Annotated in this window: 57 protein-coding genes and 1 pseudogene; 30 read left to right on the top strand and 28 right to left on the bottom strand. The window is 73.4% G+C overall.

The genetic code is table 11. The features are described 5' to 3' along the window. The 4 genes from PV342_RS30770 to PV342_RS30755 form a co-directional block, all read right to left on the bottom strand. Positions 1-556: Ada metal-binding domain-containing protein (locus tag PV342_RS30770; RefSeq protein ID WP_500319527.1), on the bottom strand; the 556-nt coding region annotated here is incomplete at its 3' end. After that, positions 553-1305, bottom strand: coding sequence for a 2OG-Fe(II) oxygenase (locus PV342_RS30765; RefSeq protein ID WP_400803619.1), 753 nt, complete (start codon positions 1303-1305; stop codon positions 553-555). The genes PV342_RS30765 and PV342_RS30770, both read right to left, overlap by 4 nt. Beyond that, positions 1302-1817 (bottom strand): methylated-DNA--[protein]-cysteine S-methyltransferase, encoded by a 516-nt coding sequence (locus tag PV342_RS30760; protein WP_400803621.1) that lies wholly within the window; start codon positions 1815-1817, stop codon positions 1302-1304. The genes PV342_RS30765 and PV342_RS30760 overlap by 4 nt, the downstream gene beginning before the upstream one ends. Positions 1818-1921: 104 nt before the next feature. Next, positions 1922-3403: an AlkA N-terminal domain-containing protein gene (locus PV342_RS30755; protein WP_400803623.1), complete on the bottom strand. Its 1482-nt coding sequence runs from the start codon at positions 3401-3403 to the stop codon at positions 1922-1924. A gap of 237 nt (positions 3404-3640) precedes the next feature. Between PV342_RS30755 and PV342_RS30750 the strand changes: the two genes are divergently transcribed. Both PV342_RS30750 and PV342_RS30745 read left to right on the top strand, forming a co-directional pair. Next, positions 3641-4165: a hypothetical protein gene (locus PV342_RS30750; RefSeq protein ID WP_361005447.1), complete on the top strand. Its 525-nt coding sequence runs from the start codon at positions 3641-3643 to the stop codon at positions 4163-4165. A gap of 94 nt (positions 4166-4259) precedes the next feature. Then, positions 4260-5225 carry a YihY/virulence factor BrkB family protein gene (locus tag PV342_RS30745; protein ID WP_400803626.1) on the top strand — a complete coding sequence of 322 codons (966 nt, stop codon included), beginning with the start codon at positions 4260-4262 and terminating at the stop codon, positions 5223-5225. 56 nt (positions 5226-5281) lie between these two features. On the opposite strand, the gene PV342_RS30740 is transcribed toward PV342_RS30745, so the two are convergent. Then, positions 5282-6376: an SDR family oxidoreductase gene (locus tag PV342_RS30740; RefSeq protein ID WP_400803809.1), complete on the bottom strand. Its 1095-nt coding sequence runs from the start codon at positions 6374-6376 to the stop codon at positions 5282-5284. Between the two features lie 159 nt (positions 6377-6535). Beyond that, complete coding sequence (locus tag PV342_RS30735; RefSeq protein ID WP_400803629.1) at positions 6536-7702, bottom strand: MalY/PatB family protein; 1167 nt, start codon at positions 7700-7702, stop codon at positions 6536-6538. Between the two features lie 150 nt (positions 7703-7852). Here PV342_RS30735 and PV342_RS30730 point away from each other — a divergent pair, with 150 nt between their 5' ends. Beyond that, positions 7853-8509: a class I SAM-dependent methyltransferase gene (locus PV342_RS30730; protein ID WP_400803632.1), complete on the top strand. Its 657-nt coding sequence runs from the start codon at positions 7853-7855 to the stop codon at positions 8507-8509. A gap of 484 nt (positions 8510-8993) precedes the next feature. Here PV342_RS30730 and PV342_RS30725 read toward each other — a convergent pair whose 3' ends face one another. Beyond that, positions 8994-9734 carry a histone protein gene (locus tag PV342_RS30725; RefSeq protein ID WP_400803634.1) on the bottom strand — a complete coding sequence of 247 codons (741 nt, stop codon included), beginning with the start codon at positions 9732-9734 and terminating at the stop codon, positions 8994-8996. Between the two features lie 126 nt (positions 9735-9860). Here PV342_RS30725 and PV342_RS30720 point away from each other — a divergent pair, with 126 nt between their 5' ends. The 8 genes from PV342_RS30720 to PV342_RS30685 are packed head-to-tail and all read left to right on the top strand — an operon-like array spanning position 9861 to position 13599. Continuing rightward, on the top strand, positions 9861-10223 hold the full coding sequence (locus tag PV342_RS30720; RefSeq protein ID WP_386995844.1) for a gas vesicle protein GvpO: 363 nt from the start codon (positions 9861-9863) through the stop codon (positions 10221-10223). 29 nt (positions 10224-10252) lie between these two features. Then, on the top strand, positions 10253-10732 hold the full coding sequence (locus PV342_RS30715; RefSeq protein ID WP_386995845.1) for a gas vesicle structural protein GvpA: 480 nt from the start codon (positions 10253-10255) through the stop codon (positions 10730-10732). A 2-nt stretch (positions 10733-10734) separates the two neighbouring features. Further along, positions 10735-11448, top strand: a complete 714-nt coding sequence (locus PV342_RS30710) for a GvpL/GvpF family gas vesicle protein (protein WP_386995969.1) — start codon at positions 10735-10737, stop codon at positions 11446-11448. Between the two features lie 14 nt (positions 11449-11462). Beyond that, positions 11463-11717: a gas vesicle protein GvpG gene (locus tag PV342_RS30705; RefSeq protein WP_018559348.1), complete on the top strand. Its 255-nt coding sequence runs from the start codon at positions 11463-11465 to the stop codon at positions 11715-11717. Positions 11718-11731: 14 nt separating this feature from the next. Beyond that, positions 11732-12187: a gas vesicle protein gene (locus PV342_RS30700; RefSeq protein ID WP_400803639.1), complete on the top strand. Its 456-nt coding sequence runs from the start codon at positions 11732-11734 to the stop codon at positions 12185-12187. Beyond that, the gene (locus PV342_RS30695) at positions 12180-12989 is read left to right on the top strand and encodes a GvpL/GvpF family gas vesicle protein (protein WP_500319521.1); all 810 of its coding nucleotides are present in this window, start codon (positions 12180-12182) and stop codon (positions 12987-12989) included. The genes PV342_RS30700 and PV342_RS30695 overlap by 8 nt, the downstream gene beginning before the upstream one ends. Beyond that, on the top strand, positions 12986-13201 hold the full coding sequence (locus tag PV342_RS30690; protein ID WP_018559351.1) for a gas vesicle protein: 216 nt from the start codon (positions 12986-12988) through the stop codon (positions 13199-13201). The genes PV342_RS30695 and PV342_RS30690 overlap by 4 nt, the downstream gene beginning before the upstream one ends. After that, positions 13198-13599, top strand: a complete 402-nt coding sequence (locus PV342_RS30685) for a gas vesicle protein K (protein ID WP_329189912.1) — start codon at positions 13198-13200, stop codon at positions 13597-13599. Before PV342_RS30690 ends, PV342_RS30685 begins: the two co-directional genes overlap by 4 nt. Before the next feature lie 16 nt (positions 13600-13615). On the opposite strand, the gene PV342_RS30680 is transcribed toward PV342_RS30685, so the two are convergent. Continuing rightward, positions 13616-14380: a YqjF family protein gene (locus PV342_RS30680; RefSeq protein WP_400803647.1), complete on the bottom strand. Its 765-nt coding sequence runs from the start codon at positions 14378-14380 to the stop codon at positions 13616-13618. 345 nt (positions 14381-14725) lie between these two features. On the opposite strand from PV342_RS30680, the gene PV342_RS30675 reads away from it, so the two are divergent. Together PV342_RS30675 and PV342_RS30670 are read left to right on the top strand one after the other, a co-directional pair. Further along, on the top strand, positions 14726-15163 hold the full coding sequence (locus PV342_RS30675) for an ATP-binding protein (protein WP_037731693.1): 438 nt from the start codon (positions 14726-14728) through the stop codon (positions 15161-15163). 280 nt (positions 15164-15443) lie between these two features. Further along, a complete protein-coding gene (locus PV342_RS30670) occupies positions 15444-16583 on the top strand; it encodes a PP2C family protein-serine/threonine phosphatase (protein ID WP_400803651.1) in 1140 nt (379 codons plus the stop codon). A gap of 171 nt (positions 16584-16754) precedes the next feature. On the opposite strand, the gene PV342_RS30665 is transcribed toward PV342_RS30670, so the two are convergent. From PV342_RS30665 to PV342_RS30650, 4 genes are all read right to left on the bottom strand, one after another. After that, on the bottom strand, positions 16755-16922 hold the full coding sequence (locus PV342_RS30665) for a hydrophobic protein (RefSeq protein ID WP_361005477.1): 168 nt from the start codon (positions 16920-16922) through the stop codon (positions 16755-16757). 194 nt (positions 16923-17116) lie between these two features. Further along, positions 17117-17563 (bottom strand): winged helix-turn-helix transcriptional regulator, encoded by a 447-nt coding sequence (locus PV342_RS30660; RefSeq protein WP_354796343.1) that lies wholly within the window; start codon positions 17561-17563, stop codon positions 17117-17119. 68 nt (positions 17564-17631) lie between these two features. Next, positions 17632-18270 (bottom strand): SRPBCC family protein, encoded by a 639-nt coding sequence (locus tag PV342_RS30655; RefSeq protein ID WP_396346802.1) that lies wholly within the window; start codon positions 18268-18270, stop codon positions 17632-17634. After that, a complete protein-coding gene (locus tag PV342_RS30650; protein ID WP_400803654.1) occupies positions 18267-18674 on the bottom strand; it encodes an ArsR/SmtB family transcription factor in 408 nt (135 codons plus the stop codon). The genes PV342_RS30655 and PV342_RS30650 overlap by 4 nt, the downstream gene beginning before the upstream one ends. A gap of 399 nt (positions 18675-19073) precedes the next feature. On the opposite strand from PV342_RS30650, the gene PV342_RS30645 reads away from it, so the two are divergent. Continuing rightward, the gene (locus PV342_RS30645; protein ID WP_018559360.1) at positions 19074-19196 is read left to right on the top strand and encodes a hypothetical protein; all 123 of its coding nucleotides are present in this window, start codon (positions 19074-19076) and stop codon (positions 19194-19196) included. Between the two features lie 200 nt (positions 19197-19396). Continuing rightward, positions 19397-19612, top strand: coding sequence for a hypothetical protein (locus PV342_RS30640; RefSeq protein ID WP_158689733.1), 216 nt, complete (start codon positions 19397-19399; stop codon positions 19610-19612). A 5-nt stretch (positions 19613-19617) separates the two neighbouring features. On the opposite strand, the gene PV342_RS30635 is transcribed toward PV342_RS30640, so the two are convergent. From PV342_RS30635 to PV342_RS30600, 8 genes are all read right to left on the bottom strand, one after another. Then, positions 19618-20025: an Rv1733c family protein gene (locus PV342_RS30635; protein WP_500319531.1), complete on the bottom strand. Its 408-nt coding sequence runs from the start codon at positions 20023-20025 to the stop codon at positions 19618-19620. 246 nt (positions 20026-20271) lie between these two features. After that, positions 20272-21156 (bottom strand): DMT family transporter, encoded by an 885-nt coding sequence (locus tag PV342_RS30630; RefSeq protein WP_500319515.1) that lies wholly within the window; start codon positions 21154-21156, stop codon positions 20272-20274. A gap of 138 nt (positions 21157-21294) precedes the next feature. Beyond that, positions 21295-22890: an alpha/beta hydrolase gene (locus PV342_RS30625; protein WP_500319513.1), complete on the bottom strand. Its 1596-nt coding sequence runs from the start codon at positions 22888-22890 to the stop codon at positions 21295-21297. A 204-nt stretch (positions 22891-23094) separates the two neighbouring features. After that, on the bottom strand, positions 23095-24012 hold the full coding sequence (locus PV342_RS30620; protein WP_500319511.1) for a hypothetical protein: 918 nt from the start codon (positions 24010-24012) through the stop codon (positions 23095-23097). Between the two features lie 412 nt (positions 24013-24424). Next, positions 24425-25369 carry an endonuclease/exonuclease/phosphatase family protein gene (locus PV342_RS30615; RefSeq protein WP_400803667.1) on the bottom strand — a complete coding sequence of 315 codons (945 nt, stop codon included), beginning with the start codon at positions 25367-25369 and terminating at the stop codon, positions 24425-24427. A 125-nt stretch (positions 25370-25494) separates the two neighbouring features. Then, positions 25495-26007 (bottom strand): molybdenum cofactor biosysynthesis protein, encoded by a 513-nt coding sequence (locus PV342_RS30610; RefSeq protein WP_500319509.1) that lies wholly within the window; start codon positions 26005-26007, stop codon positions 25495-25497. A gap of 47 nt (positions 26008-26054) precedes the next feature. Continuing rightward, complete coding sequence (locus PV342_RS30605) at positions 26055-26864, bottom strand: DUF427 domain-containing protein (protein ID WP_500319508.1); 810 nt, start codon at positions 26862-26864, stop codon at positions 26055-26057. A 99-nt stretch (positions 26865-26963) separates the two neighbouring features. Then, positions 26964-27935, bottom strand: coding sequence for a LysR family transcriptional regulator (locus PV342_RS30600; RefSeq protein ID WP_500319507.1), 972 nt, complete (start codon positions 27933-27935; stop codon positions 26964-26966). Between the two features lie 30 nt (positions 27936-27965). Between PV342_RS30600 and PV342_RS30595 the strand changes: the two genes are divergently transcribed. Beyond that, the gene (locus tag PV342_RS30595) at positions 27966-28871 is read left to right on the top strand and encodes a serine hydrolase (protein WP_500319506.1); all 906 of its coding nucleotides are present in this window, start codon (positions 27966-27968) and stop codon (positions 28869-28871) included. Positions 28872-28954: 83 nt separating this feature from the next. Continuing rightward, positions 28955-29956 carry an MBL fold metallo-hydrolase gene (locus PV342_RS30590; protein WP_500319505.1) on the top strand — a complete coding sequence of 334 codons (1002 nt, stop codon included), beginning with the start codon at positions 28955-28957 and terminating at the stop codon, positions 29954-29956. Positions 29957-29974: 18 nt separating this feature from the next. Here the strand turns inward: PV342_RS30590 and PV342_RS30585 are convergent, their stop codons facing one another. Continuing rightward, entirely contained in the window at positions 29975-30484 is a 510-nt protein-coding gene (locus PV342_RS30585) for a DinB family protein (RefSeq protein WP_018559372.1), read from the bottom strand. Between the two features lie 156 nt (positions 30485-30640). Here PV342_RS30585 and PV342_RS30580 point away from each other — a divergent pair, with 156 nt between their 5' ends. Next, positions 30641-31243 carry a TetR/AcrR family transcriptional regulator gene (locus tag PV342_RS30580; RefSeq protein ID WP_361014156.1) on the top strand — a complete coding sequence of 201 codons (603 nt, stop codon included), beginning with the start codon at positions 30641-30643 and terminating at the stop codon, positions 31241-31243. Between the two features lie 200 nt (positions 31244-31443). Here PV342_RS30580 and PV342_RS30575 read toward each other — a convergent pair. The 3 genes and pseudogenes from PV342_RS30575 to PV342_RS30565 form a co-directional block, all read right to left on the bottom strand. Next, positions 31444-32301, bottom strand: a pseudogene (locus tag PV342_RS30575) (TIGR03620 family F420-dependent LLM class oxidoreductase). Positions 32302-32440: 139 nt separating this feature from the next. Then, positions 32441-33190, bottom strand: coding sequence for an SDR family NAD(P)-dependent oxidoreductase (locus PV342_RS30570; RefSeq protein ID WP_386995871.1), 750 nt, complete (start codon positions 33188-33190; stop codon positions 32441-32443). 359 nt (positions 33191-33549) lie between these two features. After that, positions 33550-34302 carry an SDR family NAD(P)-dependent oxidoreductase gene (locus PV342_RS30565; RefSeq protein ID WP_500319502.1) on the bottom strand — a complete coding sequence of 251 codons (753 nt, stop codon included), beginning with the start codon at positions 34300-34302 and terminating at the stop codon, positions 33550-33552. Between the two features lie 362 nt (positions 34303-34664). Between PV342_RS30565 and PV342_RS30560 the strand changes: the two genes are divergently transcribed. The 11 genes from PV342_RS30560 (at position 34665) to PV342_RS30510 (ending at position 49772) form a co-directional block, all read left to right on the top strand. Continuing rightward, positions 34665-37562 (top strand): M4 family metallopeptidase, encoded by a 2898-nt coding sequence (locus tag PV342_RS30560; protein WP_400803694.1) that lies wholly within the window; start codon positions 34665-34667, stop codon positions 37560-37562. Between the two features lie 128 nt (positions 37563-37690). Continuing rightward, a complete protein-coding gene (locus PV342_RS30555; protein WP_406261217.1) occupies positions 37691-38710 on the top strand; it encodes a helix-turn-helix transcriptional regulator in 1020 nt (339 codons plus the stop codon). 143 nt (positions 38711-38853) lie between these two features. Further along, the gene (locus tag PV342_RS30550) at positions 38854-40359 is read left to right on the top strand and encodes an aldehyde dehydrogenase family protein (RefSeq protein ID WP_500319499.1); all 1506 of its coding nucleotides are present in this window, start codon (positions 38854-38856) and stop codon (positions 40357-40359) included. 326 nt (positions 40360-40685) lie between these two features. Continuing rightward, positions 40686-40811 carry a hypothetical protein gene (locus PV342_RS30545; RefSeq protein ID WP_267881087.1) on the top strand — a complete coding sequence of 42 codons (126 nt, stop codon included), beginning with the start codon at positions 40686-40688 and terminating at the stop codon, positions 40809-40811. Then, a complete protein-coding gene (kdpF, locus tag PV342_RS30540) occupies positions 40808-40897 on the top strand; it encodes a K(+)-transporting ATPase subunit F (protein WP_018559386.1) in 90 nt (29 codons plus the stop codon). Before PV342_RS30545 ends, kdpF begins: the two co-directional genes overlap by 4 nt. Beyond that, positions 40897-42561 (top strand): potassium-transporting ATPase subunit KdpA, encoded by a 1665-nt coding sequence (gene kdpA, locus PV342_RS30535; protein WP_386995884.1) that lies wholly within the window; start codon positions 40897-40899, stop codon positions 42559-42561. The genes kdpF and kdpA overlap by 1 nt, the downstream gene beginning before the upstream one ends. After that, positions 42561-44678: a potassium-transporting ATPase subunit KdpB gene (gene kdpB / locus PV342_RS30530; protein ID WP_386995886.1), complete on the top strand. Its 2118-nt coding sequence runs from the start codon at positions 42561-42563 to the stop codon at positions 44676-44678. The genes kdpA and kdpB overlap by 1 nt, the downstream gene beginning before the upstream one ends. 19 nt (positions 44679-44697) lie before the next feature. Then, the gene (gene kdpC, locus PV342_RS30525) at positions 44698-45321 is read left to right on the top strand and encodes a potassium-transporting ATPase subunit KdpC (protein WP_386995888.1); all 624 of its coding nucleotides are present in this window, start codon (positions 44698-44700) and stop codon (positions 45319-45321) included. Positions 45322-45378: 57 nt separating this feature from the next. Next, a complete protein-coding gene (locus tag PV342_RS30520; protein ID WP_500319496.1) occupies positions 45379-47943 on the top strand; it encodes a sensor histidine kinase in 2565 nt (854 codons plus the stop codon). Further along, on the top strand, positions 47940-48623 hold the full coding sequence (locus tag PV342_RS30515; RefSeq protein WP_400803708.1) for a response regulator: 684 nt from the start codon (positions 47940-47942) through the stop codon (positions 48621-48623). The genes PV342_RS30520 and PV342_RS30515 overlap by 4 nt, the downstream gene beginning before the upstream one ends. Before the next feature lie 276 nt (positions 48624-48899). Beyond that, complete coding sequence (locus tag PV342_RS30510; RefSeq protein WP_400803711.1) at positions 48900-49772, top strand: hypothetical protein; 873 nt, start codon at positions 48900-48902, stop codon at positions 49770-49772. A gap of 42 nt (positions 49773-49814) precedes the next feature. Here the strand turns inward: PV342_RS30510 and PV342_RS30505 are convergent, their stop codons facing one another. The 4 genes from PV342_RS30505 to PV342_RS30490 all read right to left on the bottom strand — a co-directional run bounded on the left by PV342_RS30505 (position 49815) and on the right by PV342_RS30490 (position 52789). Further along, entirely contained in the window at positions 49815-50828 is a 1014-nt protein-coding gene (locus PV342_RS30505) for a cation diffusion facilitator family transporter (protein WP_400803713.1), read from the bottom strand. Positions 50829-51045: 217 nt separating this feature from the next. Then, on the bottom strand, positions 51046-51684 hold the full coding sequence (locus tag PV342_RS30500) for a DUF305 domain-containing protein (protein ID WP_386995898.1): 639 nt from the start codon (positions 51682-51684) through the stop codon (positions 51046-51048). Further along, complete coding sequence (locus tag PV342_RS30495; RefSeq protein WP_400803717.1) at positions 51681-52331, bottom strand: thioredoxin-like domain-containing protein; 651 nt, start codon at positions 52329-52331, stop codon at positions 51681-51683. The genes PV342_RS30500 and PV342_RS30495 overlap by 4 nt, the downstream gene beginning before the upstream one ends. A 104-nt stretch (positions 52332-52435) precedes the next feature. After that, complete coding sequence (locus tag PV342_RS30490) at positions 52436-52789, bottom strand: hypothetical protein (RefSeq protein ID WP_400803720.1); 354 nt, start codon at positions 52787-52789, stop codon at positions 52436-52438. Between the two features lie 151 nt (positions 52790-52940). On the opposite strand from PV342_RS30490, the gene PV342_RS30485 reads away from it, so the two are divergent. Beyond that, positions 52941-53474, top strand: coding sequence for a GNAT family N-acetyltransferase (locus PV342_RS30485; protein ID WP_400803722.1), 534 nt, complete (start codon positions 52941-52943; stop codon positions 53472-53474). The last annotated feature ends 174 nt before the right edge of the window (positions 53475-53648 follow it).

Below are 53648 nucleotides of genomic sequence, written 5' to 3'. Positions count from 1 at the left end.
GCCACGACGCGGCCCGCTCGGGCCAGTCCACGAGGGCCGCGACGGTGCCGCCCGACGCGCGCCACGCCTCGGCGAAGTCCTCGGCGGCGGCCCGGGAGGCGGCGTCCCGGCTGTGGCCCAGGGCGACGGCGCGCACGCGGGGGCGGGCGTCGCCCAGCAGGCCCAGCAGCGCGGCGAGTTCGGCCCCGGTGTGCGGCGCCGGTCCCGGTAGGCCGTCGAGCACGGCCAGGCCCTCGGGCGGGACCAGCGGCGAGGCCGGTGCCGCCGCGGGTGCGTGGAGGTGGGTCATGGCGTTCCGCTCCGTCGGTGTCGCCTTCCATTGTCGGTACCGCTGGGGCAGGCAGCGGGCGCAGGGCCGGTAGCCCGCGGCGACGGCCGTCGCCTCGTCCGCGAAGAACACCCGCTCCCGCACGTACCCGCCGCGCGCTATGGCCCGCAGAGCGGCCGGGCAGTCGAGGCGGCCGTACAGCCGGCCGCGCCGGTGCCCGCCCAGCGTCCCAGGGGCCGCGCTGCGGTAGGACAGCCCGTCCGGGCCGGTCAGCACGTACGTCGTCACGAGGCGTCGTGGAAGACCAGGCCGAGGGTGTGGCGCCGGCCGGCGCGCACGGTGCTCACCCCGTGCCGCATCGGGCCGGCCGACCAGCCGCGGGCGGAGCGCACCGGCCGGTCGCGGGTGGTGAAGACCAGCGCGTGGCCCTGGGGCAGGGTGGCGGACGAGCCCCGGGTCTGCGCCCTCGGCCGCTGCTCCGTCATCAGGAACTCGCCGCCGGTGTAGTCCTCGCCGGGGACGTCGAGCCCGATGACCACCTGGAGCGGGAAGACGAGGTCCCCGTACAGGTCGCGGTGGAGCGCGTTCCAGTCGCCCGCGCCGTAGCGCAGCAGGATCGGCGTCGGGCGGGTCTGGCCGGCGGCGTGGCACGTCGCCAGCCACTCGTCGAGGCTGTCGGGCCAGGGCGCGGGCTGCCGCAGGCGGGCGGCCCAGTCGCGGGCGACCGGCAGCAGCCGCGGGTAGAACGCCGCCCGCAGGGCCCGCACGGGCTCGGGGACGGGGTACGCGAAGTAGCGGTACTGCCCCGAGCCGAAGCGGTGCCGTGCCATGTCGACGGTCGAGCGGAACCGCCCGGGCTCGTCGTAGAGCGCGGCGACCGCGCGGCACTCGGCGGGGGAGAGGACCGGACGGGCGGTCAGGGCGCTCCCGTGGGCGTCGAGTCCGGCGGCCAGCGCCGGCCAGTCCTCGGTGTCGACCCGCTCGCTCAGGGGCGTCGTGGTCGGTGCGGCGGTGGTGGTCACGGCCGTCGTCCTCATGCCGCCCCGCTCCCGGCCTCGAGGTCCAGCAGCAGGCGCTTGCGCTCCACGCCGCCCGCGTAGCCGGTGATCGCGCCCTTGGCGCCGACCACGCGGTGGCAGGGACGGACGACCAGCAGCGGGTTGCGGCCGATCGCGGTGCCGACCGCGCGCGACGAGGTCCGCGGAATGCCCATCGCCTCGGCGACGTCCGCGTAGGTGAGCGTCGTGCCGTAGCCGATGCTCTCCAGCGTCTTCCACACCTGCTGCTGAAAGGCGGTTCCCGCGCTGGTGAACTCGATGTCGAAGTGCGTCAGTTCGCCGGCGAAGTACGCCCGGAGCTGGCGGGTGATCTCGGTGAACGCGGCGTGGTCGGCACGCGCGCCGTCCGCCAGGTCCGCCGTGACGACGCCGCCCTTCTGGTCCGGCACCGACAGCGAGGTGAGCGCGGTGCCGCCCTTCGCGGTCGGTGACTCCTCGCCGACCAGCAGCAGTTCGCCCAGCGGGCAGTCGAACGTCGTGTAGACCGTCATCGGTCCTTCCCTTTCCTCACGCTTTCAGTGACATCTGTGATTCTGCGGCGGTTCCTCACCGATGTCCGGCGGGATTCGGACGTCGCGTTCCCGCGGTCTTCGGGTCAACCGGCGCTCCACAGCAGGTGCATCGCGTAGGTGCGCCAAGGCCGCCAGCTCTCGGCGTCCTCCAGCGGGACACCGGCACGCGCGGCGCCCGCGCGCACCGCGACATCGCCCTCCAGCAGCACATCGGGATCTCCCAGGGCGCGCATCCGGATGTAGCCGGCCGTCCACGGCCCGATGCCGCGCAGCGCGAGCAGGTCCTTCTCCGCGCCGTCCCGGTCCGCGCCCGGATCGAGGGCGACCTCGCCGACGGCGAGGGCGCGGGCCAGGCCGCGCAGCGTCTCCCGCCGGGCCTGCGGCATGCCGACGGCTTCCAGCGACGCCCCGGCGAGCGTGTCCGCGTCGGGGAACAGATGCGTCAGACCGTCGCTCGGCGCCGACAGCGGCTCGCCGTGGGCGGCGACCAGCGCCGCGCCGAGCCGGCGCCCGGCCGCCACGGACACCTGCTGGCCCAGCACCGCCCGCACGGCGAGCTCGTGCGGGTCCGCCGCCCCGGGCGCCCGCAGTCCGGGGATCGCGCGGGCCAACGCCCCCATCGCCGGGTCCGCGGACAGCCGTTCGGCGACCGCGTACGGATCGGCGTCCAGGTCGAACAGGCGCCGCACGCGCTGTGTCCCGGTGGTCAGGTCGCGCAGCGCGGTCAGGTGCAGCCGGCACTCGAGCCAGTCGCCGCCTCTGCCGGGCGCGGCCTCCTCGACCTCGGCGACCGCGGGCCCGTGCGGCAGCCGCAGCGTCCGCCGGTAGACCCGCCGGCCTCGGGTCCCCGTCACCTCCTCGGCACCGGGGATCGCGCGGGCCGCCAGGTAGTCGAAGACCCGCCCGGTGTCGTACGGCCCCCGGTACGACAGCCGCAGCGGCACGCCGGCGGCGGTACCGGCGGCCGTGTGCCGGGCGGGGCGTGCCTGCCGCAGCCCGGTCGGCGTGAGCGCGTACACCTCGCGGACCGTGTCGTTGAACTGCCGTACGCTCGCGAAACCGGCGGCGAAGGCGATCTCCGCGGCCTGCATGTCCGTGGTCTGCAGCAGGATCCGGGCGGTGTGGGCCCGCTGCGCGCGGGCGAGGGCGATGGGGCCCGCCCCCACTTCCGCGTTGAGCTGCCGCTGCACCTGCCGCGCGCTGTACCCGAGCCGTCCGGCCAGCCCCGCGACGCCCTCCCGGTCCACTACTCCGTCGGCGATCAGCCGCATCGCGCGGCCCACCACGTCCGCCCGCGCGTTCCACGCCGCCGAGCCCGGCACCGCGTCCGGGCGGCATCTGCGGCAGGCGCGGAAACCCGATCCCTGGGCGGCCGCCGCCGTGCGGAAGAACCGGACGTTGCGCCGTTTGGGCGTGACCGCCGGGCAACTGGGGCGGCAGTAGATTCCCGTCGTCGCCACCGCGAAGAAGAACTCGCCGTCGAAGCGGGCGTCGCGGCTGCACACCGCCTCGTACCTGCTGTCCTCGTCGGTCGTGTCGCTCGTCACCCCTCCACTGTGCGGCATCGCGGGGGCGGGTCGCTGGCGGGATTCGGACGTCGCGTTCCCGGGGCGGGCCGGCTCGCCGCCCGAGCCGTCGTGGCCTGGACCTGGAGGGGACGCCCGGCCCGGACGACGAGACCGTCCGGGCCGGGCGGAGCCGCCGGTCGCGGTCGCCGTGAGCGGCGCGTGCCGGTGGCCCGCCGGTCGCGGCGGCTGCCGTGCGACCGTGCGGGGCCGGGCTCCCTCGGTGATCCTGGGGAGGTGACAGCCGCCGGCTCCTCCCCGCGAGACCTCACCGGCCGGGAGGCCCCCGGCACGGGCCGCGCCAATTACACCGGCGCCGTCTACGGATCGCTGCTCGCCGCCTCGGTGGTGGCCGGTGCCGGTTCGGCGGGCCCGTACCCGCGCCTGGAACTGGTGCTGCTGCTGATCTGCACCGGCCTGGTGTTCTGGGCCGCCCACGTCTACGCGGGCTTCGTCGGCGACCGCCTGCGCGCCCAGGAGGTCACGTGGCGCGAGATCCGCCAGGTGTGCGTTCGGGAGTGGCCGATCGTTCAGGCCGCGCTGTTGCCGGCGGCATCGGTCGCGGTGAGTCCGCTGCTGGGGCTCGGGCCGGAGGGCGCGGCATGGCTGGCGGTCTCCATCGCCGTCGCCCAGCAGGTCGGGTGGGCCAGTGCCGCCGTCATCCGGGTGGGCGCGTCCCGGTGGGCGGTGGTGTCGGTGGGGATCGTGAACATGGCGCTGGGTCTGGTCATCGTGGCGGCGAAGGTCGCGCTCCAGCACTGAGCGGTGACACTCCGGGTGCCTGTCCCCGGCCGCTTATGTAGCGTTTTGTCACTGTTTCCTGTGGGGTCGGTGTGCCCCGAGGCGGTGAACGCGCATGACTCGCCACCAGCAGACCGGCGCCCGCAAGCCCACCGAGCTCCCCCAGGATTCCTGGCGGGTGGTGCTCCGGCGCACGGTGAAGGAGTTCTGGGCGGACCACCTGACCGACTGGGCCGCGGCGCTGACCTACTACGCCGTGCTGTCGGTCTTCCCCGCCCTCCTCGTCATGGTGTCCGTCGTCGGCCTGCTGGATGGCCCCAGCGTCAAACCCCTGATCGTGAACGCGGGCGAACTCGCGCCCGGACCGGTCCGCGACATGCTGACCGGCGTTCTCGGGCAGCTGCAGCACGGCGTCGGCCGAGGGGGTCTCGCCCTCGCGATCGGCATCGTGGTGGCCGTGTGGTCGTCCTCCGGCTACGTGGCGACTTTCATGCGGGCCGCCAACGCCCTCTACGACATCGACGAGGGCCGGCCCTTCTGGAAGACCCTGGCCGGCAGGTTCGTCATCCCCGTGGTGCTGCTGGCGGTCACGGCGCTCATCGCGATCGGCGTGGTCTTCACCGGTGCCCTCGCTCGCAGGGCGGGCCAGGTGCTGGGGGTCGGCGACGGCGCGCTCGGTGTGTGGGGCATCGTCAAATGGCCCGTGATGCTGGCGCTGTTCGGCTTCGTCCTCGCGCTGCTGTACTGGGCGGCGCCCAACGTCCGGCACGGCGGCTTCCGCTGGGTGAGCCCGGGCAGCGCCCTGGCCGTGGTCATCTGGGCCGCAGCCTCCGCGGTGTTCAGCCTCTACGTCTCCAACTTCGCCAACTACAACAGGCTCTACGGCAGTCTGGCGGCGATCATCGTCTTCCTCGTCTGGCTGTGGATCTCGAACATCGCCGTCCTCCTCGGCCTGGAGTTCAACGCCGAACTCGAACGGGCCCGGGCACGGCCGGACGGCGGCCCCGACGACGGCCCGGACGACAGGGTGCCCAAGGCCGAACTCCAGGACACCGAGCGCCTCAGCGCCGACGACGGGTGACGTCGGGACGGCGTCGCGTCCTCGCGCCGTCAGGCCGCTGCGCACGCGCCGCGCGCTCATGGCCGGGAGCCGACTCCGGTCGCCACCTCGTGGAGCCGGCTGCCGGCCCCGCCCGGCGCCAAAGGCGCGGTCGAGGTGTCGCCCGCGCCCTCGCGCAGACCCTCGAGGAACTCCTCGATCGCCCGGGTGGCGGTGTGGTGGGGCTCCCAGCCCAGTTCGCGGCGGGCCCGCGAGGTGTCCATCAGCGGCAGCCTGACCACGGCGTCGAACAGGCCGGGCGACGACGGCACCAGGTGCAGCCGCCACGCCCCGGCCAGCGCCGCCCGCACCGCGCTCCGCGGCATACGGACGACCTGCGCCCCGAGCAGCGCGGCGAGTTCCTCCGCGTCCAGCGGCGGATCGGCCGCCAGGTTGAAGGCGCCGTGCACCGGACGGTGCAGGGCCAGCCGGTAGGCCTCGGCCGCGTCGTCGGAGTGGAGCGCCTGGAAGCGCAGCCCGCGCATGTCCGGGACGACCGGCACCAGCCGGGGGCGTACGAGCCGGTTCGGCAGGAACGGCCCCGCGAACAAGCGGCGCTGCTGGGCGGCGGACTCCCGTTTGAAGACGAACCCCGGCCGCATGCGCACCACGCGGATCTGCGGGTGATCCCGCTCGAAGGTGTCGAGGCAGCGCTCGACGTACGCCTTCTCCCGGCAGTAGGCGGCTCCCGGCCAGCCGTGCGTGGGCCACGACTCGTCGACCGGGTACCGCTTGGGGCCGGGGGAGTACGCCGCCACCGACGAGGCGTGGATCAGGGCCGGAACGCCGGCCGCGGCGGCCGCCTCGAAGACGCGGATGCCGCCCAGGACGTTGGTGCGCCACGTGATCGAAGGGTCGTGGGTGGGCTGCAGCAGCCAGGCCAGATGCACGACGGCGTGCGCGCCGCGCAGGTGCTCCACCAGGCGCGTGCGGTCGTCGCCGATGTCGGCGTGCACCCATGTGGTGCGGGCGGGGCGCCAGTCCTGGGGGATCCTGCGGGCGATGCCGACGATTTCGGCCACCGCCGGGTCGTCGATGAGGGCCCGCACCAGGCTCGTCCCGACGTTTCCGGTCGCCCCTATGACGACGACGCGCAGGCCGCCGCCACCGGGCGCGAAGTCGTTCGTCACGATCCTCGCCTCCCTCGGCCACCGGGAGCGCCCGGGCACCGCCTGTGCCGGGCGGGTCGCCCGGCGCCCCGGCGGCCTCGTCCGATGTCTGTCCCGGTCTCCGGGGCGGCTACCCGGCGAGGGACGTTTCAGACCTCGGCCGCGGGGTGTCGGCCGACCGCCTCAGCCGACGGCCTTCGCCATCCGGCGCACCGCCTCCGTGAGCACCTCGGGCGTCGTCGCGAGGTTCAGCCGTGCGTGGCCGTCGCCGCCCGTGCCGAAGTCGGATCCCGTGCTGAGGGCGACTCTCCCGCGGGCGAGGAAGGCGGCGGCCGGGTCGTCGCCGAGGCCCAGCTTCCGGCAGTCCAGCCAGGCCAGGTAGGTGCCCGGGGCCGGCTGGTAGGCGATCGCAGGCAGCTGCTCGGCCAGCAGCGCGGCGAGCAGCCGGCGGTTCTCGGCGAGGTCGTCCAGCACGGCGTCCAGCCACCGTCCGCCCTCGCGCAGCGCCGCCGTGTGCGCGATGACGCCCAGATGGCTCGGTCCGTGGCCGACCTCCTCCGGCATACGCGCCAGGTCGCCCGCCGCGGCGGGCCCGGCCAGGGCGAGCGCCGCCTTCAGCCCGGCCAGGTTCCACGCCTTCGACGCGGACATCAGCGACAGGCCGCTCTCGCCTCCGGGCACGCTCAGATACGGCACGAACGCCGCCTCGGCGGTCACCAGCGGCGCGTGGATCTCGTCCACCACGACCCGCACCCCGAACGTTTCGGCCAGCGCCGCCACCGCGGACAGCTCCTCGGCGGTGTGCACCGTGCCGGTCGGGTTGTGCGGGCTGCACAGCAGGTAGGCGGCCCGGCCGCCGCCGGCCGTGGACCGGGCGAAGGCCTCCTCCAGCACCGCGAGGTCCAGCCGCAGGCCGGGGCCGAGCCGGGCCTCCACCACCCGGCGGTCCATATGCGTCACGAACTGGTAGAACGGCGGGTACACAGGGCAGTTGACGATCACCGGATCGCCGGGACCCGTGACCAGCCGCAGCATCTCGACGACGCCCAGCATCACGTCGGGGACGATCGAGGCGCGCTCCACGGCCACGCCGTCCCAGCCCCACCGCTCGCGGGCGAAGTCTGCCAGCGCCTCCGCGTACGCGGTGCCCGCCGGGTAGCCCGTGTCGCCGACCGCGATCGCCTCCGTGAGCGCGCGGGCCACGGGCGCGGCCAGCGGCACGTCCATCTCCGCCACCCACAGCGGCAGCACGTCCTCCGGATGGGTGCGCCACTTCATGCTCGTCCGACGCCGCAGCTGGTCGAGCGTGAGGTGCCGCAGCGGGTGGTCCTCGTTCGACGCTATGTCCATGACATCAACATAAGCGCGGACCTGCCGCCGGGGCAGGGGGGCGGCAGGGGGGCACGTGTTGCCGATCCGGCAAGAAGGCTTGCCCGGGGGATGCGCGGCACCGCATCGTCGGGGCAGGCCCGTACCCACGGCACAAAGGAGACGACATCCATGACCGACGGCACCCCCAGCGCCACCGGCGCCGAGCCCGCGGCGGAGTTCTGGGACGCCCGGTACGCCGGGAGCGACCGCGTCTGGAGCGGCAACCCCAACAACGTCCTGGTCCGCGAGGTCGAGGGCCTGAAGCCCGGCACGGCCCTCGACCTGGGCTGCGGTGAGGGCGCCGACGCGGTCTGGCTGGCCCGGCAGGGATGGCGGGTGACCGCTGTCGACATCTCCCGCGTCGCCCTGGAGCGGGCGGCCGGCCACGCGAAGGCGGAGGGCATCGCCGAGGGCCTCATCGACTGGCAGCGCCACGACCTGGGTGTGACGTTCCCCGAGGGCACCTACGACCTCGTCTCCGCGCAGTTCCTGCACTCGCCGAACGACATGCCCCGCGAGCGCATCCTGCGCGCCGCCGCGGCGGCCGTGGCGCCCGGCGGCATGCTGCTCGTCGTCGGGCACGCAGGGTTCCCGGCCTGGGAGACCGATCCGCACCCGGAGGTGCACTTCCCGACGCCGCAAGAGGTGCTCGAGAGCCTCGGGCTCCCGGAGGGGGAATGGGAGGTGGTGCTGACCGACGAGCACGAGCGCATCCAGAACGATCCCGACGGGCGGCCCACGACCCGCGTGGACAACACCCTGGAGATCCGCCGCCTGCCGCGGTGACACGACGTGCGGCGGGCCGTGGCGGCCACGGCCCGCCGGCGCGCGCGGGCGGGGGGTGATGGGGCGTCATCGACGTGCGCCCGCGCACCAAGATGCGGCCGGGCCTTCCCGAACAGGCATGGCACTGCCGCGCGTGGTGCGCTTTGCGGCGTCGTCGGAGTGCCTGATGAGAGGGGGAAGCCGAGGGCCTGGACCTCGACGATGTTGGCCACCTTCCGCGTACCGGAGTTGCCGCCCCTGTCATTGCCACCGAAGAGTGTTCTTCCCTGTCCAGTACGGTGCCGCCGCCGAACGCCCGGACAGATGCCGACGTTGTCCCACGTTCATCAACTGGTGGGTCGGCCCGGGGACTCCGGCGCCGCTCTACCGGCCAGGGTCTCCGCTTGGGCACCGACGGGGCCGGCGAGCCCGTACCGCACCTCGTAACGCATCTGATCCAGGCCCGAAGCCTGTCTCCACTGTCCCCAGCCGTCCTGGCGTGGAACTACCTTCGCCGTGAGGGGGCCTTCTTGGCTGTCGACCTCTTCGCTGCTGTCGTCTTCGCGGCGGACTTCCGTGCAGGTACCGTCCTCTTCGCCGCCCCCTTCCCGGCCGGTGCCGCGCTCTTCGTGGCGGCGGCCTTCTTCGCCGGCTGCGCCTTCTTGGCGGGGGTCCTCTTGGCGGCCGCCTTCTTGGCCGCGGTCGTGCGCGCCGGTGGCGTGGGAGCCCGCCGCTTGGCCTGGCGACGGCGCCGAGGGGCCTGCTCTTCTTCCTCTTCCTCCTCCGGCTCTTCTTCCTCTTCGCCCTCGGGTTCTTCTTCCTCTTCCTCTTCGCCCTCGGGTTCTTCTTCCTCTTCCTCAGGCTCCTCCTCGTCCTCCGGCGCGTACTGCTCTTCCGCCTCGTCCGGTTCCTCGTCCTCGCGCTTCTCCTTCTTGCCGCCGATGCGGGCCGTACGGTCGTGCAAGGTCCCTGCGAGATCAGTGAGCTTCCGGTCCGCGGCAGCGGCGACCGCCTTTCGGCCGGCGTCCATCAGCTCTCCCTGCACCTGCTCCTTGAGCTGGGCGACCTGAGGCAGGTCCTTGAGCTTGCGAATACCCTCGGTCACCAGCTGTTGCGGATCGAGTCCGGAGCGGCGACCGGCGAGGTAGGTAGCCATTCCGAAGGCGAGCCGCCCCTTCTTGGTACGGCCGAGGACGTAGCCGCCCGCCACCGCGGCGGCCAGAGCGAGCTTGGTCGAGTCCTTCATCACTTGTTCCCTTCGGGAGTTGGGCCCCGCGGGAGGCGCCCCGTCGCCGCGCACCTTGTGAGGTGTATATGCTGAAATAGTACGTTTCTCTGTGGGGGTGGCGCCGCGCCAGAGCCGGAGAAGTGGATGGCCCCAAGCGACAAGAGCGACCCCCGAAGGGCCCGGCGCTCCACCAGGAGCGAAGGCGCAGCACGGCGTGAGAGCGCCGAGCGGCCTCGGCGGCCCCGCAAACGTTCGGCGGCCTGGGCCATGCGATCCGCTTCCGAGCAACTCTCCGAACTCCTCGGTCGCAGGCCGGAATCCGTATCCGCGGTGAAACCGACCGAGGGCGGCTGGGAGGCGGACGTCGAGGTGCTGGAACTGGAGCGCGTGCCCCAGACGACCAGTGTGATGGCCACCTACCACGTGACGTTGGACGAGGAAGGAGACCTCGTGGCGTACGAGCGGACCCGCCGCTACACGCGGGGCCAGATCGACCGACGCTCCTGATCCGACGCAAGGCGCTGAAGGGAGGCCCCATGACCGTGGTGCCGCAGAGCGGGAGTGGTATGTCGAGGGGCGGTGGGGGCAGCCTCTACGACGTCCTGGAACTGATCCTGGACCGGGGGCTCGTCATCGACGTCTTCGTCCGCGTGTCGCTGGTGGGCATCGAGATCCTCAAGATCGATGCCCGCATCGTGGTGGCGAGCGTCGACACGTACCTCCGTTTCGCCGAAGCCTGCAACCGGCTTGACCTGGAGTCCGGGCGCAAGCAGCCGACCCAGCTCACCGATCTCGTGGGTGAGATCACCGAGGGCGGGGCCAAGGGCAAGTCGAAGGGCGCCCTGTCGGGCGCCGTCGAGGCCGTCACCGACACCCTGAAGGGCGGGAGCGACGAGGACGAGGAAGAGGACGAGTACGAGGAGGAGCCGGAAGAGGAAGAAGCGGAGTACGAGGAGGAGCCCCGGCAACCGCGGCGCAGGAGCACCGGGCGGGCTTCCCGGCGGGAGAGTGAATGAGCATGGCCGTCTACGTCTACTCCATCACCGCGAAGGACCACCCGTTGCGCCTGGACGGCCTCACGGCCGTGGGTGGATCGGGCCAGGAGTTGCGCACGGTGACGAGCGCCGAACTCTCCGCGGTCGTGAGCGAGGCTCCCGGGGATCTGCGTCCCCGGCGCAGGGACGTACTCGCCCATCAGGAGGTGCAGGAACGGCTGATGGCCGACGGCGCCGTGCTGCCGCTGCGCTTCGGCTTCACGGCACCCGACGATGAGGCCGTGAAGGCCGTGCTGGAGGACCGGGCGGCGGAGTACCGGGAGCAGTTGAAGAACCTGCAGGGCTGCGCCGAGTACCACCTGAAGGTCGCGTGGGACGAGGACTCCCTGCTGCGCCGGATCCTGGAGGAGAACGACGAAATACGCGGGCTGAACGAGGAGATACGCGGCGGAGCCGCCTCCCCCGACATGCCGCTGATGCTGGGCGAGTTGATCGCCAACGAGGTGCAGACGCGCCAGCAGGCACTCGGGGCGGGCATCGTCGAGGCGCTGCGACCCTTCGCCCGGGACGACGTGGCCACCGCGTCGGCCGGACAGGACTTCCTGAGCGTCTCCTTCCTGGTGGACGACAGCAAGGAGGAGATGTTCCTGGCCACCCAGCTGAGCCTTGCCAACCAGGTGGGCGAGGAGTGCGACTTCCGGCTGCTCGGACCGCTGCCCCCGTACAGCTTCGTGTGAGAGGGAGTGACCCCATGGGGCTGTTCACCCAGATCGTCACCCTCCCCCTGGCACCGGTGCGCGGGGTGGGCTGGGTCGTAGAACGCGTGCTGGAGGCCGCCGAGCAGGAGTACTACGACCCCGAGCCCGTCGAGCGCGAACTCGCCGCCCTGGAGAAGGAACTCCTCGCCGGACGGATCGACGAGGAGACCTTCGAGGCCCGCGAGGAGGAACTGCTCGACCGCCTCGACGAGATCGCGGCGTTCCGGCGCGGCGAGCCCGCGCCCTGAGACGAGGTGACGCTGTGACGGATTCCCCGGCCGGCCGGCTCGGTTCGTACCCCACGAGGGCCGCTCCCCAGCAGTCCCCCTACGGGCAGGGTTCGTCGGCCAATCTGGCGGACATCCTGGAGCGCGTCCTGGACAAGGGCATCGTCATCGCGGGCGACATCCAGATCAACCTGCTCGACATCGAACTGCTCACCATCAAGCTGCGGCTCCTGGTGGCCTCCGTCGACAAGGCCAAGGAGATGGGCATCGACTGGTGGGAGCACGACCCCTCCCTGTCCTCGCGCGCCCACGGGGAGAGTTCGCTCGCGGAGGAGAACCGGCGGCTGCGCGAGGAGATCGAGGCGCTGAAGGAGAGGCGGGAGCTGACGGACACGCCACGCGGCAGCGTGGCCTCCCGCCACCGCACCCGGTCCTCCTCGGCGACGCCCCGCCGCCGCGGCGGCGGAACCGGGACGGGCGACGATGGATGACCGGGTCAGCTACGCGTACGCCGTACTGCGCGGCGACGGCGTGCCGGACGGCGCCCTGGAGGCGCTGACGGGCGTCGCCCGGGCCCCCGTACGGCTCGTGACGTCCGGTCCGCTGGCCGCCGCCGTCAGCCCGGTGCCCGCCGCGGACTTCGACGAGGACGCCCTCCGCCGGCACCTGGAGGACCTGGACTGGCTGGAGGCCGTCGCGCGCGCCCACCACACCGTCATCGAGGCGCTTTCGGCGCACACCACCGTGCTGCCGCTGCGGCTGGCCACGGTCTATCTGGACGACGAACGCGTGCGCCAGGTGCTGCGGGAGGACGACGCGGCGTTCACGGAGGTCCTGGAGCGGCTCGCCGGGCACCTCGAATGGGGCGTCAAGATCTATGTGGACGCCCCGGCGACGGCCGCCGAACCCACCGGCGCCGCCGAGGGCCTCAGCCCCGGCCGGGCCTACCTGCGTGCCCGCAGTGCCCAGCGGCACACCCGCGACCAGGCCTACCGCGCGGCGGAGGAGGCCGCCGCACGCGTCGAGGCGATCGGCCGCGAACTGGCCGCCGCCCACGCCCGGCACCGCGCACAGCAGGGCCGACTCGCCGACGGCACGGGGGAGAACGTCCTCAACGACGCCTTCCTCGTCGCGCACGGACAGGCCGAGGCGTTCCGCAGCCGCGCCCAGGCCGCCGGCGAGGGACTGCCCGGGGTGCGCGTCGACGTCACCGGCCCGTGGGCCCCGTACTCCTTCGCCGCACTCCCCGGCCGCGCCCGGTCCGAGGAGGACCCGGCGGACGCGGCGCCATGACCGCGGCCGACCGGGCCCCCGAACCCCTGGCCGAACGTCAGGTGGCCCTCGTCGACCTGCTCGACCGCCTCCTCAGCGGCGGAGTCGTCCTCACCGGCGACGTGGTGCTCTCCATCGCCGACATCGACCTCGTCCGGATCTCCTTGCGCGCGCTGATCGTCTCCGTCAGCGAGAGCAATCCCGCGCCCTGGGGCCCGGGGCCGGGCCCATGACGCCCCCGGCCTCCTCCCCGGGCGGCGACCACCCCCCGGACCGCCTCGGCGAGGTCGCCGACGCCGCCGCCCGCGCCTTCCGGCTTCTTCCCGCCGTCCCCCGCGACACCGCGTCCCCCCGCCCCGCGCGCCGGATCAGCACCGACCCCGACACGGTCGAACGCGATCTGATGAGGCTCGTCCTGACCCTCGTCGAACTCCTCCGCCAGCTCATGGAGCGGCAGGCCCTCCACCGTGTCGACGCGGGCGACCTCACCGAAGAGGAGGAGGAACGCCTCGGCGCCACCCTGATGATCCTCCACGACCGCATGGCGGGACTGTGCGCCGAGCACGGCCTGTCCATGTCCGACCTGAACCTCGACCTCGGCCCCCTGGGCACGCTGCTCCCGCCCGAGTGACCGCGCGGGGAAGGCCTCAGGGCGTGGGGATGCCGCCCGGGCGCGAGGGACGGCCGAAGCGGACCGGGACGCCGGGGGAGTACAGGACGCTGACCGGCGGGCCCACGGGGGCGGGGAGGCCGGCGGCCGTGATCAGGTTCTCGTCGCAGTCGAGGAGCTCGGCGCGGTGAAGGGGCCAGCGGGGGTGCGAGTTCGGAAGGTAGACCTGCCGCTCGAAGAACGTGTTGTGCAGGCCCCAGCGCGCGGTGAGGAAGTGGTCGAGCTCGCTGGGTTCCGCGACGGGTTCGCCCACGCGCACCGCTATCCGGGAGTGCGCCCCGCGGGGGCCCGGCCATCTGCGGGTGCTGGTGTACGTGAGCGTGTCGCCGTGGTGGCGGATCGCCATCCGCGACCACAGGTACGGCAGACGGAACGCGGCGCGCGCCACCGCCACGGGTATCAGCCGGGACGCGTCGAGCGAGCGGAAGACGACCCCGCGCCGCCCGTGGGCGTCCACGGAGTACAGCCGGACGTTCGTCTCGGGGAAGGTGCCCAGGTAGGGAACGCCGGGGAGACGGAACCAGCCCACGCGGTGCATGCGGAAGGCGACGAGGCCGACGTAGGTGACGCCGTCGAGGGTGTCGGGGACGGTACCGGCCGGCAGGTGCGGAGCGATGTCGGCGGGGTCGGCCGCCCAGTGGAGGAACGCCAGGTCGAGCCACGACTGGGTGAGCAGCGGGACGGCGGCGACGTCGGGCGGCTCCGCGGTGATCGGTTGCGGTGGGGTCTGCGGGGGCGGCACCCGACCAGGATCGCAGACGGGCGAGGGGCACCGGAGCAGGGTCGCGCCGGGTGGCGCGCGGGACGCGGAACCCCACGCTGCGGGAGCGGGTTCACCCGACGTCGTGCCGTACGCGACGCCGCGCGGGGTCGTCGCGCGGGTGCGTTCCGGGGTGCCCCCGAGGGTGCGTCGAGCGGCGCCTCGGGCCGCCGGACGACTCCTGTGACACGTGGGGTTCAGGAGGTCACAGCGGGGTACACCATGGGGGCGGGTGCCGGGGCCCCGCATCCGTTGGGGACGGACAGGGGGCCCTTCCCCCTACCGGTGACGCTGCGGAGCAGCCCTTCGGCGTGGGGAGTGATGGAGATGACGCACTGGTTCGCCACCTCGTCACCTGCCGTCCGTACCGACGTGTACGTGTGCGAGCTGGAGCACCGCGCCGTCGCCGTCGCCGTCGCGCGACGCACCGCGCGCACGGTGCTGACCGGCTGGTCGGTGCCGGAGGAGGCCGTCCACGACGCCGTCCTGGTCGTGTCGGAACTGGTAACCAACGCCGTGGAGCACGCGCTGCCGCCGGTCGCCCTGCGCCTGCGTCTGCGGCGCGGAGAGGTGGACGGCGCGGCGATCATCCGCGTCGAGGTCACGGACGGCGGGCCCGCGCCGCGGCACGGCGCCTGGGCCGCCAGCTGCGGACCGGGCGAGCACGGCCGAGGCGCCGCCATCGTCGACGGCCTCGGCGTCGGTTCCGGCATCGGCGCCCGCAGCCGCGGCGGCGCCCGCTGGGCTGAGCTGCTGACCGCCTGACCCGGGGCCCGACCGGCCACCCGACAGCGCGCCCGCCCTGGGCAGAGACCCGCGTCGGCCTGCCGCCCGCGCCCCAGGGGTCCCGGCGGGCTGATGTGCTTACGCGAATTTTGTCCGGAAGAAAACGAAATACCCTTGTGTTGAGATCGCCCAGAGGGAGGGCTGTCGTGGTCGCACCCGGCCCGGGTGCGGGAAGGGAGGCAACCGCATGGAGTTCGGGTCCCGTCTCTCGGCGATGCAGGATCCCGTCAGATCGGGGTGCAGGGTCTTTCTCGCCGCGATGATCGCGATCATCGCGGCCGTGCCGATCGCCGACCACTTCCTGCCGAAGGACATCCACCTCGCCCACGTGCTCGTCATCCCCGTCGCGCTCGCGTCCGCCTTCGTCGGAGCCGTGCGCGGCGCCCTGACGGGACTCGCGGCCGTACTCGCGCTCGTCGCGGCCGGCGCCGAACGGCACACCCTGTCCTCGGAGAACGTCCTCGTCCAACTCGGCTCTCTGGTGCTACTCTCCGTCCTGCTCGTCCTCATCAGCGCCCTGCGCGAGCGCCGCAGACACGAACTCCAGGAGTTGCGCGAGGTGTCGCGGGCGACCCAGGGCGTGCTGCTGCGACCGCTGCCCACGCACGCCGGGCCGGTGACCATCGCCACGGCCTACCGAAGCGCCGGAGACGGCGACCGCATCGGCGGCGACCTGTACGCCGTCGCGCGCACCGACCGGGCCACCCGCCTGCTCATCGGCGACGTACGCGGCAAGGGCCTCGGTTCCATCGGCGACACCGGGACCGTCCTCGGCGCGTTCCGTGCCGCCGCGCACCGGCAGGCCCCGCTCGCGGAGCTGATGGAGTCGCTGGAGGCGGGCGTCCGCTGGGAACTCTCCGAGTCAGGGGACGGAACGGGCGAGTCCGACACCGGGGAGCGCTTCGTCACCGCGGCCGTCGTCGAGATCCCCGACGACGAGCCGTACGTCCGCGTGGTCAGCTGCGGGCACCTGCCGCCGATCCTCCTCCACGACGGCACCGTCACCACCCTCGACGTACCCGAACCGGCGCCCCCGCTGGGGCTCGGGGGTCTGACCGGCAGCAGCTACGCCCCCACCGCCTTCCCCTTCGCCCCCGGCGACCGGCTGCTGCTCTACACCGACGGCGTGACCGAGGCCCGGAACGACGCCGGGGAGTTCTACCCGCTCATGAGCCGGGTCGCGGAATGGGCCGACCGGCGCCCCGACCAGCTCGTGCGCAAGATGACCGACGACCTGCTCGCCCACGTGGCCGCCCCGCTGCAGGACGACATGGCCGTGGTCGCGATCATGCGCGACGCCCTGGGGGGACCGCCAGCGCAGGCACGGGCCCACGCCGGAGCCGACACGGCCGCGGAGGCCGACGGGCCGGGCGTCCGGCCTGCCGGCCGCGGGCTGTGACGCCGACCGCCGCGACGCCGTCGCCCCGGACCTGACGCTGTGCGGACGGTGGGAACGCCGCGGTACCCGCCCCATCCGCCGGTCTCCACGCCCCCATGCCGAAGGGGTGGGGTCCGCCACCGCCGCACGCGGTCGCGGACCCCACCCCTGGCACTGCGTCGGAGCGTCAGGTCACCAGCGGTACCAGCGGCGGCGTCCGCCGCCCTCGGCGGCCCGGAAAACGAAGCCGAGCAGCCACACCACCAGGACGATCAGCGCGATCCACCACAGGGCCTTGAGGGCGAAGCCCGCCCCGAAGAGGATCAGGGCCAGCAGCAGGACGACCAGCAAAGGAACCATGTCTTCAACCTCCTGACCCCGCGTGTGCCCCGGGTCTGCGGCACCATGCACCACCATTTCCATGGCTCCGGCCGCCTGATCCCGTCGACCGGTCGTGCCCGGTGCGCAGGAATGAACGGCGCCGTCGCGGACAGACGTGCGGTGCGGGCGCCGGACCGCGTTTCCCCCGTCGCGGTCCGGCACCCCGCCGGTCATCAGGGCGCCGGGGCGCGCACCTCCACGTCGTCGGGCCCGAGCGGCCGGCCGTCGGCGTCGCGCATCTCCAGCGGCGCCACCGGGCGGCCGCTCGCCCGGTCCACGGCGGTGGTGCGCCGCTCCCCGGGCTCGAAGAGGTTGTCCTCGCCCCACTGGCGCAGGGCGAGCAGCACCAGCCGCAGCCCCTTTCCCTCCTCGGTGAGTTCGTACTCCCGGTACGGACTCCCGTCCGAGGCGGGCACCGTGCGCAGCACCCCGTGCTCCACCAGCTTGCCGAGACGGCTGCTCAGGATGTTCTTGGCGCAGCCCAGGCCGCGGTGGAAGTCGTTGAACCTGCGCACCCCGTTGAGCGCGTCCCTGACGATCAGCAGCGACCACCAGTCGCCGACGACGCCCAGGGTCCGTGCGACCGGGCACGGTCCGTCACTGAAGTCCTTCTTCTGCATCTCCCTCTCCCGGTTTCGACATTAAACCGAGAGGGCGGGCCGGGCAAACACCGGTGCCGGGTACGGGCCTACTCGGGCCGGGCGGGGACGTAGAAGCCGGTCGTGGCGTCGACCGCGGCGGCCACGGTGTCCTCGGGGGCGCCCGAGGCGGCGTACGCGGTGCCCCAGGCCCCGCTGCTGCGGGTCATGAAGTCGCGGGCCTCGTCGGAGTACTGCCACTTCTCGGCCATCTCCGGTCCGCTGGGCTCGCCGGCGAGGTACAGGCCGAGGCCCAGCAGCCCCAGGTCCCAGCCGACGCCGACCGCGCCGGGTCCGAACCGGTCCCACATGCCGGGCGGCACGACGGCGACGTGCTCCAGTTCCAGGACCGTGCGCTCCGCGTCCCGCGCGGCCAGCCGCACCTCCACCTCGCTGAACCCGGGGGCCTCGCCCATGACCCAGCTGACCCGGAGCAGCTTCGGGGGCTCGCAGCGCAGGACCTCCCCGCCGGCGTTGCCCTGCAGCTGGTAGCGGCCGCCGAGCCTCAGCTCGCCGGTGACCGGCATGAACCAGCGACCGATCCGCTCCGCGGTGGTGCAGGCGTCCCACACGTCCTCGACGGGGGCGTCGTACGTGCGGCGCAGCAGCACCGTGCGCGCCTCCTCGCCGGAGACGTCCCGGCTGCCGGTCGCGCGGTGGATGGCGTTGATCTCGTCCACGATGTTCATGCGGTGTCTTCCCGTTCCCTTCCGTTGTTCCCGGCCTGTTCCGTCCCCGGTCGCCGCTCTTCCTGTGCGAGACGCCGTTCGCGGCGCCCCCGGGCGAGTTCGGTGCCGAGCGCGTCCAGCCGCTGCTCCCAGAAGCCGCGGAAGCGCTCGAGCCACGCGTCGACCTCGCGCAGCGGCACGGCCCGCACGGCGTAGAGCCTGCGGGTGCCCTCCGCCCGCACCACGGCGAACCCGTTCTCCCGCAGGACCCTCAGATGCTGGGACACGGCGGGCTGCGAGATGCCGAACTCCTCCCTGATGACCTCGGTGATCGCGCCGGACGGCTGTTCCCCGGAGGCGAGGAGCTCCAGAATCCGGCGTCGCACCGGATCCCCGAGTACGTCGAATGCGTGCACGTCGGTCACTATGACAGTAGCCCCTTATATAAGCAAGGAGTTAGGTAACCTCGGGGCTGCGCTGCTTCGGGGCGGAGGTGTCCGCTTCTCGGCGGTCTCCTGAGCGGCGACGACGCGCCCCGGCGCGCGTCTCACCCCAAGGGCGGAGGGACGAACCGGGCATAGGGGTGGCTTCAGGGATGTTCTCTGACGCGGGCCTCCGAGTCCACGGCGTAGGACTGGGAGGGTCCGCCCTGTACGGGCCGCGTTTCCGAAGGAGTGATGACCATGCGCCGCATCCGCGTCCAGCGACCGAAGAAGCCGGCGCCGTCGCGCCCTCCGATCGACCTGCGGACACCGTCCGGAAAGCCCCTCCCGTACTGACGCCGTCCCGACGCACACCGTGCACGTCCAGAAGGGTCGCCCGAGATGAGCGACACGTCCTGCCGACCGGGCGGTACCGTCCCGGCCTTCCGCCCCGTCTTCGCCTACGTGGTGAGGCGGCTGCGCTACCTCGCCGAGGGCTTCCGCCGCGCCGCCCCGGCCGGGTGACGGCACCGGTGGGGCCCGTAAGGCCGCCGGGCGGCCAAGGCACCGTCCGTCCCGGCCCGGCTCGCCGGCCCCGCGCACCCGGGGGCCGTGACGGGTCGCGGCCGGGTCCCCCGGACGGCCCACGCGGAGCGCTGTTGCGCGCCGGCGCCGGCCGGGCGACCCTTGACGTGATTCGGGTGCACCGGAACGCGAGGTGGGCCATGGTCGAGCCAGCAGTGACGATCCGGCAGGACGGCGAGGGCTACGTGGTCACGTGCCCGGGGACCGACGCGGTCGGTCGCGGGCCCACGGAGACGCAGGCGTGGACCGACTTCTGGGCCGCCCTGCATGCCGACTGGAAACCCCCGGATGAGCTCAGGGCGGGCCCCGGCGAGGACCACGCGCGAGGGCTACGGGTCCTGCGGCTCTTCCTCTGACCCGGTCAGGGCGCCCGGCCGGACCACACTGGTTCGACGCGTTCCCACTCCCGCTCCCACGACCGCAGCCGCCCGCGCAGCGCGGGGGCGGCCACCGCACGGTGCACGCCCCAGGCCAGCGCGGACCAGAGCAGGAAGGACGTGACACCCAGTACCAGCGCGGCCCCCCGGGCACCGGCCGTACTGCGGGGCTCCGGCGCCGGTACGCCCCGGTCGTCCACCCAGATCCGTATCCGGTCGCCCGCCTCGACGGGCCGCCCCACCGGGACCCGCCCGGTGTGCCGGCGGCCGCGCGGGTACTCCCAGTCGGCACTCGCCGGCGGTGGCGAACGCATGCCGTGCTCATGGAAGACCGGTCCCGAAGCGGCCAGGGCGGTGCCCGCCACGAGGTGCCGGTGGCCCCGTTCGGCCAGCGCCTGGCGCGCTCCGCCCGGTGCACGGCGAACCCCACGTACGACGAGACGACCACGGCCAGCCCATCAGCACGGAGGCCGCCAGCCGCGGCAGGGTGTGGGCGCACGGACGGCACCGGGCCGACAGCACGGCAGGACAGGTACAGAGCAACATGGGACCCCCTCGGACGAGGCGCGCGGCCCGGCCTCGACCGGACTGCCGACATGCTGCACCCACGGGGCGTCCGGGCGCCGGGAATTCGCCTGCTAGTCGGCGACCGCGGGCGACGCCGGCCGCGGGCCGGGGACCCGGTGGGTACGGCCCGCCGAGGGCGTCGGCCGGGACAGCACGACCACGCCCCGGCCGGCCGCCAGCGCCCCCGCCAGCGCCACCGCGAGGCCCACCGAGCCGCCCCGGAAGCCCTCACCGAGCAGCAGCACGCCCACGCACCCCGCCACCAGGGGGTTGGCCAGCGTGACGGCCGCCAGCGCGACGCCCAGCCCACCGCGGTACGCCTCCTGCGACCACACCATCCCCGCGATCGCCAGGACGCCGGTGCAGCCCGCCGCCACCAGGAGCATCGGGTCGGCGACGGCCGCCCCCAGCCCCTGCGCGGCCAGGTGCACCGCGAGGCCCTGGGTCAGGCACGAGGCGATCCCGAACGCCGCGCCCGCCGCCGTCGCGAAGCGCAGCGCGCGCAGCACGGACAGGTCGGTCCCCCGCGGCAGCCGGGTCAGCGCCAGTGCCGCAGCCGCCGTGATCGCCGCCAGCAGGACCAACTCGGCACCGCTCAGCGCCCGTTCCATGCCGGGCGACGCGGTGGACAGCAGGAGCGTCACCAGCCCCAGTACGGTCAGACCCGCCCCGCGCCACTCCCTGGCTCGTACCCGGCGCCGGCCGAGGGCCGCGTGCAGCGGCAGCGCCAGTACGAGGGTCAGCGCGCCCAGCGCCTGGACCACGGTCAGCGACCCGTACCGCAGCGCGACCGCGTGCAGTCCGGCCCCGGCCGCCTGGAGGACCAGAGCCAGCGTCCACAGCCCGCCCGTCGGCTTCCGCCCGGAGGCGGCCGTTCGTTCCTGCGCGACGGCCGCCGTCGCGTAGCAGACCGCCGACAGCAGGGCCGCCGCCAGGGACGGCACGCCGCCGTTCATGCGAACGCCGTCCGAACGGGCATGGGGCTCCTCCTGGGGTGCGGGGACGGTGGCGAGTGCGCCCCCAGCACATCGTGCGCGCCGCCCCCGGGGCATCAGGGTCCACCCCGAGCCACCCCCCAACCCTTGTCGGGGACGTCAGGTGCAGACCGTGCCGGCGGGCGGCGACTGGCCGCGGACCAGATAGCCGTCGACGACCTCGTCCACGCAGCCGACCGACCTGAGGTACGCGGTGTGGCCGTCGCCGTCGTAGGTGAGCAGCCGGCCCGAGGAGAGCAGGCGCGCAAGGGCCCGGGCCTCGGTGTAGGGGGTCGCCGGGTCCCGGGTGGTGCCGACGACCAGGATCGGCGGCGCACCGGGCGCGGTGATGGGACCGGCCGGCTGGTCCGCGGGGACCGGCCAGTGGGCGCAGGTCGACAACTGGTCCGCGAAGTAGCGGCCGAAGCGGGGGGAGGCCCTCAGGAACTCGGGGAGCGCGGCTCGTGCCTGCGCGGGGGTGGCGCGTGCTCCCAGACTGCCGCTGAGACAGGTGATCGCGACATACGCGTCACTGCTGAAACCGGAGTCCTCGAAGGCCCCGCCGAGTTCCTGCACGGTGGTGGTGTCACCGGTGCGCACCTCGCGGAGCGCGGCGCGCAGCTTCTCCCACGCGGGCTCCAGGAGAGCGGTCGTGACGGCGCTGATGAGGCTGTCGCCGTCGACGACCACGTCCTTGCCCTGCCGCAACGGGGCGCGGTCGAGGGCGCCGACCAGCGCGTCCAGCGCGGCGCCGGCCTCTGCGGCGGAGTGGCCCACGGGGCACGCCGGGCGGACGGCGCAGTCGGCCGCGAAGGAGTCCCAGGCGATCTGGTAGCCGCGGGCCTGGCCCAGCAGGCTGTGGACGCCGTCGAGGGTGGGGTCGACGGCTCCGTCGAGCAGCATGCGGCCGACGCGGGACGGGAAGAGGCCGGCGTAACTCGCCCCGAGGTAGGAGCCGTAGGAGAAGCCGAGGTAGTGCAAGCGCTCGTCGCCGAGGAGGGTGCGGACCAGTTCCAGGTCCCGGGCCGAGTCGAGCGTGCCGACGTGGCGGAGCAGGCGCCCCGCGCCGCGCTCGCACGCGGCGGCGGTCTCACGGGCCGCCTCGTCGGCGGCCGCGAAGTCCGGCCCGCCCTCGTCCGGCCCGCCCTCGTCCGGCCCGTCCGAGCCGGGGCGCCCCCCCACCGTCGCTGGGGTGCCCGCCGTGTCGTCGCCGCAGTTCACGGGGGTGCTGGAACCGACCCCGCGCGGGTCCACGGCGACCAGGTCGTAGGAGGCCCGCACGGTTTGGGAGAAGGCCCCGGCGTACGACCACAGCGAGGTGATCGCCGGTTCGCCGGGGCCTCCGGGGTTGAAGAGCAGTGAGCCGATGTGCCGGGCGCCGGCGCCGGTGGCCTTCCTGCGGGTCGCCGCCAGGCGGATGTCGCCCGCCTCCGGACGGGCGTAGTCCAGCGGGGCCCGCAGGGTGGTGCACTGGAACCTGGGCTGCTCCGCGCAGGGCGTCCACCGGAGCTTCTGCCGGTAGTGGTCGGTCGGCCCGGGGGGAACGGCCGTGGTGCCCGGGGGCCCCGCGGGGCCGTGGCCCACGCGCTGCCCCGGAGGTCCCGCCGCGCAGCCGGTCAGCAGGAGCACGCAGGTCCAGAGCGCGGCGAGCACCGCGTGGTGGAGCCCGCGCCGGGGTCCGCGGGATATGTGGCCGGTGGTCCGGGCTTCCTTCATCGCCACGTCTCTCCTTCACCTTCCGGTGCGCGATCAGTGCACCACGCAGCGTGTCCAGCGGAGGTGTTCGCCTAGGCCGGCGGAGTGAACCGGCGCGGGCGCGCCGGGCCACGACGCAGGTGCGGCCGGCCGGCGGCGGACGGCACTGCGCCCCGGACCCGTGTACGGGTCCGGGGCGCAGTACGTGAGGGGGAACGCGGGCCGTCAGGCCTCGCCGCCCTGGGTGCGACGCCGGCGCAGGAGGAACACCCCGCCCGCCGCCGCGGCGGCCAGGAGGGAGGCGCCGGTGAGGCTCTCGGCGGTGTTCATGCCGGTCGAGCCGCCGAAGCCGGTGTCGGGCGCGCCGCCGCCGTTGTTGTCGTTGTCGTTGTCGTTGTCGTTGTCGTAGCCACGGTCGTTGTCGCGGTCCCGGTCGTAGCCGTGGTGGCGCTTCTTGTAGCACTTGCGGTCGTTGTCGCGGCCGCCGTAACCGCCGCGGTCACCGTAGCCGCCCCGGTCGCCGTAACCGCCGCGGCCGTTGTCGTCGTCCCCGCGGTCGTCACCGCGGCCGCCGTGGCCGCCCCGGCCGTGGCCGCCCCACGAGCACTTGTCGCGGCCGTGGCCGCCGCGGCCGTAGTTGCCGTAGTCGTCCTCGTAGTCGTCCCCGTACTCGTCGTCGCCGTTGTCGTTGTTGTGGTTGTGGTTGTGGTTGTTGTTGTTCGTGTTGGTGTTCGTGTTCGTGTTCGTGTTGGTCCCGCCGTCACGGTCACCGCTCGTGCTGGTCGTGCCGGGAACGGTGAGGGTGCCGACGCTGCCCTGGTCGGCCTTCGGGCCGATCATGCAGCTGACGGTGATGGTGTAGGTGTTGGCCGGCGCGTCGTCCGGGATCGTGAAGGTGCCGGTCAGCGGACCGCCCGGGGTCGTCGCGTTCAGGGCCAGCGCGTTGCGCAGCAGGCCGGAGGGGAAGGCGTTGGCGTTCACCATCGCGCCGGGCGCCTGGCAAACCTCCGAGCTCGCGGTGACGGTGACGGACCGTCCGTTCTGGGCGACGTTGACATCCACCACGGCGAAGGCCTGCGAGTTCGGAAGGACGACCGCCGCGGCCGTCATCGTCGCCATCGCCAGGATACGAGCACCACGCATGGAGCTGAACCTCCTTGTGGACGGGGCAGGCGGGATGTGGCCCCCGGCACGACTGCCAACGCGTCCTCGAGACCTATATGGCGATCATCCGCAGTCGCTCCGCACCCCGAGACCGGCGGAGGTGTACGGCCGAATGGGGTGGGGCCGTGGCGCTGCGTGGAGCGTTTCCGCAGGTGAGAGGTGGCGTGACGGCCCGGATAAGAAAAATGTGAAGAGATGTCCAACCGGGTGACGGAGCCTCAGTTAATCTTGCGTCAGCAAGCGGCGGAGGCTCGGCCCTCCCGGCGCCGGAATGGCTGACGAATCGTCAGCGCGCTTCGCCGTGCCCGCACATGGGTCCAGGGTCGCATCGGCTGCCGCTGTGCTGATCCGTCAGAAACCGGGCAGGGCCGTGGGATTCACCCGCCCGGGCTCAGAACCGGATGCGTGCGGCGACGGGCAGATGGTCGCTCCCGGTGGCGGGCAGGGTCCGTACGTCCGAGACCGTCGCGGAACGCGCCAGGACCTGATCGATCCGGGCCAGCGGAAAGCGCTCCGGCCAGCTGAACGCGAGCCCTCGCTCCGGGACGCCCAGCCGCGAGGTGAGCGGGGCGAGCCCGCGGTCGTCGACGGTGCCGTTGAGGTCCCCGAGCAGGATCACCCGGTCCAGCCGCTCGGCCGCGATCTCGGCGCCGAGGAGGGCCGCGCTCTCGTCCCGCCGGGCGGAGCCGAACCCGGTGGGACCGAGGCGGAGCGAGGGCAGGTGGGCGACGTACACGGCGACGTCCCCCTGCGGCGTCCGGGCGGTCGCCCGGAACCCGCGGTCCCAGTCCTCGCCCAGGTCCGCGGGCCGGATGCCGATCCTGCGCTCGTCCACGAGGGGGTACCGGGACCACAGCCCGACCGTGCCGAAGGACACGTGATGCGGGTAGGACGGGTCCAGTACGGCGCCGAAATCCGGCAGCAGGGAAGGCGTCAGCTCCTGCAGGGCGATCAAGTCCCCGTCGGCCGCCGCCAGTTGCCGTGCCGTGCCCTTCGGATCGGCGTTCACGTCACTGACGTTGTGCTGCACCGCGACGAGATCGTGCGCGGCACCGCCCTGGGGGCCCGGCGGCCACCCGAAGACCGCGAACCAGGCCGCCGAGGGCACAAGGAGCGCGCACAGGGCGACTCCCGAACGCCGCAGCAGGGCCGCGCACAGCACCACCGGGACGCCCAGCCCCAGCCACGGCAGGAACGTCTCCAGCAGGCTCCCCCAGCGGCCGGGACCGTTCGGCACCGCGGCGTGGCACACGAGCAGCAGTGCCAGCAGCAGCGGAAGCGCCGCCAGGACCCCGTCCCACCGCCGACGGCCGTGCCACCCGCGGCCGTGGCGCACCGCGCCCTCCCACCCGTGAACGGCCCGCCCGTGATCCTTGCGCCCCAGTGATCGCACGCAGCAACCACGCGGGGCCGCGTGATCCGGTTCCCGCACCGCGCCGTGACGGGGCCCACACACCCCGGCTACGACGCCTCTCTCGCGTCCTCCACGACCCGGAACTCCGCCGGGCCCAGCGTGAGCACACCGTCGCTCAGCGGCGTGCACCGCACTCCGCCCTTGCCGCGCAGCGCGCGCTGCGCCCCCGGACCGATGACGGCGTCCATCCAGGCGCAGGGCCGGGCGGGGCGCCGCACCGCGAACAGGACGGGTCCCGCTCCGGTGTCCAGCGCCACGGTCGTGCCCACGTACGCGTCGATGTCGACGCCGCGGAGCAGGACGTTGCGGCGGGTGTGCCGCAGGTCGGTCTCCGGGGCGATGTCCAGCGGGAGGCTCTCGGCGGCCATGAGCGTGACGGCGGCGTCGCGATGGGCGGGCCGCGCGTAGTAGCGGTCGCCCACGAGCCCCAGCGCGCTCCGCACCTCGGCACGTCGCACCAGTTCCCCGTCCGGCGCCGCCGACGGCCCTTCCGAGGGCCGCCCCATGTACCGATGGGCGGGCGACACCAGTAGTTGCACGACTTCGACCTGGGCAGACATGCCGCCAGCGTAGAACGCCGCCCGCGGTCTACGGCGTGGCCTTCGTCTCAGGGCCGCCCGAGGTGACGGCGGTCCCAGACGGCCCGGGACATCGCGATCGGGCGGCGCAGGGGTGTGCCGTCGACGTACAGGTCGACGCGCTCGTTGTAGAACGCGACCATGCCCGCGACGGGGGCGCACGCCGCCGTCGGGAAGTCGTACGCCCAGGCGATGTCCTCGTGGACGGCGCCGTCGCCGTCGAAGGACCAGTAGCCGCTGGTCGTGCCCTTGTACGGGCAGCGCGTGACGGTGTCCGAGGGGCGCAGCCGACTCCAGTCGACGTGCACGCGCTCGAGGTAGTAGCGGGTCGGCAGGCCCGTCTCGAAGAGGGTCACCGCATGCGGCGCGTCGGCGAGCACGGTGCCGTCGATCTCCACGCGGACGCTGCTGGAGGAGCGCAGGGCGTCCACCCGGGTGTAGGGGCTCCGCGGGTGGACGAAGACCTGCTCGTCCTCCTCGTACCAGGCGTCGAGGGCCTCCCAGCGGAACCGCGCCGTGCCCAGGAGCCGATCGGGGGCACCCTCGTCCCACACCCAGGCCGCGCCCTCGCGGACCTCCGTGCCGACGCGCAGCGAGTGGCGGCGCGCCGGGCCGGGGCCCAGCCGGCCGGCCCGGCCGTCGTCGGTGAGCTCTCCCCCGGTCAGGTCCTCCAGCGGGATGCTGTACTGCGGATAGCCGGGCCACTCCCACACGTACAGGGCACGCCGGGTGTCGAGCACGGTACGGCCCCCGACCTGCGCGCGGATGCGCCGCGGGACGGGCTCGACCTGCCCGACAGGGACGATCAGACCCGGGTGGTTCACGCTCTCGTCCGCCATCGGTGGTCACCTCGGTCCGTTCACGGGCTTCCGTACGCCCAGCTTCACCGGCGCCCGCGTGATCGGCCACCCCGGCCGCGCACCCGGGACAGCGCGGTCTCAGCCGAACACCACCGACCACGGCCGCGGTGGCCCGTCCGGTGGGGGCGAGGCGCCCGAGCGCCGCCCGGCCGCGGCGCCGTGCCGCGCCAGCACGTCCGCGGCGAGCGCCGCGAAGCGCGGGGCCGCCGGGTGCGCGGAAGGGCCGGCGGGCCAGGCGGCGCCGATCCGGCGGACGAGGGGGGTTCCGGACAGCGGCCGCCAGGCCACACGGGGCTCCCGGCGGGCCGCGGCACCCTGGTCGAACGCGACGCCGCCGCCCGCCGCGACGAGGGCGAGCAGGAACTCGGGGCTGGACGCGTGTCGTACGCCGCCCGGGACGAAGCCCGCCGCGCGGCAGCTCTCCAGCAGCCGGTCGTACCAGCCGGGAGCCTCGTCGCGGGGGAACACCACGAGGTCCTGGCCGGACAGATCCGCGAGGGACACCTGCGGCCCGCGGGCCGACGGCGAGGCGCGGGGGAGGACCACCCCCAGCGCGGACGAGGCCTCCGGGCCGAGCCGCAGCCCGTTCGCCGCCTCCACCGGCCGGTGGACGAGGCCGACGTCGAGACCGCCCGAGGCGAGGAGCCGCAACTGCTCAGCGGTGGTGGCCTCCCGCAGATCGACCGCCGGCCCCAGGGCGTGCTCCGCGCACGCGGCCAGCAGCGCGGAGACCACCGCCGCCGTGGTGCCGGTCGGCACCGCGGCCCGCAGGGTGCCCAGCCCGCCGTCGGCGGCACGCCGCGCGAGTGCCCGCAGGCGGTCCTCGCGGGCGAGGAGTTCCCTCGTCTCCTCCAGCAGCAGCGCCCCTGCCGAGGTCAGCGAGGTCCGGCGCCGCGACCGGTCGAACAGCTCCGCGCCCAGTTCCCGCTCGAGCGCGCGCACCGCCTGGCTGACCGGCGGCTGTGCCGTGCCCAGCCGGTCGGCGGCGCGGCCGAAGTGCAGTTCTTCCGCCACGGCGACGAAGATACGCAGGTGGCGCAAGAGATCCACGAGCAAGGACCCTACGCGAGGAGGCTGTTGATGGTCGAGGAGGAGATCCGGGGGGTGTTCGCGGCGGCCGGTGCCGAGGGGCGGCTGCACGCCGTAGCGATCGGTTCGGGAGTGGACGGAGCGGACGGAGCGGCCGAGGTCGCCGTGGACGCGGACGAGCCCGTCGTCATCGCCTCGGTCGTGAAGATCCTCCTGGTCCTGGAGTTCGCCCGCCAGGTCGCCGCCGGGCAGCTCGACCCCCGCGAGCGGGTACGGATCACCGCGGCCGACCGGCTCGGCGGCTGGGGTACCGCGGGGTGTGCCGACGACGTCGAGCTCTCGCTCCGCGATCTCGCCCACTTCACGATGTCGGTCAGCGACAACACCGCCGCGGACCTGCTGCTGGCCCGGGTCGGACTCGACACCGTACGGCTTCTCACCGAGGAGCTCGGGCTCACCGGCATCCGGCTCGTGGGCGGCCCCCGCGACGTGCTGGAGTCGATGCTCGACGAGGTCGGGGCACGCACCGAGGGGGAGTTCGCGGCCCGCTGGCCGGCGCTGCCGGACGAACGGAAGAGGCGGCTCGCCGTCCTGGACCCCGCGCGCACCAACGCCGGTCCGCCCCGTGAGATCACCCGGCTGCTCCGGCTCGTCTGGAGCGACGGGGCAGGCCCGCCGCAGGCCTGCGCCTGGGTCCGGGAACTGATGGGCCGGCAGGTCTTCCGGCACCGGATGGTGTCGGGCTTCCCCGACGAGGTCACCGTGGCCGCCAAGACCGGCACGCTGCCCGGTCTGCACGCGGAGGCCGGGGTGGTCGCCCACCCGGACGGCGGGCGCTACGCGGTGGCGGTCTTCGCCCGCACCCGTGAACTGACCGCGACGCGCACCGCGGTGGACGCGGCGATCGGCACCGCCACTCGGATCTCCGTGGACTTCCTGCGAGGCCACCGACGCTGACCTGCGCTCATATCGGATCGCGCATCGAGCGGGCGGAATTCCGGTCTTGGACGGGGGTGACGCGCCCCTGATCTTCTGAGCCCATGAGCGACGACACCCACGCACGAGGTCTGAGGAAGTTCGGACGGCGCACGATGCTGCGGGGGGCCGCGCTGTCCGCGGCCACCCCGCTGCTGCCCGGCCCGTTGCCCACGGCCGCCGCGGCACCCGCGGTCCGGCGCGCGGCGCCGGCCGCCGGCGCGGCGACGTTCCGCTGGCTGGGCACGGCCGGCTGGCGGATCGACGTCTCCGGCAGGACCCTGCTGTTCGACCCCTACGTGACACGCTTCCCCACCGGGCTCTTCACCGGTGCCTTCGACCGCGCCACCCGGCTGTGCACCGACGAGGCCGCCGTCCGGGAGCGGGTGGGCCGCCCGGAACTCGTCCTGGTCAGCCACTCCCACTGGGACCACCTCGCCGACGTGCCGTACATCGCCGCGTCCACCGGGGCCAGGGTCGTCGGCACGGAGACCACCTACCACCTGCTGGTCGCGCTCGGTGTCGACCCGGCGCAGATCTCGGTGGTGAAGGGAGGCGAGGTGCTGGACTTCGACGGCATCGTGGTGGAGGTCGTCGCGAGCCTGCACAGCCGCAACAGACAGCGCGCCTACTTCGCCCCCGGCAGGCTCGCCGGACCGCCCCCGGCACGCCCGGAGACGATCGGCGACCTCCCCGAGGGCGACACCCTCGCCTACCAGGTGACGGCCGGGGACGGCGGCCCCTCGGCCTTCCTCATGGGTGCCAGCGACTTCGGCGAGCGCGCGGCCCGGGGACTGCGCCCGGACCTGGCGATGGTCGCCGTACCGACCAGCGCCTCGACGCACCGCTACGTCCCGCGACTGCTGGCCGCGCTGGGCGACCCGGACGTCGTGGTGCCCGTGCACTGGGACGACTTCGAGCGGCCGCTGGACCTGCCGCCGCGCACCGACCCGTCGGCGGACCTCGACGCCTTCGCGGCCCAGGTCCGCCGCGAGTCGCCCGCGACGCGCGTGGTCGTCCCCGACTACCGCACCCTCTACGGCGCCGACATGCGGCCGGTGTCCTGACGGCCCGCGCGGGGGGCGTCAGGCGCCGACGGTGCCGTCGACGCCCTCGCGCAGGAAGTCGGCGTGCCCGTTGTGGCGGCCGTACTCCAGGAGCACGTGCACCATCACCATCCGCAGGGAGACGTCCTCGCCCCAGCGCGGCTGGTGCCCGGTCAGGTCCAGGGACCCGGCCGCCTCCTCGATCCGGCGGGAGTTCCGGACCTCGGCCTCCCAGGCCGCGAAGGCCTCGGCGCGGGTGGACGCGCTCGCGTCGTAGGCCGCCTGGAAGTCGATCCTGTCGGACCACACCATGGGCGCGTCGTTGTCCTCGAACACCCGGCGGAACCAGGCGCGTTCCACCTCCGCCATGTGCCGGACGAGCCCGAGCAGCGACAGCGTGGACGGAGGCATCGACTGCTGCCGCAGCTCCTCGTCCGAGAGCCCCCGGCACTTCATGGCCAGCGTGGCGCGGTGGTAGTCGAGGAACGCCCGGAGCGTCTCGCGCTCCCCACCGAGCAGCGGCGGGCCCACGCGGTCGTCGTCGGTCACTGAGTGCTCTCTTTCTCCGTCGCGGACAGCGGGGGCCAGCCTCTCACCCAGCTTCTCCGGGGGCCTGCGAATTACGGTGGGCCCGGACCGGCGGGACGGCTGCGAAACACGGTATTATAGCGTCCGTTACAGATCGATGGGGCAGGAGGCATCGCCATGGCAGGAGGACGGCCGCGGGCCTTCGACGTCGACGAGGTGCTGGACCGTGCGCTCGAGGTGTTCTGGCGCCAGGGTTACGAGGGCACCGGGATCTCGGACCTCACGCGGGCCATGGGCATCAACGCCCCGAGTCTGTACGGGGCGTTCGGCAACAAGGAGAGCCTGTTCAAGCGGGTCCTCGACCACTACGCCGACGGGCCCGCCCGCTACATCCGCGAGGCGTTCGCCGAGCCCGACGCGCGCGGTGTCGTCGAGCGGCTGCTGCACGGCGCCGCGGACGCCACGACGCGGCCCGACTGCCCCCCGGGCTGCCTCACCGTGCAGGGCGGGCTCGCCGCCTCGGCCGGGGCCGAGGCCGCGCGCGACGAACTCACCTCACGCCGGGCGGCCGGCGAGGCGGCGCTCCGCCTGCGGCTGGAGAAGGCGCGCGCCGACGGGGAGCTGCCCGCCGACGCCGATCCGGACGATCTCGCCCGCTACTTCATCACCGTGTACCAGGGCGTCGCCGTCCAGGCGGCGGGCGGCGCGACCCGCGAGGAACTGCACCGGGTCGTCGACCTCGCGATGGGTGCCTGGCCCGCGGGGCCGGCGGCCGGCTGACGCCGCCGAAGAGGCGTCCGCCGGCATGAGACCGGCGCCATGACGGCCCGGCGGCCACGTCGGAGCGCATCGCGGTCAGCGTCAGCACCGATCCCGTGGCCCTGCGACGGCCCTCATCACGGCGTCGAGCGGGATCCGGCCGCCACCGCCGTCGCCGCCGTCGCCGGCGTGCTCCGCGGCCCGGCGCGACCACCGGGTGGTCAGCCGGCGAGCGCGGCGAGTTCCCGCCACTCGGCCAACGGAACGGCGGAGTCCGCACCCACGACGTGCAGGCAGACGTGGTCGGCTCCGGCCTGGTGGTGGGCGCGGACGCGGGCACCGATGGCCTCGGTGTCCCCCTAGGCCACGACGCCGTCGACGAGCCGGTCGCTGCCGCCGTCGGCCAGGTCCTCCTCGGTGAAGCCCTGGCGGAGCAGGCTGCGGGCGTAGTGGTCCATGGCCAGGAACGTCCCGAGGAAGCCGCGGGCGGCGGCACGGGCCCTGGCGGGGTCCCGCTCCGGCACGACGGCCTGGTAGGGCGCCAGAAGGGGGCCGGGACCGAGCAGTTCCCTGGTCGCGGCCGAGTGCTCGGGGGTGACCATGAACGGGTGCACCCCCGCTGTGCGCCGTCCCGCGAGCCGGACCATCTTCGGCCCCAGCGCCGCCATGACGCGCTCTCCGGCCGGTACGGGGGCCGGGGCCCGGTCGAGCTCGTCCAGGTAGGCGTCCATGTCCGACAGCGGACGGTAGGCCCGCCCCGCGCCGTGCGCGGCGGCCGCGTCGCTGACCCCGAGGCCGAGCAGGAGGCGGTGGCCGTAGCGCTGCTGCAGACGCGCGTGTCCCGCCGCCATCTCCGCGGCCCGGTGGCGCCAGATGCTGAGCACGCCGACCGCGATGCGCACGGTGCGGGTGGCCCCGAGCAGCCGTTCGGAGTCGCCGAGGATGTCGCCGCCGCCGAGCCCCGGGATCCACAGGGCACCCCAGCCCATCGCGTCGAGCTCGGCCGCGGCGTCCTCGATCGCTCCGGGATCGGCGGTGCGCAGCTCGATGCTCCAGATCCCTGTCCGTCCGATGTCCATCGTGTGTGTCCTGTCTGTGCTGGTGGTGCCGGTGCGTACGGCTGTGGCGACGGGCGCGGCGGGCGGCGGGGGCGGCGGACGCGGCGGCGTCCGCCGCCCCCGCACTTCCCGTCCGCGGCGGGGAGGTCCGCGGTGGCGGTCAGACCTGGTTGACCCCGCCGTCGACGAAGAGTTCGATGCCGGTGATGAAGCTGCTCTCGTCCGAGGCGAGGAAGACGGCCGCCGCCGCGACCTCCTCGGGCCGGCCCATCCGGCCGAGCGGCACCTGGCCCGCGAGGAAGCCCTTGAGCTGCGCCCTCTGCTCGGGGTCCGCCGCGAGGCCGTCGATACCGGGCGTGTCGATCGGTCCCGGGCTGATGGAGTTGACCCGGATCGAGCGGCCCCTGAGCTCGTTGGCCCAGGTGCGGGCGAAGGAGCGCACCGCCGCCTTGGACGCCCCGTAGACGCCGAAGGCCTCGCTGCCGACGGAGCCCGCGGTGGAGCCGGTGAGGATCACCGAGGCACCGTCGTTGAGCAGCGGCAGCGCCTTCTGGACGGTGAAGAGCAGGCCCTTGACGTTGTTCGCGAAGATCTCGTCGAAGTGCTCCTCGGTGACCTGGTCCAGGGTGGAGAAGCCGCCGCCGCCCGCGTTGGCGACGAGGACGTCGACGCGCCGTCCCTGCCGCGCGACGGCGTCGTAGAGCCGGTCGAGGCCGGCCGGGTCGGACACGTCGCCGTGGACGCCGGTGGCGTCGGGGCCGATCTCCGCCACGGCGGCGTCGAGCGCGTCCTTGCGGCGGCCGGTGAGGAACACGTGCGCGCCCTCGGCGGCGAATCGCCGCGCGGTGGCGAGGCCGATGCCGCTGGTGCCGCCGGTGACGATGGCGGTCCTGCCGTCAAGCTGTCCCATGAGGTTGCTCCTGATCGTGATGGGGGATTGCCGTGCCTTGATGTAACAGAAGCTGTTACGTAAAGTCGCGGGGGTCGCCCCGGTGCCCCCGTGCGCCGCGTTCCAGGGCGGCGCGAGGTGGGGTGGCGAGTTATGTAGTGGTCACTAAGAAATTAGATCGGCCTGCGTGGCGTGTCAAGCGCCCTCTTCCGGCGACGTGGACCGTTCGGCCCGGGAAGGGGCAGAGCGCACGCCGCGGGAGGCCGGGAGAACGTCGTGCCCGGCGGCGGAAGGGCAGCCCCCGGACCGGGCGCCCGGCCGGACGGGTCTCCGCGGCCCGGGACGCGCGCTCGCCCGCGGCGGCGGGGGAGGGGGCGGGGTTACACCTGCTGCTGGCCGCCGTCGACGAAGAGCTCCACACCGGTGACGAAGGTGCTCTCGTCGGACGCGAGGAAGGCGACCACGCCGGCGACCTCCTCGGGCCGGCCCAGCCGTCCGAGCGGCACCGCGGCGACCAGGGATTCCATCAGGCGGCCGTCCTCGTCGGGACCGGGCGCCAGGGTGTGGATCCCCGGGGTCTCGACCGGTCCCGGGCTCAGCGTGTTCACCCGGATGGCGCGCCCCTTGAGCTCGTTGGCCCAGGTCCGGGCGAACGAGCGCACAGCGGCCTTGGAGGCGCTGTAGACGGTGAACGCCTCGGCCCCGCCGCTGCCCGCCGTCGAGCCGGTGAGGATGACCGAGGCGCCGTCGTTGAGGAGCGGCAGTGCCTTCTGGACGGTGAAGAGCACACCCTTCACGTTCGCCCCGAAGATGTCGTCGAAGTCCTGCTCCGTCACCTCCTCCAGGCGGGCCATCCTGCCCCCGCCCGCGTTGGCGAAGAGGACGTCGATCCGCCGCCCCGCGGCCTCGACCTGCGCGTACAGCCGGTCCAGGTCGGCGGGGACGGCGACGTCACCCTGTACTCCGGTGGCCCTGTCCCGGCCGATCGCCGAGACCGCCGCGCGCACTTCCGGCTCGCGGCGGCCGGTGAGGAACACGTGGGCTCCCTCCGCGGCGAGGCGCTCGGCGGCGGCCAGCCCGATGCCGGTGGTCCCACCGGTGACCACCGCGGTCTTCCCGTCGAAACGGCCCATCACCGACCTCCAGCGTCGCTCGTGAGCAGTATCGGGCGGCCCGGCCGCCGCCGCACGGCGGGCGGGGCGACCGGGTGCCGGCACCCGGGGGAGTCGCGGGGGCGTACGCGACGAGGGTGTCAGGGCCGTACGAAGCGGCCCTTCCTCCGGAACCGGGACCACATCGGGCACTTCGGTGCCCTCCGCACGCGCTTCGGCTTCGCATCTGTGCAACTGCGCGTACTCCCCCCGGATTTCGTCTTGTCACCCGGGTGTGATCGCCAGCAGGGTGCAGGGCGAGCCGCGGGCGCGATGGTGCGCCGAGCATCCGATGTCCCACTACCGAGCCCGGGGTCGCTCCGGGCTTCCGGAGGCATTCGTCCATGTCAACACGCATACGGCCCAGACCGGTTCACCGCACCGGCCGCACCGGCCTGTCCCTCCTGCTGGCCGCCGCCGTCGCCCTGGGGGTCACCGGCCTGACCGCCCCCGCCCACGCCGCCGACCCCACCCCCGGCACCGGGACGGCACCCACGCCGCAGCCCTCCACCGACACCCCCGCCCTCGTCGACGGCCTCGCCGAGCCCGCCGACGCCTCCCTGCCCGCCGCGACCGCCGCCCGCGCCCACCTGGCCGGCCACCAGGACCGCTACCGCATCCCGGCCCCCGACCGCGACCTGGCCACCGACGCCGTCACCACCGACGCCGACGGCACCGAGACCGTCCGCCTCGGCCAGAAGTACCGCGGCATCCCCGTCCTGGGCGCCCAGTACGTCGTCCGCATGACCCACAAGGACGGCGAACGCACCGTCACCGGCACCTCCGGCAGCTACTTCACCGCCCTCGACCTCGACACCACCCGCCCCACCCTCCCCGCCCCCGCCGCGGTGCAGAACGCGGTGCGGCAGGTGCGGGAGGAGCTGGCGAAGGGCGGTTACCGCCCGTCGCACGCCAAGAGTGCCAAGGACGGCCTGACCGGCACCGACCGCGGGCTGACCGTGCTGCCCACCGGCAAGGGCGTGCTCGCCCGTCACGTCACCGTGCGCGGCACCGACCCGGCCACCGGCTCGCCCGTGGTGCAGGAGGTCTTCGTCGACGCCGCCACCGGCATCGCGGTCTTCGAGTACGGAGGTCTGCCCACCTTCTCCCCGACGGCCTCCGCCGGCGTCGCCGCGCAGCGCAGCGGCACCTCGATGCGGGACGGCGCGCCCGCCGCTCCGGCGAGCGGATCGACGGGCGTCACCGGCAGTGGTGTCCTCCTCCACGGTGCTACCGTCCCGCTGAACCTCACCAAGGACGCCGCCACCGGTCAGTACCTGCTGCGCGACTCGGCGCACATGGCGGACAGCAAGAGCCACAACGTCATCCAGACCTGGGACGCCTCCAGCGTCTGGTACCAGGACGTGTCGGGTCAGTGGCCCGAGAGCGTCGTGCCGTTCGCGATGCCGACCACGAAGGCACCGCAGGAGATGACCGACAGCGGGGCCGTGGACGCCCACTGGGCGGCCGGGAAGGTCTACGAGTTCTACCGAGGCACCTTCAAGCGGGACAGCCTCGACGGCAAGGGCATGGCCATCAACTCCCTCGTCGGCGTCACGGACTTCGGTTCGCCGTTCGTCAACGCCTTCTGGGACCACACCAAGATGGTCTACGGCACCGGTGACGACGAGTACCGCTCCCTCGCCTCCGACCTGGACGTCGTCGGCCACGAGATGACCCACGGCGTCGTCGAGCACACCGCCGACCTCGTCTACGCCGGCCAGTCCGGCGCCATGAACGAGGCCATCGCCGACTACTTCGGCAACGCCATCGACATCACCGTCAACCGCACCTCCATGACGGACCCCGAGGGGAGCCTGATCGGCGGCGACCTCTGCCGGACCAGGGCGCCGAAGGACTGCGCCTTCCGCGACCTCAACGACGGCGCCACCACGAAGGGCTTCCTCGGGCTGCCCCTCGGCTCCTCGTACGACAACGGCGGCGTGCACGTCAACTCCACGATCTTCAGCGGCGCGCTGTGGGACATCCGTGAGAGCCTGGGTGGCGAACTCGCCGACCAGATCGTGTACAAGGCGCTCACCTCCTACATCACCCCCCTCGACGGCTTCGACGAGGGCCGTGACGCGGTCGTCGCCGCCGCCAAGGCGCTGCACGTCAAGGGCGACCGCATGGCGAAGGTGAAGCAGGCCTTCGACGCCCACGGCATCGTCCCCGGCTGGGAGAAGAGCCTCGGCCTGGACAGCGACGTCCTCCTCGGCCGGCTCGGCACCCTGATGGCCTTCGTCGGCACCGGCAACGCCCCCAGCGCGGGCGGCGACTGGTGGGCCGCCCCCAAGTCGGCCGACGCCGACGGCACCGAGCCGTACGCCGTGTGGACGGGCCGCACCGACGGCAAGGGCAAGCCCCGCCGGATCTCCCCGGTCGACGGGCGCTCGCACCTCAGCCCTGTCACCGACGGCAAGCGCGTGGTGTGGGTGGCGGTCGGCGACGCCCCCGGCGACGACCCCTGGGCCCGCACCTACGACATCCTGTCCGCCCCCGTCGGCGGCGGCCGCGTCACCACCCTGTACAGCACCGGCTCGGAGATCAGCGGCCTGAGCGTGGACGGGGACACGGTCGCCTGGTCCCGCCGCGACGAGGCGACCTCGCTCCAGCGGGTGCTGTACCTGAAGGGCGGGGACACCACGCCGCGCGAGGTGCCGGTCGGCCGGGACTACAACCAGACGGCCGAGCCCGCCGTCAAGGACGGGCGCATCGCGTACATCCACGACGGCATGTTCGACGGCACCTACGGGATCGTCGTGGAGGTCTTCGACACCAGGACCGGCAGGACCACGGCCCTGGGCACGCCGTCGCAGCCGGAGTGGATCAGCACCCCGGTGATCACCGCGGCCGGTGTGTACTGGCTCATCGACACCGACTACACCGACGACGCCTTCACCACCCTGCGCCGGGCGTCCCTCGACGGCTCGGCCGTCACCGACGTCATCACGGAGAACGGCCCGCACCCCGTCCGGGCGTACGGCCTCACGGCGTCGGACACCGCGGTCACGCTGACCCTGTACTCCTCGTTCTCGCAGGTCTTCGACGACTACAACGACTCGCTGGCCAAGCTCTGGCAGTTCACCCCGCAGGGCGCCCCGCTGGGCCGGGTCTCCTGCAGCAAGGGCCAGCAGTCCAACGCCGCCGCGGGCACCGGGAGCCGGGTCCTGTGGATGGACACCACCACCACGGACACCGACCTGGTGACCCGGGCCCGCCCCGCGGGCACCTGCCGCTGAGCGGCCGCGACACCGCACCGCCCCGACGGGGGCCCGGACCGGCGCACGCCGGACCGGGCCCCCGTCGGCCGTTCGGCGAGGCGTACGATCATGAGCCGGTGCGCGGACGTACAGGGGTGGCAGGCGGCATGGATGTCTCGTCGGGAGGTCCTTGGGCGGGTACGGGGCTGGACCCTCTGGGCGCGCGGGTCCTGGAGTTCCTGGTGGGCCACCCCTCGGCGGACGCCGCCGCGGTGGCCGAGGCGGTCGGCACGTCCGCGGGCGGGGCCGAACGCGCCCTGCGGGCGCTGGAGGACGAACTCCTGGTCATCCGCATCCCCGGCGGGTCCCCGCGCTGGAAGGCCGGCCCACCCCGCTCGTCACTGGGTTCGCTGCTCGCCCGACGGCGGAGCGAACTGGCCCGCACGGAGCTGTTCATGGAGCAGCTCGACGAGCTCTACCGCTCCGCCGCGCACCCCGGCGCACCCGACCTGGTGGAGGTGCTGGAGCACGCCGACGAGGTGGCCGCCCGCTACGCGCACCTGCTGAAGGGCAGCCGGAGCGAGGTGCTGCACCTGGCGAAACCACCGTATGTGACGGAGACCGCGGACGACTCGGGGCACCGGGACCCGGACCGCACCGCCGTCACCCCCGGCGTGCGGCTGCGGTCGGTGTACGAGGCCGACGGCTTCACGGACGAGGTGTCCCTGCAGACCGCGATCCGCGGCACCGCGGTGGGCGGTGAATTCCGCCTCGGCACGCGGCTCCCCGTGAAGCTGGCCCTCTTCGACCGGACCGCCGCCCTTCTCCCGCTCCACGGCGACCGCCCCTCGGCGGGCTCGCTGGTGGTGTACTCCCCGGCCCTGATCGAGGTGTGCGTGGCGCTCTTCGAGGGCATCTGGGAACGCGCGACGCCGGTCTCGCTGGAGAGCCGCCAGGACTGGCCCGCCCCGCGCCGCGAGCGTGAGGCGGTGGAGACCGACGAACGGACCCGGGAGATCCTCCATTTGATGGCGACGGGGATGAAGGACGACGCCATCGCCCGGGTGCTCGGCGTGAGCCGCCGGACGGTGCAGAAACACGTCAGTGAGGCGGGCACCGCGCTCGGCGCCCGGACGCGGTTCCAGATCGCGCTCCTCGCGCGTGAACGCGGCTGGCTGGACGGCTGAGTCGGCCCTGCACGGCCCTGCACGGCCCTGCACGGCCCTGCACGGCGCTGGACGGTTCCTTGGTCTGTGCTACACGCGCTGTTTGCCCGATAGAGAACATTCAATCACTGTAGGTGGCACATATTGGTGCGAACCTGGAGTGTATGCGTATTTCGGAGCTGTCGAATCCGTACGGCGCGACCGGCGCACGACCGACCGCGAGCGAGATCGTGGACCGCCCCTGGCGCATGCTGATCGGCGGCGCGGCGACCGAAGCGGCCTCGGGCGACACCATGGACGTCATCAACCCCGCGGACGAGACCGTGGTGACCCGGATACCTCTCGGCGGCGCCGCCGACGTCGACGCCGCGGTCGAGGCGGCCCTGACGGCCGCGCCCGCCTGGGCGGCCACCTCCGTCGCGGACCGGGCACGGGTGCTGGTCGCGCTCGCGGAGGCGATCGAGGCGCACGGCGAGGAACTGGCCTGGACCGACACCATCGACAACGGCAGCCCGATAGGGGTCATGCAGGGCGACTTCCGCGCGGCCGTCGCCCAGCTGCGCTACTTCGCCGGACTCGCCCTCCAACTGCGCGGCCAGACCATCCCCATGGCCGACCACGACGCCCTCGACTACACGCTGCGCGACCCCTTCGGCGTCGTCGGACGGATCGTCCCCTGGAACCACCCCCTGCTGTTCGCGGCCGCCCGCATCGCCGCGCCCCTCCTCGCCGGCAACACCGTCGTCCTGAAGCCCGCCGAGGCGACCTCGCTGTCCGCGCTGCGCCTGGGCGAACTCGCCGCCGGCCTCGTCCCGCCCGGCGTGCTGAACATCGTGCCGGGCATCGGCCGCGACGCGGGCGAACGGCTGGTGACCCACCCCGACGTCCCGCGCATCGCGTTCACCGGTTCGTCCACCACGGGACGCCGCGTCCAGGCCCGCGCGGCGAGCGCCGCGGTCAAGACCGTCACCCTCGAACTGGGCGGCAAGAACCCGCTGATCGTCTTCGCCGACGCCGACGTGCACGCGGCGGTCGACGGCGCGGTGGCGGGCATGAACTTCACCTGGCAGGGCCAGAGCTGCGGATCCACCTCGCGCCTGCTCGTCCACAGCTCGCTGTACGAGGACGTGGTGACCGAGGTGGGCAGGCGTATGGACGCCATGCGCCTCGGCGACCCGGCGGACCCCGCCACGGACGTCGGCCCCCTGGTCTCGGCGGAGCACTACCGCAAGGTGACCTCCTACATCCGGGCGGGGCTCTCCGACCCCGCCCTACGCCTCGTCGCGGGCGGCAGCGCCGTGCACCGCCCCGGCTACTACGTCCGGCCCACCCTCTTCTCCGCCCCCGCCGGCCCCACCGGGCCGCTGTTCCAGGAGGAGATCTTCGGCCCGGTGCTGGTGGCGGCGCCCTTCGACTCGTACGACCAGGCGATCACCGAGGCCATCGCGCTGTCGTACGGCCTGACCGCCGGCGTCTGGACCACCGGCCTGCACACCGCCATGGCCGCCGCCCGCGACCTGCGCGCCGGCTACGTGTGGGTCAACGCCAGCTCGGCGCACGTCCCCGGTGCCGCCTTCGGCGGGGTGAGGAACTCGGGCGTCGGCCGTGAGGAGGGCATGGAGGAGCTGGAGTCCTACACCCAGCCGAAGAACGTCTACGTGCGGTTCTGACCCCGCTCCCCACGCCACCGGGCGGGGTCCTTCCGCACCGCCGGGGCGAACCGCCCTCGGCGCCTTCCCGGAAGCCCTGCGCCGAGGTCCGTTCCCGTCGCCAGGGGACGCGGCCCCGCGCCGGTCGCGCGCCCGGTCCCTCGTTCGGCGGCCGACCGTACCGGCGCGCCCCCCATCACCCGTCATCCGTTCCCACGGGCACCGTCAAAGTGCCGTCAAGGCGCTCCGGGCCCGCGTCAGGAACCCGCTAACGAACCCCGTCGGGGGTACTCCGGGGCGCTTCGCTACGTACACCGGTTCTCCACCGGGGCCGCGGACCCGACCGGGTGCGCGGCATCGTCCCCACTCGACTACCGGGGTGTCTCCGCATGCCAGATGTGGCCTTCATCGTCCTCACCATCGCCGTCTTCGCCGTGCTCGGTCTCGTGGCCAAGGGGGCGGAGCGGCTGTGAGCGTCGAAAACGCCGTCGGACTCGTCGTCGCCGTGGCCCTGGTCGGTTACCTGGTGCTGGCGCTGATCTACCCGGAGAAGTTCTAGTGAACGACACCCTCGCGGGCTGGCTCCAGATCCTCGCGCTCGTCGGCGCGCTGGCCCTGAGCTACCGGCCCCTGGGCGACCACATCGCCCACACCCTCACCACCGCCAAGCACCTTCGCGTCGAGCGCCTCGCGTACCGGCTCGGCGGGGTCGACGGTGACGCGGACCAGAAGTGGTCCGTCTACCTGCGGAGCGTGCTGGCCTTCTCGGCCGTCTCCGTCCTCTTCCTCTACGCCTTCATGCGGCTGCAGAGCCACCTGCTGCTGTCCATAGGCATGCCCGCCGTGACGCCCGGCGTGTCCTTCAACACGGCCACATCCTTCGTCACCAACACCAACTGGCAGTCCTACTCCGGTGAGTCCACGATGGGCCACCTGGTGCAGATGGCCGGTCTCGCGGTGCAGAACTTCGTCTCGGCGGCCGTCGGCATCGCCGTCGTCGCCGCCCTCATCCGGGGCTTCACCCGCAGGAAGACCGACCGCGTCGGCAACTTCTGGGTGGACCTCACCCGGATCGTCGTGCGGGTCCTGCTCCCGCTGGCCTTCGTCTTCGCGATCGTGCTGGTCGCCGGCGGCGCCGTGCAGAACTTCCACGGCGTGGACTCCATCTCGACGCTCATCGGCGACCACCAGAGCCTGACCGGCGGTCCGGTCGCCTCGCAGGAGGTCATCAAGGAACTGGGCACCAACGGCGGCGGTTTCTACAACGCCAACTCCGCCCACCCCTTCGAGAACCCCAACGCCTTCACCAACTGGCTGGAGATCTACCTCCTGCTGGTGATCGCGACCTCCCTGCCGCGGACCTTCGGCCGCATGGTCGGCGACAACCGCCAGGGCTACGCGATCATCGCCGTGATGGGCGTCATTTGGGCCGCCTCGGTCGCCGTCGTCACCGTCAACGAGCTGCACAGCGTGAGCAGCCAGGCCGGTCACGTGGCGGGCGGCATGATGGAGGGCAAGGAGCAGCGCTTCGGGGTGTGGGGCTCGGCCCTGTTCGCCGTGTCGACCACCCTCACCTCCACCGGCGCGGTCAACTCCTTCCACGACTCGTACTCGCCGATCGGCGGCGGGATGACGATCTTCAACATGATGCTCGGCGAGATCGCCCCCGGTGGTACCGGCTCGGGCCTCTACGGCATCCTCATCCTGGCGATCATCGCGGTCTTCGTGGCCGGCCTGATGGTCGGCCGCACCCCGGAGTACCTGGGCAAGAAGCTCGGCGGCCGGGAGATGAAGTTCGCCTCCCTCTACATCCTCACCACCCCGGCGATCGTCCTGATCGGTGCCGGCCTCGCCATGGCGATGCCGGGTCAGCGCGCGGGCATGCTCAACTCCGGCGCGCACGGCTTCTCCGAGGTGCTCTACGCCTTCACCTCGGCCGCCAACAACAACGGTTCGGCGTTCGCGGGCCTCACCGTCAACACCGACTGGTACAACACCGCGCTCGGCCTGGCCATGCTCTTCGGCCGCTTCCTGCCGATCGTGTTCGTCCTGGCGCTGGCCGGCTCCCTGGCCCGCCAGCAGCCGGTGCCGGCCACGGCGGGCACGCTGCCCACCCACCGGCCGCAGTTCGTCGGCCTGCTGACGGCCGTGATCCTGATCGTCGTCGGCCTCACCTACTTCCCGGCCCTGGCGCTGGGTCCGCTCGCGGAAGGCCTGTCCTGATGTCCCTGACCACCCTCGAACCCCCCGCGTCGCCGGGGGGCGCCCCGACCGAGCCGCAGCAGCCGCACCGGGTCCCCGGCGGCATGCTGGACCCGAAGCAACTGGTCAGCTCGCTCCCGGAGGCGTTCAAGAAGCTCGACCCCCGGGTGATGGTCAAGAACCCGGTCATGTTCGTGGTCGAGGTCGGCGCCGTCCTGACCACCCTGTCGGCCGTCAAGGACCCGAGCATCTTCTCCTGGGTCATCACACTGTGGCTCTGGCTGACCGTCGTCTTCGCCAACCTCTCCGAGGCCGTGGCCGAGGGCCGCGGCAAGGCGCAGGCCGAGACCCTGCGCCGGACGAAGACAGACACCGTCGCCCGCCGGCTCACCGACTGGCGTCCCGGCGCGACCTCGTCGGGCGAGGAGGAGGTCCCCGCCTCCGGGCTGAGGCTGGGCGACCACGTCGTCGTCGAGGCCGGGCAGATCATCCCGGGTGACGGTGACGTCGTGGAGGGCGTCGCGTCGGTCGACGAGTCGGCGATCACGGGGGAGTCGGCTCCGGTCATCCGGGAGTCCGGTGGCGACCGTTCGGCGGTGACGGGCGGCACGAAGGTGCTGTCGGACCGGATCGTCGTGCGCATCACCTCCAAGCCCGGTGAGACGTTCATCGACCGCATGATCGCGCTGGTGGAGGGCGCGGCCCGGCAGAAGACGCCCAACGAGATCGCGCTGAACATCCTGCTGGCGTCGCTGACCATCGTCTTCCTGCTGGCGGTCGTCACCCTGCAGCCGTTCGCGATCTACGCGGGCGCAGAGCAGAGCATCGTGATCCTCGCCGCGCTCGTCGTCGCGCTCATCCCGACGACCATCGGCGGCCTGCTGTCGGCGATCGGCATCGCCGGCATGGACCGCCTGGTGCAGCGCAATGTGCTCGCCATGTCCGGCCGGGCCGTCGAGGCCGCCGGCGACGTCAACACCCTGCTGCTCGACAAGACCGGCACCATCACCTTCGGCAACCGCCAGGCGTCGGAGTTCCTGCCGGTCAAGGGAACGACCGCCGCCGAGCTGGCCAATGCCGCGCAGTTGTCGTCGCTTGCCGACGAGACGCCCGAGGGGCGTTCCGTGGTCGTCCTGGCGAAGGAGAGGTACGGGCTGCGCGAGCGGCACGAGGGCGAACTCGGCCACGCCGAGTTCGTGCCCTTCACCGCGCAGACCCGGATGTCCGGCGTCGACGTCGACGGCCGCCAGGTCCGCAAGGGCGCCGCGTCCGCGGTGACCGCGTGGGTCGCCGGCAACGGCGGCCGGGCCGACGAGGAGGTGCAGTCGCTGGTCGACCGCATCTCGCAGTCCGGCGGCACGCCGCTCGTCGTCGCCGCCAAGGAGAACGGCACCGCCCGGGTGCTGGGCGTGATCCACCTCAAGGACGTCGTCAAGCACGGCATGCGGGAGCGGTTCGACGAGCTGCGGCGGATGGGCATCCGCACGGTCATGATCACCGGTGACAACCCGCTGACGGCCAAGGCGATCGCCGACGAGGCGGGCGTGGACGACTTCCTCGCGGAGGCCACGCCCGAGGACAAGATGGCGCTGATCAAGCGCGAGCAGGCGGGCGGCAAGCTCGTCGCCATGACCGGCGACGGCACCAACGACGCCCCGGCGCTGGCCCAGGCCGACGTGGGCGTGGCCATGAACACCGGCACCTCGGCCGCCAAGGAGGCCGGGAACATGGTGGACCTGGACTCCGACCCCACCAAGCTCATCGAGATCGTCGAGATCGGCAAGCAGCTGCTCATCACCCGCGGCGCGCTGACCACCTTCTCCATCGCCAACGACGTCGCGAAGTACTTCGCGATCATCCCCGCGATGTTCGCGGTCGCCTACCCGGGCCTGGACAAGCTCAACATCATGCAGCTGCACAGCCCGGCGTCGGCGATCACCTCGGCGATCATCTTCAACGCCCTGATCATCATCGTGCTGATCCCGCTCGCCCTGCGCGGCGTGCGCTACCGGCCCTCGTCGGCCTCGGCACTGCTGAGCCGCAACATCTGGGTCTACGGCCTGGGCGGTCTCGTGCTGCCGTTCGCCGGCATCAAGGTGATCGACCTGATCATCCAGTTCATCCCCGGCCTCAGCTGACAGAAGAAGGCGATCCATCATGTCCGGCTCCCTGCCCGCCGTGGTCCGCAACCACATGGCCGCCCTGAGGATGCTGCTGGTGTTCACGGTGCTCCTGGGCATCGCCTACCCGCTGGCCGTCACCGGCGTCGCCCAGGCGGCGTTCTCCGACCAGGCCAACGGCTCCAGGATCACCCAGGACGGCAAGACCGTCGGTTCCAGCCTCATCGGCCAGAACTTCACCCTCCCCAAGAAGAACCCGGACGACGCCGAGGAGGCCGCCCGCCCGGACCCGAAGTGGTTCCAGCCGCGTCCCGGCGGCTACGACCCGCTCGTCACCGGCGCCTCCAACCTCGGCCCGAACGACGAGGGCCTGGTGACGACCATCAAGGAACGCCGGGCCGCCGTCGCCGAGTTCGACGGAGTCGCCCCCGAGGACGTGCCGGTCGACGCCGTCACGGCCTCCGGCTCCGGCCTCGACCCGCACATCTCACCCGAGTACGCCCGCGAGCAGGCCGAGCGGGTCGCCCGGGCCCGCGGCCTGGACGCCGGCGCCGTGCGCACGCTGGTGGAGGACCACGTCCAGGGCCGGATCCTCGGCTTCCTCGGCGAGGAGCGCGTCAACGTCGTGGAACTCAACCGGGCGCTGACCGATCTGAAGTGACGTCCCGTCACTGTCGAACCGCCCGCACCACGCCGCCCGTACAAGGAGGGACATCCGGTGACGCAGCCAGTCGTCCCGGCCCCGGCCGGCACCCCCCGGGGACGGCCCGGCAGACTCAAGGTCTTCCTCGGGGCGGCCCCCGGAGTCGGCAAGACCTACCGCATGCTCGACGAGGCCCGGCGCCGGGCCGCCCGCGGCACCGACGTCGTCGTGGGCTACGTCGAGTGCCACAGGCGCCCGCGCACCGAGGAGATGCTCGACGGCCTCGAGATCGTGCCCCGCGCCGAACGCGACTACCGCGGCACCGCCTTCACCGAGATGGACCTCGACGCCGTCCTCGCCCGCGCACCCGAGGTGGCGCTCGTCGACGAGATGGCCCACACCAACATCCCCGGCGGACGCCACACCAAGCGCTGGCAGGACATCGAGGTGCTCCTCGCGGCCGGGATCGACGTGATCACGGCCGTCAACATCCAGCACCTGGAGTCGCTCAACGACGTCGTCGAGAAGATCACCGGCGTGCCGCAGCGGGAGACCGTCCCGGACGAGGTCGTCCGCCGCGCCGACCAGATCGAGCTGGTCGACATGCCCGCCGACGCGCTGCGCCGCCGCATGGCGCACGGCAACGTCTACGCCCCGGAGAAGGTCGACGCGGCCCTGTCGAACTACTTCCGCGTCGGCAACCTCACCGCGCTGCGCGAACTCGCCCTGCTCTGGGTCGCCGGACGCGTGGACGAGGCGCTGCAGAGGTACCGCTTCGAGCACGGCATCGGCGGTGTCTGGGAGACCCGGGAGCGGGTCGTCGTCGCCGTGACCGGCGGCCCGGAGGGCGAGACCCTCATCCGCCGCGCCGCCCGCATCGCCGCCCGCTCGGCCGGCGGGGACCTGCTCGCCGTCCACATCGTGCGCAGCGACGGCCTGGCCGACGCCTCACCCGCCGCCCTGACCCGGCAGCGGGCCCTGGTGGAGAGCCTCGGCGGCACCTTCCACCCGGTCGTCGGCGACCACGTCCCCGACGCGCTCCTGGACTTCGCGCGGGCCGAGAGCGCCACCCAACTGGTGATGGGCACCAGCCGCCGCGGCCGGCTCGCACGGTTCCTGACCGGACGCGGCGTCGGCGAGACCATCGTGGAACACTCCGGCGACATCGACGTCCACATGGTCACCCATGAACGCGCCGGACGCGGACGCCTCCTGCCCGTCCCCTCCAGCAGCCTGCCCCTGGCCCGCAAGGTGGCCGGACCCGTCGCCGGGTTCGTGCTGCCCGTGCTGCTCACCACGGTCCTCGCGAACTCCCGCGGGCACCTGAACCTCACCAGCGAGGCCCTGCTCTTCCTGCTGACCGTCGTGGGCGTCGCCTGCATCGGCGGCGTCGTCTCCGCGCTGCTCGCGTCCGTGACGGCGTCGCTGCTGCTCAACTACTACTTCATACCGCCCCTCGGCCGGTTCACCATCGGCGAGACCAACAACGTGCTGGCGCTGGCCGTCTTCGCGCTCGTGGCCGTGACCGTCGCGACGATCGTGGACCGCTCGCTGCGGCTGTCCCGGCGCGCGGCGAGCGCCACCGCGGAGGCCGAGACGCTGTCCTCCCTCGCCGGGGGCATCCTGCGCGGCGACCAGGCCGTCGAGGTGCTGCTGCACCGAACGCGGGAGGCCTTCGGCATGGAGTCCGCGGAACTCGCGCACCACTCCGACGGCGGCCCGGTGCCGGTCGACGACCCCGCCGAGGGCGTGGTGGCCGTCCCCGTCGGACCCGACGACGTCCTCGTCCTGCGAGGCCGGCGCCTCGCGGCCTCGGAGCGGCGCGTGCTCATCGCCTTCGCCGGGCACGTGGCCTCCGCCCTCGAACGGGCCCGGCTGGCCGAGGCCGCCGCCGAGGTGGAGCCGGTCAGGGCGGCCGACCGGATGCGGACGGCACTGCTCGCGGCCGTCAGCCACGACCTGCGCACCCCGCTCGCCGGTGCCTGGGCGGCCGTCAGCTCGCTGCGCAGCCGCGAGGTCGAGTTCTCCGCCGAGGACCAGGAGGAACTGCTGGCCACCGCCGAGGTCTCCCTGGACCGGCTCAACCGGCTGGTGGACAACCTCCTCGACATGAGCCGGCTGCAGGCCGGCGCGCTCAGCCTCGTCCTGGAGCCGGCCTCGGTGGCCGAGGTGGCCTCCCTCGCCCTCGACAGCCTCCCCGAGAGCGCCGTCCCCGTCACCACCCGGGGACTGGACGGCATACCGTTCGCGCTCGCGGATCCGCCGCTCCTGGAACGCGTCATCGCCAACCTGGTGACCAACGCCCGGCGGCACGCCCCCGAGGGCACCGCCGTCCTGCTCAGCGCCAGCTCCCTCGGCCCGCGCATCGAGCTGCGGGTCGCGGACCGCGGCCCCGGGCTCCGGCCCGCAGACCGGGAGCGGGTCTTCGAACCCTTCCAGCGGCTGGGCGACACCGACAACACCACCGGCCTCGGCCTCGGGCTCGCCCTCTCCCGCGGGCTGACCGAGGCGATGGGCGGCACCCTCACCCCCGAGGACACCCCTGGCGGAGGTCTCACCATGGTCCTGTCCCTGCCCACCGCCGGCGGTCCGGCCGACCAGCCCGCCGACCCCGTCGGCGGCGAGGAGGCGCTGACATGAGGCGCGTCCTGATCGTCGACGACGAACCGCAGATCCTGAAGGCACTGGACATGGACCTGACGGCACGTCACTACGCCGTCGCCACCGCGCCCGACGGCACCACCGCGCTCCTGCTGGTGTCCCGGCAGCCGCCCGACGCCCTCATCCTCGACCTCGGCCTGCCCGACATGCCCGGGACCGACATCATCCACGGCGTACGGGCCTGGAGTCCGCTGCCCATCATCGTGGTATCCGGGCGGACCGGTCCGGCCGACAAGGTCGAGGCGCTCGACGCGGGGGCCGACGACTTCGTCACCAAGCCGTTCTCCATGGACGAGCTGGCCGCCCGGCTGCGCGCCGTGCTGCGCCGCCCGCCCGCGCTGCAGGAGCCCGAGACGGTCGCCATCGCGGACTACCGCGTCGACCTGGGCGCGTTCACCGTCGAGCGCCGCGCCGGCACGGGCGATGCCCCGCGGCTCACGCCCACCGAGTGGCGGCTGATCGCCCCGCTGCTGCGCAACCCGGGGCGCCTGATCACCGGGCGCCAGCTGCTGCGCGACGTGTGGGGTCCCGGCAACGAGAAGCGCACCAACTACCTGCGCGTCTACCTCGCCACCCTGCGGCACAAACTGGAACCGGACCCCGCCCACCCGCGCCACCTGATCACCGTGCCCGGCATGGGCTACCGCTTCGAGCCCTGAGCCGGCGCACAACGAGCGGCCCGCCCGGTGAGCCCACCGGGCGGGCCGCGTCGTACGCGTCAGGGCGCTCCGAGGGCGTGCCTCGTCCCGGCGCTTCCTGACGACGCCCTGACGCGCGCCCTCGCGGCGGCGTCAAGGCGCCGGCTTGCCCGCCTCGCTGTGAGCGCGATGTATCGGTATTCCTGCTGATTCATCACCCCATGGGTGGCGGGGTGATCGCGGGCTCACCGTTGCTGTACATTCCGCGCTTCCGCCGTGACACAAGGAAAAGGGTCCATGAGTACTCGCCGCCTGACCGCCGCACTCGCTCTCCCCCTCGCGCTGCCGCTCGCCGCCTGCGGCGCGGAGAAGGGATCCGCGCCGGCCGTCGCCGGGAGTCCCGCGGCGACGCCGTCCGTCGAACAGTCCCGCCAGAGCCCCAAGTCGCCGGAGGAGTTCCTCGACCTCGCGGAAGCGGCGATGTCCGGCGAAAGCGGATGGACCTTCTCGGTCACGGGCAGTGAGGGGCTGACCCTTCAGGGACAGCGGAGCGCTGCCACGTACCGGGCCACGGTCCACCGCGGTACGGACCCCGAGGCGTTGCACTCCGAGGGGGTCAGCACCAACAGCAAGGGGACGAAGAAGAGCGAGGAGATCTATGTCGTGGACGGCACGGCATACGTGAAGGAGGACGGTGCGGCGTGGAAGCACGCACCCGCTTCCGACCCCGAGATGGAGAACAAGACCGAGGACCCGGTCGCGGCCGTCGCGGAGTTCAGGACGTACGCGAAAGCCGCCGGCGGCGGCGATGTGAAGCTGACGAAGGCACGCGGCACGGTCGAACTCCGAGTGACCGGCGGCAGGCAGAAACTGGCCGCCGTAAAGGACCGGGCGTGGGCGAAGAAGGCGCGGCGGGAGTTCGCACCCACGGCCGAGCAGTTGCGCGACGCCGGTGTCCCCGTGAACGACGACCAGCTGACCCTGTCCCGGCTCCAGGAGGTCCTGGTCCTGGACGCGACGACATACCGGGTCAGGAGCCACCGCTATGAGCTCGAAATCCTCGTCCCGTATGCGGGCGGCGGGGACATCGCGTACGAGCAGGACGTCCGTGAGGAGAACCAGGGCGCGTACGCGGGGCGCATCGAACTGCCCGGCGACGTCGGCGCGTGACCAAGTGCCGCAGGGGCCCGGTGACTCCGGGGAGCGGGAGGATCAGTGCCCGTGCGCCCCGGCGCGGTGCACCGGGCCGTGCGGCTCGCCGCAGTGGCCGCCCGCCGCGCCGGCCGGGGTGGCGCCCACGGTGAGGAGTTCGGCGGGCGCGTGGTCGACCTGCAGGGTGGTGTGGGTGAGCCCGTAGTCCGCGCCCAGCAGATGCTCCAGGTCGCGGCGGACGGCGTGGCAGTCCCCGCCCGGCTCGACCAGGACGTGCGCCGACAGCGCCGGCTGACCGGAGGTGATCGTCCAGATGTGCAGGTCGTGGACCTCGGTGACCGCCTCGTGGGCGGCCAGCCGGTCGCCCACCTCGTCCGGGTCCAGGCCCGCCGGGGCCGCCTCCAGGAAGATCCGCCCCGAGTCGCGCACCAGGCCGCACCCCGCCCTGAGCATGAGGCCGACCACCACGAGCGTCGCGATGGCGTCGGCGCGGACGAAGCCGGTCAGCAGGACGACGAGGCCCGCGACGGCGGTGCCGATGAAGGCGTACAGGTCGTTCAGCACGTGCTGGAACGCGCCCTCGACGTTGAGGGACGTGCGGTTGGCCCGCGACAGGCACCAGGCCGCGCCGATGTTGACGACCACTCCGGCCAGCGCGGTGACCAGGACCGGGCCGCCCGCCACGTCCGGCGGCGAGACGAGCCGCCGCACCGCCTCGTACGCCAGCCACGCGGCGAGCAGCAGCAGGGTGATGCCGTTCGCCTGCGCCGAGAGGATCTCGGCCCGCTTGAGCCCGTACGTGAAACCGCCCCGCGCCGGGCGCGCCGCCAGCCGCATCGCCACGAGCGCCAGCACGATGGAGGCGGCGTCGGTGAGCATGTGCGCGGCGTCGGAGAGCAGGGCGAGTGACCCCACCAGCAGACCGACGACGACCTCGACGGCCATGAAGCCGGCGATCAGGCCCAGCGCGAGGCCCAGCCAGCGCCGGTCGGCGTTCTCGGCCACCCCATGCGCGTGACCGTGACCGTGCCCATGCCCGTGCTCATGTGCGTGCTCGTGACCGTGCGCGTTCATGGTGCGGTGACCTCCCCGTTCCAGGTGCGACACCCGCAGGGAAGCACATGGGTGCCGTGATCGGCAAAGACTGCACCGGTGACCGTTGTCAACTTCGGTAAGACGACGGTGACCTGCGCCGGTGCCCGGCGGGTCGGGGAGCGGACGGAGCCCCCGGCCGCGCCCGGCGCCGGGGGCGCCGGGAGGCGGCGAGCCTCCCGGGCGCCCCCCCGCGGGGTCAGGGGGTCGGGTTCGCTCCGCGGGTCGCGAGCATTCCGGCCATCAGGCGGATCTCCGCCTCCTGGCCCTCGACCATGCCCGCCGCCAGGCGCCGCACCTGGTCGGTCCGTGCGAGGTCCGCGGCCGCGGCCGCCATTTCCACACCGCCCTTGTGGTGGGCGGTGAGCAGTTGGAGATAGAGGACCGCGGCGGCTCTGCCGTGGGCCGCCCCGAGGCGTCGCAGGTCGGCGTTCGTGGCCATGCCGGGCATCAGCGACCCGTCGTGCGGCGAGTAGGCCATGCCGTGGCCCATCCACCCCATGGGCGGCTGCGAGGACGACTTGGGCAGCCTCCAGACGTCCAGCCAGCCCAGCAGCATGCCGCGCTGGTTGGCCTGGGTGTTGATGACGTCGTAGGCGAGCCTGCGGACGTCCTCGTCGTCCGTGCGGTCGCGGACGATCAGTGACATCTCCACCGCCTGCTGGTGGTGGATCGCCATGTCGCGCGCGAAACCGGCGTCCGGCGAGTCCGTGCCCGGGGTGCCCCCGCTGCTGGGGCGCGCCGTCAGCAGGGTGAAGGCCAGGGCCGCGAGCACGACCAGCGCCATGCCGCCGGCGAGCACGAGCAGCGGCCTGCCCGCGCCCCGGGCGGCGGTCACGAGGCCTTGCCCCCGGTGCAGGGCGCGCCGGGCTCCGGGGTCTGGTCGCCCTGCACATAGGTGTCGAAGAACGTCGCCACGCGCGGGTCGTCCGCCTTGGTGACGCCCAACTGGTGGCCCCACGCGGTGAGGGTGATCGGCGAGGCCTGGTCGGCGTACGGGCTCATCAGCGAGTAGGGGGTCTTCGAGACCCGGGCGCTGAGCGTCGTGACGTCGGCGTCCGTCGCCTTGCCGGTGTACGTCACCCACACCGCGCCGTGCTCCAGGGCGTGCACGGCGTTCTCATTGGCGAGGGGCTTGTCGTAGACGTCGCCGTTGCAGTTCTGCCAGACGGGGCTGTGGTCGCCGCCGGCAGGCGGGCTCATGGGGTACTCGACGGTCTTGTCGACGTGGTTCTGCGTGAGGCCGGACCACGTCTTCTCCCCGCTGACGGAACCGGCCGCCGCGGACTTCGCGTCGTCGCCGCCGCTGTCGTTCGCGGCGTTGACGAGGTAGACGCCGCCGCCGACCAGACCGACGAGGACCGCCGTGCAGGCGGTGATGGTGATGACGCGGTTGCGGCGTTCGCGGGCCTGCTCCTGGCGGCGTATCTCCTCGACGCGCGCACGGCGGTCTGTGGCCCTGGCCTTGGAAGGGGGGGAACCCATGGCATGTCCTGATTCCCCGCCGCGTCGGTCACGCGGCGGTGCTGGTGGAAGGGTCGGATGACGATCGGCGCGCACCGGCGGTCGCCGCCGGTGCGGTCGGCCTTCTACGTCCGCTGGATCTGGAGCATGTGCAGGTCGAGGGAGCGCACGGTGCCGGGGGACGGCGCGCCCAGTCCCGCGGCGGCGACCGCGGGCGGCCACACCGACGGCGGTTCCGCGCCGGGGAGGTGCGGCAGGGGAGCGGAGCCCAGGGTCACCGGCGTGTGCTCCGCGGGGGAGCAGCCGTTGCCGCGTCCGCCGGGGTCGTGGGCGTCCGTGCAGACCTCGTCGGCGACGTACGCGAGGTGCGAGGAGACGAGGGTGCGGGCCGGGCCGTACACGTCTTCCGGAGGCCCGGCGTGGCCGCAGATCCCGAGGGCGGCGAGCAACCCGCACAGGACGAGGACGACACCGTTCACGCGGGCGGGTATCGCACCGCCTCGGCCGGCTCCTCCGTCACTGCGCATCGCGGCAGATCGTACCCGCCGCCGCGCGCCGTATCCGCGCCGGGTGCGCTCCGGCGGGAAACCGGCGTGCCCGCCACCGGGGAGCCGTGCCAGGCTGCTCCGCATGGACGTTCGCCTGCAGCCGTGGTCGGAGGGAGCCCTTCCGCTCCTCCGGCTGATCAACACGCATGAGATGCGGCGGCACGTCGGCGGCCCGGAGCCCGAGGAGCTGCTGCTCGCCCGGCACGAGCGCTACCTCGCCCTGCCGGAAGCCGGCCTGGGGCGCATGTACGCCGTACTCCTCGGCGAGGAGCCGGTCGGCAGCATCGCCTACCACCGCCGCGACTGGCGGGGCGAGGCTATCTACGAGACGGGGTGGAACGTCCTGCCGCCGTACCAGGGCCGGGGCATCGCCGCCGCCGCCGGTGCCGCGCTGGTCGCCGTCGTGCGCGAGGCCGCCCGAGAGGCGGGGGCTCCCCGCGCGCTGCACGCCTTCCCGTCCGTGCGGAACGCCCCGTCGAACGCCCTGTGCCGCCGCCTCGGGTTCGCCCTGCGCGGCGCCTGCGATGTCGAGTACCCGAGGGGCAGCGGCACGATGATGCGCAGCAACGACTGGCGCCTCGAACTCGCCGCGCCGCACCGGGCGGTGCCTCGCTGAGACACGCGCCCGGGCCCGTCACGCCGCCCCCGGCCGCAGCGGCTTCCTGGGAAAACCTCGTTGGCCGTGCCGACGCCCCGGGGGATCATCAGGTGCCCCGTCCGTTCGCGCGGCGGCGGTCGTTCGTGTGCCGTCCTGGGAGGGGTCCTGCATGCCGCCTGAACCGGTAGTCCT

It is taken from the genome of Streptomyces sp. PA03-3a (genome assembly GCF_033792735.1).
GTDB lineage: Bacteria > Actinomycetota > Actinomycetes > Streptomycetales > Streptomycetaceae > Actinacidiphila.
The sequence above is the reverse complement of the archived record's forward strand: the minus strand, read 5'-3'. Positions and strand labels throughout refer to the sequence as shown.

Bases quoted from the DNA above. Each gene is read 5' to 3' on its own strand.
- PV342_RS30765 (WP_400803619.1), bottom strand. From the start codon at position 1,305: ATGAGGACGACGGCCGTGACCACCACCGCCGCACCGACCACGACGCCC.
- PV342_RS30760 (WP_400803621.1), bottom strand. From the start codon at position 1,817: ATGACGGTCTACACGACGTTCGACTGCCCGCTGGGCGAACTGCTGCTG.
- PV342_RS30755 (WP_400803623.1), bottom strand. From the start codon at position 3,403: ATGCCGCACAGTGGAGGGGTGACGAGCGACACGACCGACGAGGACAGC.
- PV342_RS30745 (WP_400803626.1), top strand. From the start codon at position 4,260: ATGACTCGCCACCAGCAGACCGGCGCCCGCAAGCCCACCGAGCTCCCC.
- PV342_RS30735 (WP_400803629.1), bottom strand. From the start codon at position 7,702: ATGGACATAGCGTCGAACGAGGACCACCCGCTGCGGCACCTCACGCTC.
- PV342_RS30730 (WP_400803632.1), top strand. From the start codon at position 7,853: ATGACCGACGGCACCCCCAGCGCCACCGGCGCCGAGCCCGCGGCGGAG.
- PV342_RS30725 (WP_400803634.1), bottom strand. From the start codon at position 9,734: ATGAAGGACTCGACCAAGCTCGCTCTGGCCGCCGCGGTGGCGGGCGGC.
- PV342_RS30720 (WP_386995844.1), top strand. From the start codon at position 9,861: ATGGCCCCAAGCGACAAGAGCGACCCCCGAAGGGCCCGGCGCTCCACC.
- PV342_RS30715 (WP_386995845.1), top strand. From the start codon at position 10,253: ATGACCGTGGTGCCGCAGAGCGGGAGTGGTATGTCGAGGGGCGGTGGG.
- PV342_RS30710 (WP_386995969.1), top strand. From the start codon at position 10,735: ATGGCCGTCTACGTCTACTCCATCACCGCGAAGGACCACCCGTTGCGC.
- PV342_RS30705 (WP_018559348.1), top strand. From the start codon at position 11,463: ATGGGGCTGTTCACCCAGATCGTCACCCTCCCCCTGGCACCGGTGCGC.
- PV342_RS30695 (WP_500319521.1), top strand. From the start codon at position 12,180: ATGGATGACCGGGTCAGCTACGCGTACGCCGTACTGCGCGGCGACGGC.
- PV342_RS30690 (WP_018559351.1), top strand. From the start codon at position 12,986: ATGACCGCGGCCGACCGGGCCCCCGAACCCCTGGCCGAACGTCAGGTG.
- PV342_RS30685 (WP_329189912.1), top strand. From the start codon at position 13,198: ATGACGCCCCCGGCCTCCTCCCCGGGCGGCGACCACCCCCCGGACCGC.
- PV342_RS30675 (WP_037731693.1), top strand. From the start codon at position 14,726: ATGACGCACTGGTTCGCCACCTCGTCACCTGCCGTCCGTACCGACGTG.
- PV342_RS30670 (WP_400803651.1), top strand. From the start codon at position 15,444: ATGATCGCGATCATCGCGGCCGTGCCGATCGCCGACCACTTCCTGCCG.
- PV342_RS30665 (WP_361005477.1), bottom strand. From the start codon at position 16,922: ATGGTTCCTTTGCTGGTCGTCCTGCTGCTGGCCCTGATCCTCTTCGGG.
- PV342_RS30660 (WP_354796343.1), bottom strand. From the start codon at position 17,563: ATGCAGAAGAAGGACTTCAGTGACGGACCGTGCCCGGTCGCACGGACC.
- PV342_RS30655 (WP_396346802.1), bottom strand. From the start codon at position 18,270: ATGAACATCGTGGACGAGATCAACGCCATCCACCGCGCGACCGGCAGC.
- PV342_RS30645 (WP_018559360.1), top strand. From the start codon at position 19,074: ATGAGCGACACGTCCTGCCGACCGGGCGGTACCGTCCCGGCCTTCCGC.
- PV342_RS30640 (WP_158689733.1), top strand. From the start codon at position 19,397: ATGGTCGAGCCAGCAGTGACGATCCGGCAGGACGGCGAGGGCTACGTG.
- PV342_RS30630 (WP_500319515.1), bottom strand. From the start codon at position 21,156: ATGAACGGCGGCGTGCCGTCCCTGGCGGCGGCCCTGCTGTCGGCGGTC.
- PV342_RS30625 (WP_500319513.1), bottom strand. From the start codon at position 22,890: ATGAAGGAAGCCCGGACCACCGGCCACATATCCCGCGGACCCCGGCGC.
- PV342_RS30620 (WP_500319511.1), bottom strand. From the start codon at position 24,012: ATGCGTGGTGCTCGTATCCTGGCGATGGCGACGATGACGGCCGCGGCG.
- PV342_RS30610 (WP_500319509.1), bottom strand. From the start codon at position 26,007: ATGTCTGCCCAGGTCGAAGTCGTGCAACTACTGGTGTCGCCCGCCCAT.
- PV342_RS30605 (WP_500319508.1), bottom strand. From the start codon at position 26,864: ATGGCGGACGAGAGCGTGAACCACCCGGGTCTGATCGTCCCTGTCGGG.
- PV342_RS30595 (WP_500319506.1), top strand. From the start codon at position 27,966: ATGGTCGAGGAGGAGATCCGGGGGGTGTTCGCGGCGGCCGGTGCCGAG.
- PV342_RS30590 (WP_500319505.1), top strand. From the start codon at position 28,955: ATGAGCGACGACACCCACGCACGAGGTCTGAGGAAGTTCGGACGGCGC.
- PV342_RS30580 (WP_361014156.1), top strand. From the start codon at position 30,641: ATGGCAGGAGGACGGCCGCGGGCCTTCGACGTCGACGAGGTGCTGGAC.
- PV342_RS30570 (WP_386995871.1), bottom strand. From the start codon at position 33,190: ATGGGACAGCTTGACGGCAGGACCGCCATCGTCACCGGCGGCACCAGC.
- PV342_RS30565 (WP_500319502.1), bottom strand. From the start codon at position 34,302: ATGGGCCGTTTCGACGGGAAGACCGCGGTGGTCACCGGTGGGACCACC.
- PV342_RS30560 (WP_400803694.1), top strand. From the start codon at position 34,665: ATGTCAACACGCATACGGCCCAGACCGGTTCACCGCACCGGCCGCACC.
- PV342_RS30555 (WP_406261217.1), top strand. From the start codon at position 37,691: ATGGATGTCTCGTCGGGAGGTCCTTGGGCGGGTACGGGGCTGGACCCT.
- PV342_RS30550 (WP_500319499.1), top strand. From the start codon at position 38,854: ATGCGTATTTCGGAGCTGTCGAATCCGTACGGCGCGACCGGCGCACGA.
- kdpB (WP_386995886.1), top strand. From the start codon at position 42,561: ATGTCCCTGACCACCCTCGAACCCCCCGCGTCGCCGGGGGGCGCCCCG.
- kdpC (WP_386995888.1), top strand. From the start codon at position 44,698: ATGTCCGGCTCCCTGCCCGCCGTGGTCCGCAACCACATGGCCGCCCTG.
- PV342_RS30515 (WP_400803708.1), top strand. From the start codon at position 47,940: ATGAGGCGCGTCCTGATCGTCGACGACGAACCGCAGATCCTGAAGGCA.
- PV342_RS30510 (WP_400803711.1), top strand. From the start codon at position 48,900: ATGAGTACTCGCCGCCTGACCGCCGCACTCGCTCTCCCCCTCGCGCTG.
- PV342_RS30505 (WP_400803713.1), bottom strand. From the start codon at position 50,828: ATGAACGCGCACGGTCACGAGCACGCACATGAGCACGGGCATGGGCAC.
- PV342_RS30495 (WP_400803717.1), bottom strand. From the start codon at position 52,331: ATGGGTTCCCCCCCTTCCAAGGCCAGGGCCACAGACCGCCGTGCGCGC.
- PV342_RS30485 (WP_400803722.1), top strand. From the start codon at position 52,941: ATGGACGTTCGCCTGCAGCCGTGGTCGGAGGGAGCCCTTCCGCTCCTC.